General features: G+C 49.5%; 59 protein-coding genes, 2 pseudogenes and 1 riboswitch (2 of these 62 only partly in view). Of the genes and pseudogenes, 48 read left to right on the top strand and 13 right to left on the bottom strand.

From position 1 onward, the window contains the following. From Q0757_RS03670 to Q0757_RS03685, 4 genes are all read left to right on the top strand, one after another. Positions 1-729: the 3' portion of a glycosyltransferase family 2 protein gene (locus Q0757_RS03670; protein WP_298784863.1), read on the top strand. Its footprint begins 207 nt before the window's first position; 729 of the gene's 936 nt are visible here — the last part of the coding sequence; its start codon lies beyond the left edge, outside the window; it ends in the stop codon at positions 727-729. Beyond that, positions 726-1,100 carry a GtrA family protein gene (locus Q0757_RS03675; protein ID WP_298784865.1) on the top strand — a complete coding sequence of 125 codons (375 nt, stop codon included), beginning with the start codon at positions 726-728 and terminating at the stop codon, positions 1,098-1,100. The genes Q0757_RS03670 and Q0757_RS03675 overlap by 4 nt, the downstream gene beginning before the upstream one ends. Positions 1,101-1,115: 15 nt before the next feature. Beyond that, complete coding sequence (locus Q0757_RS03680) at positions 1,116-3,710, top strand: YfhO family protein (protein WP_298784867.1); 2,595 nt, start codon at positions 1,116-1,118, stop codon at positions 3,708-3,710. Between the two features lie 96 nt (positions 3,711-3,806). Further along, positions 3,807-4,562 carry a hypothetical protein gene (locus Q0757_RS03685; protein WP_298784869.1) on the top strand — a complete coding sequence of 252 codons (756 nt, stop codon included), beginning with the start codon at positions 3,807-3,809 and terminating at the stop codon, positions 4,560-4,562. 55 nt (positions 4,563-4,617) lie between these two features. Here Q0757_RS03685 and Q0757_RS03690 read toward each other — a convergent pair whose 3' ends face one another. Beyond that, the gene (locus Q0757_RS03690; protein ID WP_298784871.1) at positions 4,618-4,908 is read right to left on the bottom strand and encodes a hypothetical protein; all 291 of its coding nucleotides are present in this window, start codon (positions 4,906-4,908) and stop codon (positions 4,618-4,620) included. A 172-nt stretch (positions 4,909-5,080) separates the two neighbouring features. Between Q0757_RS03690 and Q0757_RS03695 the strand changes: the two genes are divergently transcribed. Beyond that, entirely contained in the window at positions 5,081-5,767 is a 687-nt protein-coding gene (locus tag Q0757_RS03695; RefSeq protein ID WP_298784873.1) for a YqjF family protein, read from the top strand. A 47-nt stretch (positions 5,768-5,814) separates the two neighbouring features. Here Q0757_RS03695 and Q0757_RS03700 read toward each other — a convergent pair whose 3' ends face one another. Together Q0757_RS03700 and Q0757_RS03705 are read right to left on the bottom strand one after the other, a co-directional pair. Beyond that, the gene (locus Q0757_RS03700) at positions 5,815-6,555 is read right to left on the bottom strand and encodes an SDR family oxidoreductase (RefSeq protein WP_022793291.1); all 741 of its coding nucleotides are present in this window, start codon (positions 6,553-6,555) and stop codon (positions 5,815-5,817) included. A 239-nt stretch (positions 6,556-6,794) separates the two neighbouring features. Continuing rightward, positions 6,795-7,178: a hypothetical protein gene (locus tag Q0757_RS03705; protein ID WP_298784876.1), complete on the bottom strand. Its 384-nt coding sequence runs from the start codon at positions 7,176-7,178 to the stop codon at positions 6,795-6,797. Between the two features lie 115 nt (positions 7,179-7,293). Here Q0757_RS03705 and Q0757_RS03710 point away from each other — a divergent pair, with 115 nt between their 5' ends. Together Q0757_RS03710 and Q0757_RS03715 are read left to right on the top strand one after the other, a co-directional pair. Further along, on the top strand, positions 7,294-7,623 hold the full coding sequence (locus tag Q0757_RS03710; protein ID WP_298784878.1) for a tRNA-binding protein: 330 nt from the start codon (positions 7,294-7,296) through the stop codon (positions 7,621-7,623). A 12-nt stretch (positions 7,624-7,635) separates the two neighbouring features. Further along, the gene (locus Q0757_RS03715; RefSeq protein ID WP_298784879.1) at positions 7,636-8,490 is read left to right on the top strand and encodes an NmrA family NAD(P)-binding protein; all 855 of its coding nucleotides are present in this window, start codon (positions 7,636-7,638) and stop codon (positions 8,488-8,490) included. Positions 8,491-8,529: 39 nt separating this feature from the next. Here Q0757_RS03715 and Q0757_RS03720 read toward each other — a convergent pair whose 3' ends face one another. Continuing rightward, complete coding sequence (locus Q0757_RS03720; RefSeq protein ID WP_298784881.1) at positions 8,530-9,339, bottom strand: alpha/beta fold hydrolase; 810 nt, start codon at positions 9,337-9,339, stop codon at positions 8,530-8,532. Positions 9,340-9,532: 193 nt separating this feature from the next. Here Q0757_RS03720 and Q0757_RS03725 point away from each other — a divergent pair, with 193 nt between their 5' ends. From Q0757_RS03725 to Q0757_RS03745, 5 genes are all read left to right on the top strand, one after another. After that, entirely contained in the window at positions 9,533-10,273 is a 741-nt protein-coding gene (locus Q0757_RS03725; RefSeq protein ID WP_298784883.1) for an alpha/beta hydrolase, read from the top strand. Between the two features lie 40 nt (positions 10,274-10,313). Continuing rightward, the gene (locus tag Q0757_RS03730; protein WP_298784885.1) at positions 10,314-10,523 is read left to right on the top strand and encodes a hypothetical protein; all 210 of its coding nucleotides are present in this window, start codon (positions 10,314-10,316) and stop codon (positions 10,521-10,523) included. A gap of 70 nt (positions 10,524-10,593) precedes the next feature. Next, a complete protein-coding gene (locus Q0757_RS03735; protein WP_298784887.1) occupies positions 10,594-10,914 on the top strand; it encodes a YrhK family protein in 321 nt (106 codons plus the stop codon). Between the two features lie 36 nt (positions 10,915-10,950). Then, positions 10,951-12,966, top strand: coding sequence for a penicillin-binding transpeptidase domain-containing protein (locus Q0757_RS03740; RefSeq protein ID WP_298784888.1), 2,016 nt, complete (start codon positions 10,951-10,953; stop codon positions 12,964-12,966). 121 nt (positions 12,967-13,087) lie between these two features. Continuing rightward, positions 13,088-13,696, top strand: coding sequence for a VanZ family protein (locus Q0757_RS03745; protein ID WP_298784891.1), 609 nt, complete (start codon positions 13,088-13,090; stop codon positions 13,694-13,696). Positions 13,697-13,744: 48 nt separating this feature from the next. Here Q0757_RS03745 and Q0757_RS03750 read toward each other — a convergent pair whose 3' ends face one another. Then, on the bottom strand, positions 13,745-14,107 hold the full coding sequence (locus tag Q0757_RS03750; protein ID WP_298784893.1) for a hypothetical protein: 363 nt from the start codon (positions 14,105-14,107) through the stop codon (positions 13,745-13,747). Between the two features lie 23 nt (positions 14,108-14,130). Continuing rightward, positions 14,131-14,412 (bottom strand): hypothetical protein, encoded by a 282-nt coding sequence (locus tag Q0757_RS03755; protein WP_298784895.1) that lies wholly within the window; start codon positions 14,410-14,412, stop codon positions 14,131-14,133. 80 nt (positions 14,413-14,492) lie between these two features. Then, positions 14,493-14,557: riboswitch (Fluoride riboswitch) on the top strand. Positions 14,558-14,608: 51 nt separating this feature from the next. Here Q0757_RS03755 and crcB point away from each other — a divergent pair. Together crcB and Q0757_RS03765 are read left to right on the top strand one after the other, a co-directional pair. Beyond that, positions 14,609-14,983 carry a fluoride efflux transporter CrcB gene (crcB, locus tag Q0757_RS03760; protein ID WP_298784897.1) on the top strand — a complete coding sequence of 125 codons (375 nt, stop codon included), beginning with the start codon at positions 14,609-14,611 and terminating at the stop codon, positions 14,981-14,983. Next, the gene (locus Q0757_RS03765) at positions 14,983-15,333 is read left to right on the top strand and encodes a CrcB family protein (protein ID WP_298784899.1); all 351 of its coding nucleotides are present in this window, start codon (positions 14,983-14,985) and stop codon (positions 15,331-15,333) included. Before crcB ends, Q0757_RS03765 begins: the two co-directional genes overlap by 1 nt. 38 nt (positions 15,334-15,371) lie before the next feature. Here Q0757_RS03765 and Q0757_RS03770 read toward each other — a convergent pair whose 3' ends face one another. Further along, positions 15,372-16,559 carry an MFS transporter gene (locus tag Q0757_RS03770; RefSeq protein WP_298784901.1) on the bottom strand — a complete coding sequence of 396 codons (1,188 nt, stop codon included), beginning with the start codon at positions 16,557-16,559 and terminating at the stop codon, positions 15,372-15,374. Positions 16,560-16,814: 255 nt separating this feature from the next. Between Q0757_RS03770 and Q0757_RS03775 the strand changes: the two genes are divergently transcribed. The 18 genes from Q0757_RS03775 to Q0757_RS03860 all read left to right on the top strand — a co-directional run bounded on the left by Q0757_RS03775 (position 16,815) and on the right by Q0757_RS03860 (position 36,629). Further along, complete coding sequence (locus Q0757_RS03775) at positions 16,815-17,711, top strand: ABC transporter ATP-binding protein (protein ID WP_298784904.1); 897 nt, start codon at positions 16,815-16,817, stop codon at positions 17,709-17,711. Continuing rightward, entirely contained in the window at positions 17,704-18,930 is a 1,227-nt protein-coding gene (locus tag Q0757_RS03780) for an ABC transporter permease (protein ID WP_298784906.1), read from the top strand. Before Q0757_RS03775 ends, Q0757_RS03780 begins: the two co-directional genes overlap by 8 nt. 60 nt (positions 18,931-18,990) lie before the next feature. Beyond that, entirely contained in the window at positions 18,991-19,365 is a 375-nt protein-coding gene (locus tag Q0757_RS03785; protein WP_298784908.1) for a PH domain-containing protein, read from the top strand. A 131-nt stretch (positions 19,366-19,496) separates the two neighbouring features. Further along, positions 19,497-20,318, top strand: coding sequence for an AraC family transcriptional regulator (locus Q0757_RS03790; RefSeq protein ID WP_298784910.1), 822 nt, complete (start codon positions 19,497-19,499; stop codon positions 20,316-20,318). Positions 20,319-20,427: 109 nt separating this feature from the next. Next, on the top strand, positions 20,428-21,579 hold the full coding sequence (locus Q0757_RS03795) for a Gfo/Idh/MocA family protein (RefSeq protein WP_298784912.1): 1,152 nt from the start codon (positions 20,428-20,430) through the stop codon (positions 21,577-21,579). A gap of 13 nt (positions 21,580-21,592) precedes the next feature. Next, complete coding sequence (locus Q0757_RS03800) at positions 21,593-22,777, top strand: dihydrodipicolinate synthase family protein (protein ID WP_298784914.1); 1,185 nt, start codon at positions 21,593-21,595, stop codon at positions 22,775-22,777. Further along, complete coding sequence (locus Q0757_RS03805; protein WP_298784916.1) at positions 22,777-23,595, top strand: sugar phosphate isomerase/epimerase; 819 nt, start codon at positions 22,777-22,779, stop codon at positions 23,593-23,595. Before Q0757_RS03800 ends, Q0757_RS03805 begins: the two co-directional genes overlap by 1 nt. A gap of 71 nt (positions 23,596-23,666) precedes the next feature. Continuing rightward, on the top strand, positions 23,667-24,746 hold the full coding sequence (locus tag Q0757_RS03810; protein WP_298784918.1) for a Gfo/Idh/MocA family protein: 1,080 nt from the start codon (positions 23,667-23,669) through the stop codon (positions 24,744-24,746). A 16-nt stretch (positions 24,747-24,762) separates the two neighbouring features. After that, positions 24,763-25,953 (top strand): Gfo/Idh/MocA family protein, encoded by a 1,191-nt coding sequence (locus Q0757_RS03815; protein WP_298784921.1) that lies wholly within the window; start codon positions 24,763-24,765, stop codon positions 25,951-25,953. Positions 25,954-25,981: 28 nt separating this feature from the next. Further along, positions 25,982-27,013: an aldose epimerase family protein gene (locus Q0757_RS03820; RefSeq protein ID WP_298784923.1), complete on the top strand. Its 1,032-nt coding sequence runs from the start codon at positions 25,982-25,984 to the stop codon at positions 27,011-27,013. A gap of 177 nt (positions 27,014-27,190) precedes the next feature. Further along, entirely contained in the window at positions 27,191-28,231 is a 1,041-nt protein-coding gene (locus Q0757_RS03825; RefSeq protein ID WP_298784925.1) for a TRAP transporter substrate-binding protein, read from the top strand. Between the two features lie 24 nt (positions 28,232-28,255). After that, a complete protein-coding gene (locus Q0757_RS03830) occupies positions 28,256-28,762 on the top strand; it encodes a TRAP transporter small permease (protein WP_298784927.1) in 507 nt (168 codons plus the stop codon). After that, on the top strand, positions 28,753-30,060 hold the full coding sequence (locus Q0757_RS03835) for a TRAP transporter large permease (protein ID WP_298784929.1): 1,308 nt from the start codon (positions 28,753-28,755) through the stop codon (positions 30,058-30,060). The genes Q0757_RS03830 and Q0757_RS03835 overlap by 10 nt, the downstream gene beginning before the upstream one ends. Positions 30,061-30,246: 186 nt before the next feature. Further along, positions 30,247-32,334, top strand: a complete 2,088-nt coding sequence (locus Q0757_RS03840; protein WP_298784931.1) for a bifunctional aldolase/short-chain dehydrogenase — start codon at positions 30,247-30,249, stop codon at positions 32,332-32,334. A gap of 120 nt (positions 32,335-32,454) precedes the next feature. Then, positions 32,455-33,675: an L-rhamnose isomerase gene (gene rhaI, locus Q0757_RS03845; protein ID WP_298784933.1), complete on the top strand. Its 1,221-nt coding sequence runs from the start codon at positions 32,455-32,457 to the stop codon at positions 33,673-33,675. Next, positions 33,672-35,162, top strand: coding sequence for a rhamnulokinase family protein (locus tag Q0757_RS03850; protein WP_298784935.1), 1,491 nt, complete (start codon positions 33,672-33,674; stop codon positions 35,160-35,162). The genes rhaI and Q0757_RS03850 overlap by 4 nt, the downstream gene beginning before the upstream one ends. 99 nt (positions 35,163-35,261) lie before the next feature. Then, complete coding sequence (locus Q0757_RS03855) at positions 35,262-36,011, top strand: sugar phosphate isomerase/epimerase (RefSeq protein WP_298784937.1); 750 nt, start codon at positions 35,262-35,264, stop codon at positions 36,009-36,011. A gap of 45 nt (positions 36,012-36,056) precedes the next feature. After that, positions 36,057-36,629, top strand: coding sequence for a thioredoxin family protein (locus tag Q0757_RS03860; protein ID WP_298784939.1), 573 nt, complete (start codon positions 36,057-36,059; stop codon positions 36,627-36,629). Between the two features lie 28 nt (positions 36,630-36,657). Here the strand turns inward: Q0757_RS03860 and Q0757_RS03865 are convergent, their stop codons facing one another. After that, on the bottom strand, positions 36,658-37,119 hold the full coding sequence (locus Q0757_RS03865; protein ID WP_298784941.1) for an OsmC family protein: 462 nt from the start codon (positions 37,117-37,119) through the stop codon (positions 36,658-36,660). A 140-nt stretch (positions 37,120-37,259) separates the two neighbouring features. Between Q0757_RS03865 and Q0757_RS03870 the strand changes: the two genes are divergently transcribed. The 9 genes from Q0757_RS03870 (at position 37,260) to Q0757_RS03910 (ending at position 45,455) form a co-directional block, all read left to right on the top strand. Next, positions 37,260-38,033 (top strand): NAD(P)-dependent oxidoreductase, encoded by a 774-nt coding sequence (locus Q0757_RS03870; RefSeq protein WP_298784943.1) that lies wholly within the window; start codon positions 37,260-37,262, stop codon positions 38,031-38,033. Between the two features lie 5 nt (positions 38,034-38,038). Continuing rightward, positions 38,039-38,554, top strand: coding sequence for a GNAT family N-acetyltransferase (locus Q0757_RS03875; RefSeq protein WP_298785382.1), 516 nt, complete (start codon positions 38,039-38,041; stop codon positions 38,552-38,554). A gap of 96 nt (positions 38,555-38,650) precedes the next feature. Then, on the top strand, positions 38,651-39,874 hold the full coding sequence (locus tag Q0757_RS03880; protein ID WP_298784945.1) for a dicarboxylate/amino acid:cation symporter: 1,224 nt from the start codon (positions 38,651-38,653) through the stop codon (positions 39,872-39,874). Between the two features lie 55 nt (positions 39,875-39,929). Next, the gene (locus tag Q0757_RS03885) at positions 39,930-41,021 is read left to right on the top strand and encodes an NAD(P)-dependent alcohol dehydrogenase (RefSeq protein ID WP_298784947.1); all 1,092 of its coding nucleotides are present in this window, start codon (positions 39,930-39,932) and stop codon (positions 41,019-41,021) included. A gap of 59 nt (positions 41,022-41,080) precedes the next feature. Next, positions 41,081-41,605 carry a 5' nucleotidase, NT5C type gene (locus Q0757_RS03890; RefSeq protein WP_298784949.1) on the top strand — a complete coding sequence of 175 codons (525 nt, stop codon included), beginning with the start codon at positions 41,081-41,083 and terminating at the stop codon, positions 41,603-41,605. Positions 41,606-41,730: 125 nt separating this feature from the next. Then, complete coding sequence (locus Q0757_RS03895; RefSeq protein WP_298784951.1) at positions 41,731-42,963, top strand: MFS transporter; 1,233 nt, start codon at positions 41,731-41,733, stop codon at positions 42,961-42,963. Between the two features lie 111 nt (positions 42,964-43,074). Further along, a complete protein-coding gene (locus Q0757_RS03900) occupies positions 43,075-43,719 on the top strand; it encodes a DUF4396 domain-containing protein (protein WP_298784953.1) in 645 nt (214 codons plus the stop codon). A 122-nt stretch (positions 43,720-43,841) separates the two neighbouring features. Beyond that, on the top strand, positions 43,842-44,762 hold the full coding sequence (locus Q0757_RS03905) for a DMT family transporter (RefSeq protein ID WP_298784954.1): 921 nt from the start codon (positions 43,842-43,844) through the stop codon (positions 44,760-44,762). Positions 44,763-44,798: 36 nt separating this feature from the next. After that, positions 44,799-45,455: an MOSC domain-containing protein gene (locus Q0757_RS03910; protein WP_298784956.1), complete on the top strand. Its 657-nt coding sequence runs from the start codon at positions 44,799-44,801 to the stop codon at positions 45,453-45,455. 17 nt (positions 45,456-45,472) lie between these two features. Here the strand turns inward: Q0757_RS03910 and fdhD are convergent, their stop codons facing one another. From fdhD to Q0757_RS03925, 3 genes are all read right to left on the bottom strand, one after another. Beyond that, positions 45,473-46,285, bottom strand: coding sequence for a formate dehydrogenase accessory sulfurtransferase FdhD (fdhD, locus tag Q0757_RS03915; RefSeq protein ID WP_298784958.1), 813 nt, complete (start codon positions 46,283-46,285; stop codon positions 45,473-45,475). A 147-nt stretch (positions 46,286-46,432) separates the two neighbouring features. Beyond that, positions 46,433-47,872: a sodium:alanine symporter family protein gene (locus Q0757_RS03920; RefSeq protein ID WP_298784960.1), complete on the bottom strand. Its 1,440-nt coding sequence runs from the start codon at positions 47,870-47,872 to the stop codon at positions 46,433-46,435. A 112-nt stretch (positions 47,873-47,984) separates the two neighbouring features. Beyond that, complete coding sequence (locus tag Q0757_RS03925) at positions 47,985-48,494, bottom strand: sigma factor-like helix-turn-helix DNA-binding protein (RefSeq protein WP_298784962.1); 510 nt, start codon at positions 48,492-48,494, stop codon at positions 47,985-47,987. A gap of 156 nt (positions 48,495-48,650) precedes the next feature. Between Q0757_RS03925 and Q0757_RS03930 the strand changes: the two genes are divergently transcribed. Both Q0757_RS03930 and Q0757_RS03935 read left to right on the top strand, forming a co-directional pair. After that, positions 48,651-49,769, top strand: coding sequence for a glycerol dehydrogenase (locus tag Q0757_RS03930; protein WP_298784964.1), 1,119 nt, complete (start codon positions 48,651-48,653; stop codon positions 49,767-49,769). A gap of 175 nt (positions 49,770-49,944) precedes the next feature. After that, positions 49,945-50,544 carry a short chain dehydrogenase gene (locus Q0757_RS03935; protein WP_298784966.1) on the top strand — a complete coding sequence of 200 codons (600 nt, stop codon included), beginning with the start codon at positions 49,945-49,947 and terminating at the stop codon, positions 50,542-50,544. A gap of 46 nt (positions 50,545-50,590) precedes the next feature. Here the strand turns inward: Q0757_RS03935 and Q0757_RS03940 are convergent, their stop codons facing one another. Next, positions 50,591-51,226, bottom strand: coding sequence for a uracil-DNA glycosylase (locus Q0757_RS03940; RefSeq protein WP_298784968.1), 636 nt, complete (start codon positions 51,224-51,226; stop codon positions 50,591-50,593). Between the two features lie 93 nt (positions 51,227-51,319). Here Q0757_RS03940 and Q0757_RS03945 point away from each other — a divergent pair, with 93 nt between their 5' ends. From Q0757_RS03945 to Q0757_RS03965, 5 genes and pseudogenes are all read left to right on the top strand, one after another. Next, on the top strand, positions 51,320-52,468 hold the full coding sequence (locus Q0757_RS03945) for a M14 family metallopeptidase (protein ID WP_298784970.1): 1,149 nt from the start codon (positions 51,320-51,322) through the stop codon (positions 52,466-52,468). A gap of 108 nt (positions 52,469-52,576) precedes the next feature. Next, entirely contained in the window at positions 52,577-53,227 is a 651-nt protein-coding gene (locus tag Q0757_RS03950) for a LytTR family DNA-binding domain-containing protein (RefSeq protein ID WP_298784972.1), read from the top strand. 110 nt (positions 53,228-53,337) lie between these two features. Continuing rightward, a complete protein-coding gene (locus tag Q0757_RS03955; protein ID WP_298784974.1) occupies positions 53,338-54,855 on the top strand; it encodes a succinate CoA transferase in 1,518 nt (505 codons plus the stop codon). Positions 54,856-54,906: 51 nt separating this feature from the next. Continuing rightward, positions 54,907-54,999: pseudogene (locus tag Q0757_RS03960) on the top strand (beta-glucosidase); the annotation flags it as partial. Positions 55,000-55,145: 146 nt separating this feature from the next. Further along, positions 55,146-56,259, top strand: a pseudogene (locus tag Q0757_RS03965) (pyridoxal-phosphate dependent enzyme). 37 nt (positions 56,260-56,296) lie between these two features. On the opposite strand, the gene Q0757_RS03970 reads toward Q0757_RS03965, so the two are convergent. Next, on the bottom strand, positions 56,297-56,413 hold the 3' portion of the coding sequence (locus tag Q0757_RS03970) for a hypothetical protein (protein ID WP_298784975.1). 159 nt of this gene lie beyond the right edge of the window; 117 of the gene's 276 nt are visible here — the last part of the coding sequence; the start codon falls outside the window, past its right edge; it ends in the stop codon at positions 56,297-56,299.

The raw sequence follows: 56,413 nt of genomic DNA on the forward strand, positions 1-56,413 counted from the left end.
AACTTTGGAAAAGAAGCAGCGTTAATTGCCGGGCTGCATCACGCGGATGGGGATGCGGTAGTAATCATTGACGCTGACCTGCAGCATCCGTCCGAGGTAATTTTAGAACTGATTGAAGGCTACGAAGAAGGCTATGATCAGGTAATCGCAAAACGGAACCGGGAAGGAGATTCAAAATTCCGTTCCGGCATGGCTACAATGTATTATAAATTTATTAACAGAATGGTGGATGTGAAGCTTGAAGACGGTGTCGGTGATTTCCGTCTGTTAAGCCGCCGGGCGCTGGACGCTCTGCTGTCCCTGAGTGAAGCCAATCGTTTTTCGAAGGGGCTTTTTTCATGGATCGGCTTTCCAGCCAAAACAGTTTATTATGAAAATGTCCAGCGCCAGGAAGGCGAAACCAAATGGTCGTTTTCAAGCCTCCTGAATTACGGCGTGGACGGCATGATTTCCTTTAATAACCGTCCGCTGCGCCTCTGTTTGTATACCGGGCTGATCGTGATGCTGCTTGCACTGGTTTATATCGGTATCACGTTTGTCCAGATTGTGCGGATGGGAATTGAAGTGCCGGGTTATTTTACGACAATTTCCGCTATACTGTTTTTAGGGGGCGTGCAGCTGTTAAGTCTTGGCGTGCTCGGGGAGTATATCGGACGCATTTACTACGAAACGAAAAGACGCCCGCATTATTTAGTGCAGGAATCTAATACGAAAAGGCGAGATGCATGAAACAGTTGGATAATGAGTTTACCAGATTTGTTTTAGTGGGCGGTATGAATACATTAAACTACTACGCCGCCTACTTACTGCTTCACGTGGTGCTTTCGGTGCCATATATGATCGCCCATATTACCGGGTTTTTTATCAGCTTTGTCATTTCTTTCTTTTTAAATACATACTTTACTTACAAGGTCCGGCCGACATGGAAAAAGTTTTTTCAGTTTCCGCTGACCCAGGTAGTAAACGTAGGGGCTTCATCCGTTTTTGCTTATATATTCGTGGAATGGCTGAGTATTAACAGTACTATCGCGCCGCTCGGAGCGGTGATTTTTACTATACCGGTCACGTTCATTGTCACAGGGAAAATACTAAAAAGATAGCGTGGGGAGAGAATGTTGAAACACAAGCATATATGGGGGATTGCAGCAGCAGTCATTCTGACAGTCATCGCAGCGCACGCATTTTTCTTATATCAATGGACCAATGATACGTATATGGCCGGTCCTAATGACGGGTTGAATCAGATGGGGCCGTTTAAGCAGCTGCTGTATGATCATTACACGAGCGGTGAATTTTTTTATTCCTTTCAGCTTGGGCTTGGCGGCAGTATGTTTACCCAGCTCGGGTACTATTATTCGACGAACCTGTTCTTTTATTTCCAGATAGCAGCAGTGTATACGCTGGAGCTTTTGGGGCTGATCCGTGAGCCGGACGCAGCTTTTTGGACCGAGGCCGTCATTTTTATCAGCATGGTCCGGATGACACTCGTTTCCTTTTTAACGTACGCCTGCTTCCGCTATATGAAGCTAAGCCGCGTGCCTGCCCTGACAGGGGCCCTGTTGTACGCCACATGTGTAATGTATTTCCGCCACGCGGCGTTTTGGGAGTTTTTTGCGGATGCCTTCATTTGGCTCCCGCTGCTCGTATACGGGGTGGAAAAAATAATTCGGGAGAAAAAACCGCTGCTGTTTATTTTTGCACTCGCAGCAACCGTCTTTTCGAATTTCTACTTTTCCTATATCGTGCTTATTTTTATCGGTATTTATATTTTAGCCAGGTGGCTGATCCGTCTTGGGCCTGGAGAAACAAAGATTGGAAAGCAGATACTTTATTTCGGGGGCAGCTCTCTGCTCGGATTCGGCATCGGAATGACCGGCTTTTTCGCCGGCGTGTACGGGTACTTTAACAATTACCGGCCGGATTTTGAACAGGAGATCGTATTGTTTGATAACACAAGCAACATTCTGCTCGACAGCCGTTTTCTTATTGTGCCGACTATCTTTTTAGTGTTTGCAGCCTGGAAACAGCTGTATAAGGATCCACGCTTTGTGCTGTTTACCATCCTAGCGCTGTTATTTATCGTATTTCATTACAGTCCACTGATGGGAAGCGTGTTTAACGGCTTATCCGCGCCGCGGAACCGGTTCGAGTATATCGCTGCGTTTTTACTTGCTGGCGCAGTGGCAGCAGGCGTCCAGCATATCCGGAAGCTCGACTGGCGGGAGCTGGTGCCTTCGCTTATTTTTGCGACAGGCATGTACGTTCTGTTTTATCTATGGGATGACGATTTTTCCATCGACCACTGGAGCGGGTGGCTGACACCCGGAATGATCATCATTTCGCTCGCGGCATTTATTGTGACAACCCTTACGGACGTGCGCGGCAAAAGGATCATCACTGCCGTTTTTGCCATTATGACGAGCGTGGTGGTCGCCAATCAGTACCAGTATGAAAAGCTGTTTGAACGTGGGAGTATGAACGAAACGACGCAGGAATTTCTCATGAGCGAGGATTACATGGATGCAGATCAGATCGAACTGCTTGATGAAGCTGCGCAGGAGGATCCCGACGCGCTGTCCCGCACTACTTGGATCAAAGACCCTCAGCGTACAAATACGCCGCTGTATTTGGATTTTTACGGGGCAGGGGCATACTCAAGTATTTTGAATGAAGAACTGCTCATGTTTTATTACAATGACCTTCAGATCGATCTCGGACGAGAAAGTATCAGCCGGTATTCCGATTTCGGGCGAAGGGCAAATATATACAGCCTGCTGCGCGGGGAATACGCCATGTTTGAAAAAGACGGGGATGAAAGCGTGCCGTACGGGTTTACTCCATTTGTTGAAAATGATGATTATATTATTTATCAGAATGAAAATGTACTTCCATTTGTACGGACGACGGATCAGGTATATGCCTATGAAGATGCAAAAGAAGCGGCACCGCTTGCGAAGGAGCATGCTATGCTAAACGGCGTGATTCTCGAGAACCCGGACGCAGCGGCCGACTTCCCCCAGGAAGAGTCGGTTATCACCCGTGAAAATGTCGAGGCGGTAAATGGCACTTACGAGAATGAAATGCTTACGGTTACCGGGGAAGAGGGCGGACTTAATATTATAGTGCCGGAGAATGAAGACGTGGAGGAGTATTACGTGGACTTCCTCCTCCGCCAGGAGCCCGGCGTTGGCTTTTTCCGGATGAATGTCAATGAATTTGAGACTTCCCGTAAGGCGAGAGATTCGCTGTACCGTACCGATGAAAATGATTTAACGATCCGCGTGGAGAATCCGGAGGACAACGTGATAGAAATACGGATGCCTGAAGGAGAATATCACCTTGAAGACCTGGCCGTATACGGAGAAACGTATGAACAATTAAATGAAGCCAGTGCGCAGGCAGAGGATATCACCCGGAAAGTAGAAGTGGATGGCAATGAGGTTGATGCGGTTATTGAAAACGACGCTGGAGATACGTACGCTGTAATGCCCATTCCATATGAAAAAGGGTGGAGAGCTAAGGTGAACGGTGAACGTGTACCAGTCGAAAAAGCAAATGGGGCGTTTACCGCTGTGCCGCTTGAGGAAGGGGAAAACAATCTTTCTCTTACGTACTATCCTCCGTACTTCTGGTGGATGACTGCAGTGTCGGTTGTTTCTTTGATATTGGCAGTATTATGGGGAGTGAAAAGAAGAAGAAAACAATACTGAAGTAAAGCCTGTTCCGCCTGGCGGGACGGGCTTTTTTATGTGTATTGACAGTGAATACAGGTTGGTGGAAAAATAAGGATGTGAAAAGGAGGGCTTATGTCTTTATCCAAACAAGCTGAAGAGTATTTTCGGGAGGTCGGGGATTATCTTTATTTATACGGAAGAAAAACGGAGGACATAGAACTTTCCATTCAGCCGGACAAAGAAGCGGTCGAGGTGCAGGAAGAAGCTGGAGGTTCCATGTATGAAATAGTGCCGAAGGAACCGAGAGTCTACAGTCAGGCAATTAAAAAGCAGGTATCTCCTTCCACAGGCGAACATATATCATTTTTAATACTGGTTGCATGGATTCTTTTTTCAGCTTTATGGTCGTGGGATCTGCTGCGGGGCATGACAGTTTTTTCTATCTGGTATTTTGGTATTTTAGGCCCGGGGGCCTTAATAATCAGTTTTTTAATGATTTACGGCAGGTCCATTCAGGCATTTCATTCAAAACGGATGAAACAGGTCTTAAATTATCTTCCTCAGGCGGCAATGCTTGTACTGGTTATTCCCGTGCGTGACCTTATAACAAACGTACCTGAGGGTGGTGTAGTTCTTCCAGCAGCATTTAAATGGTGGTTCGTGCCAGCTGCAATCATGGCTACTGCCCTGGCGGTCCGGATTCTCCAGAAGAGCTTTCTGCCAGTGTACGCCGTAATTGTGGCCTCACTGATTGTGGTATGGCTCGTGATCTCTGCGGTAGATCTTTTGCCATTTCCTTATAATCTAATTACCTATATTGTACTTGTCGGAGCTGCATTTGCTTATGGTATCATTATGAGTTTAAAGCCGGAGCGTGAGAAAAGTTAGTTTCACGCATATTTCCCGGGAAATAAAAAAAGGCCGTCCGCGCGGCCTTTTTTTATTATGAAAATTCTACCGCCGGCCCGGTTAAAATGCCGCTGAACAAGTTGATCAACAGAAGCACCGTTAAAATAAAAAAGATAAGAAAGCTTATCCGGCTCTGGGCTTTAAAATGAGCCGCCAGGCCAACGCCCCACAGAGCGGTAATAACAAGGCCAGCGTATACGTATAACGAAATGCCTCCGCCTACCACAATGGCAGTAACAATTAGAAGAATGTCGGTAGTGATGACGAGTAACAGAGAGATGGCTAAAAGCATGCTGCTGAACATTTTCATTCTGGCGTCTTCCATATATATGAGCTCCTTTGCGAAGAATAAACTTCCTTCAATGTATCACAAACCCTATTGGAGAGGAAAATAAGAAGCAGGAAAAAAATAGTATAGCTGAAGCCATTTAAGTTTAAAGCAGCGGCAAACCGTAGTATATTGGGTAAAATAAAACGAAAAGGAAGAAGGAGCACAGATGAAAGAGCCGCAGCTGATACGTATGAAATGGAGAGACGCATTATTTGCACATTGGGAAAAAAATCCCGTCGAAGTGGCCCGCAGCCTGCCGGATCATATGGATGTAGATACGTTTCAGGGAAAAGCGTATGTAGGCGTGGTTTCATTTTCGATGCATGATATCCGTCCTTTTTTTCTCCCGGGAGGGACAGGGCTGAACTTCCCGGAACTAAATCTGCGCACGTATGTACGTGTGGACGGGGTGCCGGGCATTTACTTTTATAATTTGGATGCTTCTTCTCCGCTTGGCGTCTGGATCGCGCGACGGAATTTTTCTATTCCGTATTACCAGGCACGCTTTTCGATCCGCCGTCATCAAAGCTGGACGTACTGGAATCACCACCGGAGATCCGGGAACGTACGCTTTCGCGCAAAATACCGGGCGACTGGAGAACAGCTGCCGGCTGCTGCCGGCTCGCTCGAGAACTGGCTTGCTGAAAGATACCGTTTTTATACAGCGAAAGACGGACAGATTTGGTACGGGGACGTCGTACACGAGCCGTGGGAGCTGTACCGCGGTGAGTATAAAGAGGAAGAAAACGGGCTCCTCACAGCCGGCGGATTCAGGCAGTCAGACGGCCGTCCCGATCATGTTATGGTCAGCCCCGGCGTGAGTGTGGGTGCTGCGAGACTGCGAAAAAAATAAGCCTCTGCTGCCGAATACGGAGCAGAGGCTTAAATACGTTCATGATTTTATGGCTGGTCCACCGGACGAACAACAATTTCATTGACGTCCACGTGAGCCGGCTGAGTAAGTGCATAGTATACTGCTTCTGCAATATCTTCTGAATTCAGCTGCTGCACGTTCAGTACCGAATCGAACTGTTCCATTACTTCTTTATCCGTAATGGTTTCAGTAAGCTCTGTATTAACCACTCCTGGAGAGATGGCAGTCGTACGGATGTTAGTCTGGGCTACTTCCTGTTCTAAGCCCATCATAATTGCCTTCACGGCAAACTTCGTACCACTGTATACGGAGCTGCCAGGGAAGATTTGGTGGGCAGCCACAGAGGATGTGGAAATAATATGGCCGTCGTTGTTTTCAATCATGTGTGGAAGGATGGCGTTAATGCCGTAAAGAACACCTTTGATGTTTACATCGACCATCTGGTCCCACTCATCGACCTTCTGGTTTTTCAATAAAGACAGCGGCATTAAGCCGGCGTTGTTAAAGAGGCCGTATACTTTGCCGAAGTGATTTACTGCTTCGCGTCCGAGTTCTTCCATCTGTTCACGGGAAGTAACGTCGGTTTCCTTGACGATGATTTCACCAGGCTGATCGGAAAGCTCTTCTTTAATTTCGTTCAGGCGCTCGAGGCGGCGGGCAGCAAGTGCTACATTGGCGCCGTTTTCGACGAGTTTTTTAGCAGTTGCTCTACCGATGCCGCTGCTTGCTCCTGTAATAATAAATGTTTTACCTTGAAGTTCTGTCATGACGTGTATCGCTCCTTTTTCTTATAAGCTATTTCTGCCATAACGTTAGTTACTTTAAAATGATAAGTGGCATCGGAATATATGATACCCGCTGTGAGCTGATTCAATCATCCAATTTTTTCTAATGAGAAAAAATAAAATAAAAGGCGTATGTGACGGGGTCTTCAGAGGATCTGTGAGGCAAATTTTTTTGTTTTTCTGTTTGAAGGCTAAAAAACTCCCGGCTCTTCGCCGGAAGCTCAAGACTTCACATGTGGGGGTCTTTTCTTTGGAGTGAAAATAATTTGTACCAAAAGACAGAGGGAAGCGGCCATGATGACCCCTATTTCTATGTAATACCAAAACAGTTCACCACTGTTCAGCTGAAACATAGTGACTACACCGATCATCAGCAGGCCGATGCCGACACGGTTCATCCATCTCCAGCGCACAGCAAAAGCGGCAAACCATTGAATGAATGGAAGGTTAAATACAAGCCAAAGGACAACCGATGCCCCAATGCCAATCAGCCAGTACCCCTGCCCGATAAACAACTCAGCAGAAAAACGGGCAATGCTGATAATAGGTATATTCATGGCGGCACCTAAAATAATTCCGAGCAAAAATGTTAGAAAACGCCGCACGTCGATTCACCTCGAATGAGTTTCCCGGCCGAAAATATGCCAGGATATTACAAATAATATAACCGCTTATGATACGATGATACATAATCAAAGTGAAGAAAGGAAGGGTATTTCGATGGCTTCTATTGAAAATTTTCATGACCTGGATATCAGAGTAGGAAGGATTGTACAAATAAAAGAATTTCCAGAAGCGAAAAAGCCGGCGTATAAGGCGTGGGTCGACTTTGGAGAAGGGGTGGGAGTAAAGCAGTCCAGTGCTCAAATTACAGATCTATATGAAATAAATGAACTCGAAGGGAAAACAGTGATTGGTATTGTGAATCTTCCACCAATGAAAATTGCTTCATTTACTTCAGAATGCTTAATTTTGGGCGTCTATACGGATGAAGGCGTAACTCTTCTGCAAACAGACCATGAAACGAAGATCGGGGAAAAAATCGGCTGAGAGGGTGAAGATATGAAGTATGTTATTACGGGAGCCACAGGTCATCTCGGGGAAAAAGTAACGGAAGAGCTGCTTGAACTTGTCCCAAAGGAACAGGTGGTCCTGGGCGTGCGCGATCCTGAAAAAGCAGCGGTGTTCAGAGAGCAGAACGTGAGCACGGCAAAAATGGATTATTATTCGTTTGATGAGCAGGTGAGCACCTTTCAGGGAGCAGACGTTGTGCTTTACATCCCGAGCATTACGCATCCGTCCGAACAGCGGATCAAAGAATTTCAGACTTCTGTCGAAGCAGCGGAGCAGGCTGGAGTAAAGCAGTTTATGTTTATCGGATTCACGGCGGACCATTGGAACAATCCCTTTCATATGAGTCCGTTTTTCGGCTATGCAGTGCGTCGTATTGCGATGAGCCCGATGGCTGGAACCATTATCCGCAACGGAGTGTATGCGGATCCGCTGATTTCTTATACGGAGGAGCTGGTCCGCACCAAAAGGCTGCCTTATCCGGCAGGGAGAGGGGCTATTTCCTTTATTTCGAGAAGAGATCTGGCCAAGGCAATAGCTGCCGCAGCCGCAGCGCCCGAAAGACACGGGGGTGTTTACACGCTGACCGGGATACAGGCGTATACGATGGATGAATTGTGTGAACTGCTTTCCAACATTACGGGAGAACGCATTCGTTATGAACCAATGGGGGTGCAGGAATTTGCCCGCACATACGATGACGGATCCGGCTTTGGCAGCGTGAATGCTTCGCTTTATGAAGCGGCCTCCATGGGGCTGATGGGAGAGGTTACTTCGGACGTGGAGCGACTTACCGGAAAGCCGCCGGAAATGCTGCGGTCATACCTCGAGCGGCATTTATTATAGAAAAAGGACACGCAGGCAGCGTGTCCTTTGATCGTTATGCTACTCTTTTAGAAAGCGGAGAAGCTCCTGATTGAACTTTTCTTTTTCATCGACAAATAGTCCGTGACCGCTGTTTTCGAAAGGAACGACCTTCAGGTCATTGATTCCCTTTTGAAGCTCTCCGGAAAATTCAAACGGGCAGATCTGGTCGTTTTTCCCGTGAAAGCTTTCGGCCGGAACTGTGATAGAGGAAAGGTCTTCAAAGGAATCTTCATCCCGCAATGCTTCTGCTGAATGGATTGTTGAATAGCTTCCGGCTTCCATGCCAAGACCATGGAACCATGTCTTAAATACATCAGAAATGTTTTCGCTGCCAAAGAACATGCCGCCGAAGTCTTCAAGCATTTTCGGACGGTCAGTGTTCAGGTTATCGATAATGCCGTCGACGTCTTTTTTCTCCATGCCGTACGGGAAGTTTTCGCGCTGCGTGAAGCTTGGAGCCGCCGGCGCGAGCAGAAGTAATTTAGAAACTCCCTGCTGTTTATGGCGGGCCATGTAACGAAGAGCAATCGGGCCTCCCATGGAAAAGCCGGCGAGCACGAAATTCTCCAGTTCCATGGCATCAACGACTCCTTTAACGTCGTCTGCCATTTGATTGTAATCATATCCGCTCCATGGCTTGTCGGACTGTCCGTAGCCGCGGAGGTCGATGCCGATAAACCGGTATCCGTGCTTTGGCAGCTCATTGATCTGATATTCGTACATTTTGTGATTAACCGGCCAGCCGTGGATAAAAACGACCGGCTGCCCTTCACCGATATCCTCAACATAGATATGCACATCTTCTTCTACAGCGACATAATGTCCCATTTAAGCAAATCCTCCTTCACTGGTAAAAAGATAATAATCAAGATAACTTAAAATACCCTTGTTTCCCGTGTGATAAACTTTGGGCGCTTCATTTGACAATGATAATCTTTTTCAATTAATCTGTTGCTAATAAGACAAAAGATGCTAATAAAGAAGAACTAATTGGAGGATTGGCTCAAAAAGGGGGCAGGTCATGAGAGGAACAGTCATTTACCATCAGATTATGGACCGCGATGTATATGTATACCTGCCTCCGGATTACAGCCGGAACAAACAGAAGCGTTATCCTGTTATTTATGTCCAGGACGGGGCCTATTTATTCCGGGATTCGGGCAGTGTGTGGGAAGCGCTGATGGAATCCGGATATATGCAGCCGGTAGTAATGGTCGGGGTGGAGCCGAAAAGCCGTATTCATGAGTATACGCCGTGGCCGGCAAAAGCGCTTTCTTTGCACCTTCCGGATTTCAAGGGGCTGGGTACAGAGTACGCATACATCCTGACTAACGGGATACGCCCGTATATTAACGAAAAATACCGGGTAAAAACAGAAGCTGCCCATACCGGGGTGATTGGTGCTTCACTTGGAGGACTTGTTTCAATTTATATTGCCGATTTGTATCCTCACGTATTTCATAAGATTGGACTGCTCTCTGCTTCTTTGTGGTATGAAGGGATGGGAGCTTTTATTAATGAGAGACTCTCTCTCACCCTGCGCCACTACGTATATCTGTATGTGGGGGAATGGGAAGGGAGCGGGCAGCCCCTCATTGAGCCCTACATGGTGCCGAGAACGCAGATGATGTATGCACTGCTCCGAAAGCAGCTTGAAAACCAGGTGGCGCTCCATATAAAACCGAAAGCGATGCACGAAAGAAAGTATTTTATTTCCCAGTTTCCTGCAGCCTGCACATGGTTGTTTCCGCCTATGCATTAGCGGTATAGTAAGAGAAACGGCACATGTGGAGGAGCTGGAAATGGAAGCAGAGTTTTTCTTTCGATCCATACTTATGCCGGCGGTTGTTATTTTCTGTCTGATCTTTTACTTGACGCTTTTCTGGGTGTATCGAAGAGGAAGGCTCAGCCGGAGTAAAAATAAAAACGCCCGGCAGGCAAAAATTATTCGGAACGGGTTTGTGCTGACAGGCTTTCTTGCTTTTATATGGTTTCTTTCGTTCTATATTTAATCACCTGCGCTGCTGCGGGTGATTTTTATGTTATGTCAGCAGACAAAATGAAGCAAAGGGGAGAAAAACATTGGGAAAAAATATTGATCTCGTATTTGGCGGCTACGAACTGCGTATCACAAAAGTATATCAACTGATTTACCATATCAATGACCTGATGCTTGCTCTTGTTTTTTTAGTTGGGAGCTTTTTATTTTTCTCAGAGACGACCACCTTTTACGGTACCTGGCTGTTTGTGCTCGGAAGCCTGCAGATGTTTATCCGTCCGGTAATAGCTTTGGCTCACCAGGTCCATGTGAACAAAGTAAGAAAACAGAGAAAAGAGTATGCCGGGCAGCAGGGCACGCGGGCTGTCCGTGTCCGGAAAGGGAGCCGGACCTATAAGCTATAGCCAGAGAGGGCGTCTGGAACTGACTTATGTTAAAATATGGCTGTAGAAATGGAGAACGGAGGGGAAAACATGAAAAAAACGGCTGCAGCTGCGGGCGCCATAATGCTCATTGGAGGGCTGAGTGCCTGCAGTAACCGCGAGAGTGCGGAAGACAAAATGCAGGGATTTACGGACGCATGGAACAATCAAAATTTCGAAGAAATGTACGGGTATTTAAGCTCAAATGCGCGCGAACAGATCAATAAGGAAACGTTTATTAACCGGCATGAAACGATTTATGAGGATACAAATGCTGAAGAACTGAATATTCAAACCGGTGAGACCGACCAGGAAGCTGAAGGAGAAGAAACAGCGCTTCCTTTCTCTGTGAGCATGACAACGAGCGCGGGGGATGTTTCCTTTGAGCAGGAAGCCTCCTGGGTACTTGAAGAGACAGAAGACGGGGAGGAGTGGCAGCTGGACTGGTCGCCTTCGTACATATTTGAAGAATTGGGATGGGAAGAGACGGTAAATGTCGAACGGACGGAGCCGGTACGCGGGGAAATTCTGGCGGAAGGCGGTGATCCGCTTGCGACAAACGTGGAAACGACCAGAGTCAGTCTGGTGCCCGGCAGCATGGGGGAAGAGCAGGATGAGACAATTTCCGCGCTCGCAGACGAACTGGATATGTCAGAAGAAGATATTACCGGAGCACTCGATCAGGACTGGGTGACAGATGAAAGCGCGGTTCCGGTGAAGACGCTCTCTCCTGACAATCAGGAAGCAGCATCAGACGTGGAGGATCTGCCTGGAGTGCAGCTTTCTGACGTTGGAAGCCAGCGGTATTATCCGGAACAGGAAGCCGCAGCTCATTTAACAGGATACATCGGAAGCATTTCCGGAGAAGAGCTTGAAGAACGGGGCGGAACGTATACACAGTCATCCCAAATCGGCAAAGCCGGACTTGAATACGTTTATGAAGAGCGCCTTCGAGGGGAGCCCGGTATGCTTATCTCTACTTCGGAAGACGATGTGATCGCAGAGGAAGAAACGGTCGCCGGAGAGGACGTGCAGACGACCATCGATACCTCCCTGCAGGAGCGTGCTTATGAGCAGATAGAGGAGGATGTAGGAGCCACAGTAGCGCTGGATCCCCGGAACGGCGATACGCGGGCGCTGGTCAGCGCCCCTTCCTACAACCCGAACAACTATATTTACGGCTGGCCGGAGGACGAATTGGAGGAGTTTAATGAAAGCGAAAATCGTCCGCGTGCTGCTAAATTTAACAGCACCTATGCGCCAGGTTCAACAGTGAAGCCTATCACTGCTTCGGTCGGGCTGAGCAACGAAGCGATTACACCGGATGAGGAAATGACGATCGAAGGCCTTGAGTGGCAGCCGGACAGCTCCTGGGGCGGTTATTCGGTGACCCGGGTGGATGATGAATTAAGTGAGGTTAATCTGCGCGAGGCGTTGATCACGTCCGATAACATTTATTTTGCCCGCACAGCGCTTAATACCGGAGCAGAAGATTTCACTGCCGGTCTGGAAGGCTTCGGCTTTAATCAGGAAATTCCGTATGATTTTCCAATAGGAGAGTCGACGATTGCTTCTGAGGGTCTTGATTCTGAAGTGCTGCTTGCTGATACCGGCTATGGCCAGGGACAGATGCAGATGTCTCCAGTTCATCTGGCTTCAGCTTTTACGGCCTTCGTAAATGAGGGAGATATGCTGGCTCCGCAGCTTCTCGCTTCTTCTGACCGAAAAGTGTGGGAGGAAAACGTGGTGCCTGAAAGCGGCATTTCGACGATTCAGGAGGGCCTTGAAGGAGTCGTAGAGGATGACCGCGGCTCTGCCTATGAGCCTGTGAATGAAAGCATTTCAGTTTCAGGCAAGACCGGCACGGCGGAACTGAAGCAGGCCGGAGAAGAAGAGGGGACGGAAAACGGCTGGTTTGTGGCGTATGATAATGAAGAAGAAGATTTATTGATTGCGTCGATGATCAAGAACGTCGAAGACCGGGGCGGAAGCAGCTACGTAGTGGAGCAGACCAAGCCATTGTTTGAAGAATAACCCTTTCACTGAATTGTCATTGAGGTACAAAGAAAAAATTTAGTTGTTTTCTCATACATCAGACGAATTACGGGTATGGGGAGAAAAGGAATCTTTGTATGTCAGACGAGGGGGTGAAAGAATGACAGGACTGTTTATTGATCCGTTTTTATGGATCACCATTGGCTTGATTTTGATTGTAATAACGTTTTTGTTTTTCTGGTTCCGGCGCAGCTATGACCCAATAGGGCGAAAAATTCTGGCTGCAGTATTTATGATCTACCTGGCGACAATCGTACGCTTTACGCTGATCCCGGCACCGTATGAAGGGTCGCTCGGGCCAGGCCTTCAGCTGGGGGAATATTATCAGTTTCTACCGTTCTATACGATTGTAGAGTCGTTTCAGGAAGGTACATGGCTAGGTGTAATAGGAGGGCAGATTTTACTGTACCTGCTGCTGCCGATATTTTTTGGCATACTGATCAGTGATGACATTCACTTCATCTGGGCCTTTGCCATTGGTACACTTTTATCCTTCTCCATACAGCTGATGGAGTTTGGCATTAACTTAATTATTGGCTATCCGACGAGAGTGGCCGACATTGATTCAATTATTTTGAATACGCTCGGCGCGATGATCGGCTATGCGATCTTTAAGTATTACCGGCGGTCACGGCGCAAGCAGAATAAACCGGTACTGCCGGATGCTATTGCTCCGCGGGACCGTTCAGCAACGGCAGCAAAATTGTAAATGAAAAGCCGCCATCTTCTTGTGGGAGACGGCGGCTTCTTCTGTATGTCAGCGTTTATCTCTGCTGCATTCAAGCGCCCATTGGATGAGCGGCAGCTGCAAAGGGAGGCGCAACCAGTATAAAAGCGGGTAGGACCTGCCGTTTGGACGTAAAGGAATCCTTTTAACAGCCATATATACGTTGGCCGGGAAAATAAGTATAAAAAAGACGGCAGCCGGCTTGCCGGCGTATTTACTCCATTTCGGCATCGTAAAAGCAGTGCCTAAAACCAGCTCTGCTGCTCCGGATACGTATACCGCAGCTCTTCTCCCAGGGATCTTTGGCGGCAGAATACGCTCGAATTTTTCAGGTGAAGTGAAATGCAGAATGCCGGCAGGAAAAAGGATTGCCGCGAGAAGCCATCGTTTCATGATAAGTGACTGTCCTTTCTGTATTAAAATAAAATAAGATATATACACGCCGCACAAAGAATAGCGAGTAGAAGAAAAACGAGGCGGCGAAGGATATTCTGCCATAGAGGAGACAGAGTGCCTGTCCACTGGTGCACCTGTTTTTCAAGCTTGTGAAAGACAAACATGATGCCGGAGGTGTCTTCTGCTGCCTGTTGCCTGGTAAAGGTTAGCGTATGAACGTCTTCCTTCAGACCGATCATTAATGCTACAAACAAAAGCAGCAGAAAAGGAAAAACTAAAATGAGCTGAAAAACAATAAACATAGCCACCACGCTCCTCGTTCCTGTTTTCCCTGTTCATAAAAAAATCAATCCTGAGTGTGAGATTATGGTATACTGGGCAAAGAATAGCTGGCGATGGAGTTCGCCGGAACCGCTCTAAAATAGAGCTGATGACTCCTGTCTGTTCACGGGATACGTGTGCAGACAGGATTTTTGCGTTTAATAAGGAGGAAACGAAATGAGACTGTATGTATGGATGGCTGCAGGCGGAGCTCTTGGCAGTCTGCTGCGTTATCTTGTAGACCGGTTGTTTGCCTCGGCTCCCGGCGTATTTCCATGGGGAACAATGGCGGCAAACATTGCCGGATGTTTTTTACTTGGATGGTTTACCTCGAGGATTATACAGCGAAAAGCGTGGCCGTCTATGTGGGAGGCTGTAGTAGGCACGGGAGTTATTGGGGCGTTCACGACCTTTTCGACATTCAGTGTGGAAACAATTCAATTAATTGAAAACGGGGCTCTGTTTGCCGCCGGGGTATACGTTTTAGTCAGTGCTGCCGGAGGGCTTATAACTGCGGGTATTGGTTACCGTGCAGGAAGGAGGAAAAGCTGATGACATGGCTGCTTGTCGCTCTTGGAGGAGCTGTTGGGGCTGCTGCCCGCGCAGCATTGGTATCATGGTCCAAAGAAAACGGATGGCACCGGGTGCTTCCGTTTGGCACGATGTTTGTAAATGTATCGGGATCGTTTTTTCTCGGACTGGTCGTGGCGCGGGAAGCCGGTATTACAGAAACAGCGGGCATTGGCATCGGTTTTTTAGGTGCGTTCACGACCTTTTCGACCTTTAATATGGAGATCATTCAAAAAATTGAAGCTGGTGAAGGGAGAAGTGCTTTGCTGTACGGAGTCGCAAGCTATGCCCTGGGGCTTTTGGCGGCGGCAGCCGGATATTTCTTTGGATGACAAAAGCCGTTTCCCGGGCCCGGGAAACGGCTTTTCATTCATTCCGGAGAATTCTCCCCGGCTGTCTGAACTTGAAAACGGATCAGCCAGGTGATTAAAAGCCCGGCTAGTGCAAGCAGTGCGCCGAAATAAAAGACACTGGAAAGGGAAAGCTGTTCGGCGACAGTTCCGGCGACGACCGGGCCAAGCAGAATCCCTGCAGCGTAAAACGACTGATAAAATCCCATTGCGCTCGCCTTCAGCGGCCCGGGACTTACCTGGACAACCATTCCTAGAAGCAGCGGCAGCACAATTCCCAGGGCGAGTCCGAGTAACGCCTGGTTCAGGCTCAGCTCCCATAAAGAAGCAGTTAACGGCATCCACGCAAGCGCTGCCGCCCCGGTAAGAAAGGACCCGTAAAGGAGTGGTTTGTGCAGCCGGAGCGGTACGGCATAAAAGGATAAAAACAAAGAAGCCAAAAGGTGCGGAATAAAAAAGGCAATGAAAATAACGACTAATGTCCGCTCCGTAGCCCCTATCGAAGACGCGTACAGCGGGGTGAAGCCGAAAATCGTCATGAAAATAATAGAATGACCGATAAAACTCGCGCACGTAAGCCAGCGCAGGTCATGCAGCCGGAGAGTCCGGCTGATTAAAGAACGAATTTTCAACGGCTCTGTCCTGGTCTGAACCGGTATTTCTTTTGTGAAAAGCGTAAATCCAATTCCGATCAATGAAAAGGCCGCAGCAATCCAGAACAGCGCTGTAAACCCGAACAGATCAGCCAGATAGCCGCTGAACATCATGCTGATAAACTGGGTGAAAACTGTTAATAGCTGCAGAATGCCCATCGCTCTTGAGGACTGATCGGCAGAAAAGTACCGGGAGTACATAATCGTCGCCATCACCCACATGGAGGCGGTCACCCCGGCAAGCAGCCGGGCGGTAAAAACTGCCGCAAAGGAATCAGATAAGACGAGCAGCACGCCGCTGATGAATCCACTGACAAATCCGACAATCAGCAGCTTTTTCAACAGGCCCTTCAAAGCGTCGGAAAGAATGCCGAGCGGATAGCGCAAAAGCACCTGCGTAGCCCCGTAAGCACCGAGAATAACGCCGATGGCGGTGTAGGTGAAGCTGCTGTTTTCCAAATACAAACTAAATACCGGTACGTACACATAGGTCGCGAACCAGAAGCAAAAAACAGCGGTTAAAAACAGGGCGTGATCACGTTTTGTAATAGTCATGGCTATCATCCTTATGTAAAAAATCAATCATTTGCGTAAAATGCAGCTGCTCCCATCATAAACCAATTAAGTCTGAAAGATAAGCGCTTACCTTTAATTTCAATAAATAAGGAGAAAGGGAACAAGCTATTGCTTGTCGAACATTTCAAGGCCCGGGTCTGTTTTCGAAAGAATTACTTTGTAATTTATGGTATAAAATGGATGCTATATTGTTTATTATAGAAGAGAAGTTTTCATCCCTGGAGGAGGCCGTATATGCTTGAAGTAAGTCGTTTATCAAAGAGTTTTCTGGAAAAGCAGGCTGTCGATGAGCTTTCTTTTTCAATTCAGCCGGGAGAAAGTCTTGGTTTGATCGGTCAGAACGGAGCTGGGAAAACAACCACCTTCCGCATGCTGCTCGGTTTGATGGAGCGTACAGACGGAACGATAGAATGGCAGGGCAAAAAAGCCCATCATCTGCCGCTTGAGCAGGTCGGCTATCTGCCGGAAGAGAGAGGGCTGTTTGCCGAAGAACAGGTGGAGCAGCAGCTGCTGTTTCTGGCTGGCCTGAAAAACATGAACAAGAAAGAAGCAAAAACTTCAATGGCCTACTGGCTCGAAGTGTTCGAGCTTGAGAAGGAAAAGAAGCAGAAATTAAACACGCTCTCCAAGGGCAATCAGCAAAAAATTCAATTGATCGCTGCCCTTGTCCACCGCCCTGATTTTCTTATTCTTGATGAACCGTTCAGCGGACTTGATCCAGTGAACACGGATATTTTGAAGGAAGCCATTCAAAACCTGCGCCGGGATGGCGTGACTATCATTTTTTCAAGCCACCGCATGGAGCACGTGGAAGAAATCTGTGACAAGCTCGTTATGCTTAAAAGCGGAAGGGATATTTTGAGCGGGCGCCTCGGGGAGATCAAGGAGCGCATGGATCGCAACCGGATTGTCGCTGAAGCTCCCTGCCCGCTGGAAGATGTAAGGACGTGGGAAGGGGTGCAGGAGGTGCGTGGATCCGGAGAAAAAATGCACATCTATACAGATACAAAATCAAGATCCCAGGACATTCTGCAGCAGCTTTTTACATATGGAGACGTCCGTGTCTTCCGGATGGAGCCCCCGTCGCTGGAGGAGATTTTTAAAGAGAAAATAGGTGAAAGCGATGCGTAATATGTGGAGAATTTTTGCTCATACATTCCGGGTGCGGGCAGGTGCAAAATCATTTATTGTGTCGACGGCGGTTATGCTTGTGGTCGTGCTTATCGCTCTTAGCCTGCCCAGAATTATCGACTTTTTCGGGGACGGGGAAGCAGAAATCAGCAGCCTGGCTGTGGTCAATGAAAGTGACTCTCTTCAGCTTCCCGGAGAAGCTGCCGGTATAGAGCTTGTGCCGTACGGGCAGGAAGCACAGGCAGAAAACGCCTGGGAGAACGGAGAAACAGACGGCTACCTGCTCTTTGAAAGCAGCGAAAACGGATATGATGGAAATTTATATACCGATGAAGATACGGGGGACGCGGCTCGCGCCCTTTCCGCCGGCATCCAGCAGGCACATGTCTCGCAATACGCACAAGAGCTCGGTATTACGGGCGAAGAGGTTCAGAATATTACCTCACCTGTGCAGATTGCAGAAAGTACAAAGGGCAGTGGAGGAAGCGGAGACTCCTCCTCCGAAGAAGGGTTCAATCTTCTTTCCTACGCGGTTGTCTTTATAATTTACATTTATTCACTGATGTGCGGAATCATGATTGCCATGCAGATTGCCAAGGATAAAGAGCAGCGCGTGATGGAAATTCTTATTTCAAGCGCCTCCCCTGTTCAGCACTTGTTCGGGCGGGCATTCGGAGTGTCGGCCATCTGGCTTTTCCAAATGGCCCTGGTGGCAATAACGGCAGTGATATACGTAAACGCCGCCGGTCTCGATGACATCACCTCGCTTATCAGCTCGGCAGGAGGAGCCGCGGTTTCCACCTGGATATATGCCGTCGTGTTCCTGCTTCTTGGAATTGTTCTTTATGGAACGCTGTACGCCATGGTCGGATCGATGGCAGCCAAAACGGAAGAGGTCCAGAACTTCAGCCAGCCGCTGACGTTCCTGCTCGTAGGGGCATTTGTCCTGTCGAACTTCGGGCTCGCGGCTCCGGGGAATATTTTCGTGACTGCAAGCTCCTTCATTCCTTTTTTCACTCCGTTTACAATGTTTGTAAGAACGAACGCATTAGACGTTCCGTGGTGGCAGATGGGTCTTAGCATCGGACTCAGCCTTGCTCTGGTGGCAGCGGCAGCCTGGTTCAGTGTCCGTCTGTACCGGGGCAGCGTTCTCGTTTACAGCGGTGATTCATTTAGCAGAAGGGTCAGGCAGGCACGGGAACTTGCCCGCAAAAAATGATACACTAAAGCTGTACCATCTATTCATCTTATGCTCACAGGAAAAAGGAGATGATCGTATATGGGATTGTTTGATGCACTGATGGGAAACGCCTCTGAAGCGGATTCGACAAAGGTGGAGGAAGAGCTGCGGGAGTGGTTAACGACAGGCGAGCAGGTCGAAAGTGCTTTTAAACTGTACCGGGATTTAATGGTATTTACAAACAAGCGCCTGATTATGATCGACAAGCAGGGAGTCACCGGGAAAAAGGTGGAATACCACACTGTTCCGTACCGGAGCATTACCCACTACAGTGTAGAAACCGCCGGCACATTTGATTTGGACAGCGAATTAAAAATATGGGTCAGCAGCACGGCAGAGCCCGTATCCAAGACCTTCCGAAACGATGACAATATTTTTGATGTTCAGCGTGCACTGAGTAAGTACGTGCTGTAATAGAAATTTCCGGGTGCCCCTCAGGCATCCGGATTCTTTTTAAAGCAGGAAAATACATATGGTATGATTAACAAAAGTAAATCCACATGAATCAAAAAATATCAAAATTTTCACAAAGATGGAGGGCCATCATGCAGAATAAGGAACAGTCGGCAGTTATTTCGTTGTATGAAAGCAAGCATAAAGAAAAAGATACAGTAGCTACACATACGCATGACACCCATCAGCTGCTGTATGTTCTTGATGGGGACGGAGCCTGTGAACTGGATGAGCACGTGTATGATATTATGGCAGATTCTTTCCTTATTGTGCCTCCGAAAACAAGACATTCAATCCGTGCGGATTCGCATATGACAGTGCTGGTGCTTGAATTGGACGCCGGGAAGCTTAGCCGGGATGTGCGTACACAGCTGATTCCAAACGTTTTTGGCACGGCCCGTGTACAGTCCTTCAGCGCTATTGACAGCAGTGAGCTCCGGCAGATTATGCGGAAAATGCTTTATGAGCAGTCCCACGGCGACCAGCTCTGGCAGATGGCGCTTAAAATTCATATTGCTGAGCTCCTTTGCACACTTGCCCGCTCCAATCAGGACGCAGGGCCGGGAGATACGAATAAACTGCGGGTGGAACGCCTACGGCAGTACATTGATACGCGTTATTATGATATTGAAAGCGCAGAGGATATCGCCGGCCGGATGGGGATGAGTAAGCGGTATATGCAGACTATTTTTAAAGAATACTACGAACGGACGCCGATGCAGTATCTGACTGAGGTCCGTCTCGGACTCGTCAAGCAGCTGCTTTTGGAAAGCGATAAAGATATTGTATCCATATGCTTTGAGGTAGGGTTCGAATCGTTATCCACGTTCTATCGTTTATTTAAAAAACAAGTCGGGGTTCCACCGAACATGTACCGGACGACCCAGAGAAGCAGGGAAGGAACGCAGGACTGAGCTCTAAATCATTTCCGAATCTGAGAATAAACGTCTGCAACTAATAAGACAGCGCATACATTTCTCTCTAGACTGAAAAGTAATCAGTTTAGAGAGGAGCAGGATTAAAATGGCCGAACATACTATTGGCATTATTATGAACGGAGTAACAGGGAGAATGGGGACGAGACAGCACCTGATCCGCTCGATTGCAGCTATCCGCGAGCAGGGAGGCGTCGAGATTGATAAGGGTGAATACATCATGCCGGATCCTGTTTTAGTAGGCAGAAACGAAGAAAAATTGAAAGCGCTTGCCAAGGAGCATGATATTGCACGCTGGACGACCAGCCTGGACGAAGCCCTCGCAGATGAACATAATGTGGTTTATTTTGATTCCCAGACGACATCAAGACGTGCTGAAGGCATTAAACGGGCAATTGAAGCCGGTAAACACATTTACTGTGAAAAGCCGACAGCCACTTCGATGGAAGGAGCGCTTGAATTAGCCCGTCTGGCTAAAGAGGCTGGAGTTAAAAACGGGGTTGTGCAGGATAAGCTGTTTCTGCCTGGTGTGTTGAAGCTGAAAAGGCTGATCGATTCGGGATTTTTCGGGGAAATACTGTCGGTCCGCATGGAGTTCGGCTACTGGGTATTTGAAGGCGGGTGGCAGGAGTCCCAGCGCCCGTCCTGGAACTACAAAAAAGAAGAAGACGGCGGTATCGTGGTGGACATGTTCCCGCACTGGCGCTATGTGCTTGATGAATTATTCGGCTCGGTCCAATCAGTGTCTGCTTCGGTGAAAACGCATATTCCCGAGCGCGTGGACGAGGCGGGAAATACGTATAAAGCAACGGCGGATGACGCCGCGTACGCCACGATGGAGCTTGCAGGGGGTATCACGGCGCAGATTAACTCCTCCTGGGCGGTACGGGTGGACCGCGATGACCTGCTGACGATCCAGGTGGACGGAACCGAAGGCAGTGCTGTAGCCGGACTTAGAAACTGCAAGACCCAGCACCGGGTGAATACGCCAAAGCCTGTGTGGAACCCGGACCTCGAAAACACAATTGACTTTCAGAACCAGTGGGAGGAAGTGCCGGACAATCAGCTGTTTGAAAATGCATTCAAAATCCAGTGGGAAATGTTTTTAAAGCACGTGCATCAGGATGAAGCTTTTCCGTGGGATCTGCTCGAAGGGGCAAAAGGCATGCAGCTGGCTGATCTTGGGCTGCAGTCATCTAAAGAACGCCGCTGGCTCGACGTGCCGGAACTGAATATATAAGGAGGGGCAGCTGATGGCAAACTATATTTATTTACCGAAGGCAGACGGAAGCACGTATCGGTATGAATTGACGCAGACAGAATCTCTGCCGGCTCCTTCGAAAAGCGAGTTCACCTCGAGGACAGCGTATTCTGCCGTTCATGTGACAGCAGACCCATTTGGCAGCAGTGATCCGGTCCGCCGCCCGGCTATTGACTGGGACAAAACGATGGAGTACCGCCATTACCTGTGGTCTCTCGGCCTGTCGGTGGCAGAGGCGATGGACACCGCCCAGAGAGGCATGGGGTTGGTCTGGGAGGATGCGAAGGAGCTGATCACCCGCTCAGTGCGGGAAGCAAAGAGCGTGGGCGGCAATATTGCCAGCGGCGCCGGGACGGATCATCTGGTGCCCGGGCCGGACGTGACCATTGATGACGTGGTGCAGGCGTACGAAGAGCAAAGCTCCTTCGTGGAGCAGGCCGGAAGTAAAATCATTATGATGGCAAGCCGGGCTCTTGCCAAAGCGGCCTCATCTGCGGAGGATTACGAATACGTATACGGTAAAATTCTAAACCAGGTGAAGGAGCCGGTCATTCTGCACTGGCTTGGAGATATGTTTGATCCGAACCTTGCCGGCTACTGGGGCTCAGACGACGTAGATGAGGCGATGGAGGTTTGTCTGCGCGTGCTTCATACGCATGCAGATAAAATTGAAGGCATCAAAATTTCGCTTCTGGATGATCAGAAAGAAATTGAGATGCGGCGGAGATTGCCGGAAAGCGTTCGAATGTATACCGGTGATGACTTTAATTATCCGAGTCTGATTGAAGGAGACGAGCAGGGATACAGCCACGCGCTGCTTGGCATTTTTGATGCGATCGCCCCGGCAGCTGCCGCTGGCTTAAAAGAACTGGATGCGGGCAATATGCAGAAATACCATGAGATTATGGATCCGACAGTTCCACTTGCCCGTCATATTTTTCAGCAGCCGACGTTTGCGTATAAAACCGGTGTGGTGTTTTTAGCTTATTTGAACGGCCATCAGCCGCATTTCCGTATGATTGCCGGGGCAGAGAGCGCCCGGTCCGTGCTGCATTTCAGCGAATTATTCCGGCTGGCCGACGAAGCCAGAGTGTTCCGGGATCCGGAGCTTGCCGCAGCACGCATGAAGCCGATGCTTGAGCTTGCCGGCCTGCAGGCAAAGGAGGTTTATAAATAATGGGTTCTCCTGATATGAATCGTCTGAGCCTGAATCAGATCACTACGGAAAACTGGTCTCTGAAGGAGGCTGCCGAAGGGTGCGCGGAACAGCAGATCCCCTGGATATCTGTATGGCGGCACAAAATAGAGGAAATCGGCTTAAAGGAAAGTAAAAAAATCATCGACGCCAACGGGCTGAAGGTCTCAAGCGTGTGCCGGGGCGGGATGTTTCCGGCCGCCGATAAAGAAGAACGCCTCCGGCGCATCGATGACAATAAACGAGCGGTGGAAGAGGCTGCAGAGCTGGGCACGGATGTGTTGGTGCTCGTATGCGGCCCGTCGCCTGATAAGGATCTTATCCGGAGCAGGGAATGGGTGCGCGAAGGCATTGAAGCAGTACTCCCCTTTGCGGAGCAGTACGGGGTAAAGCTTGGTATTGAACCGCTCCATCCCATGTATGCGGCAGACCGTTCGGTGATCACCACCCTTGGAGAAGCTAATCAGCTGCAGCAGCAGGTGGGAAGCAGCCATCTTGGCGTCGTCGTGGATGTGTTCCACGTCTGGTGGGATCCATTTTTGTACAGGGAAATTGAACACGCCGGAGACACCATTCTGGGCTTTCACGTATCGGACTGGAGTGTGCCGCTGCCGGACATATTTAAAGGCCGCAGCATGATGGGAGAAGGCGTGATTGATATCCCGCGTATCCGCGGTGCGGTCGAGAAGCAGGGCTACAATGGCCCGATTGAGGTGGAGATTATCAATCAGGCCATCTGGGACCAGCCTGGAGAGCAGACCTTAAAGCAGATGAAAGACGCTTATCATATACACGTTTGAACAGATAATAGCGGGGCCGGAAGGCTTGCCGCTATTGTCGTATGTTATAAAACAAAAGGAGAGATGTTTTAATGCCGAAGCCATCCGGGCATACAAATTTTGAACCGGTGCACCACGAAGAGTCTGCCGTAGAAGAAGGGACACTCATAATGGCAGCCGCCGGCCTTGAGCATGGCCATATTTACGGCATGTGCCACGGAATGAAAAACGCGGGAGCGACAGTCAAATGGGTATGGGACAGCGATCCGGAGAAGGTGCGCATATTTCAGCAGAGCTTTCCGGAAGCCAAAGAGGCAGAAACACTTTCACAGGTTCTGCAGGACAAAGGGGTGCAGCTGGTGGCGAGCGCTGCCATTCCGGCAGAAAGAGGCCCGCTTGGCCTCAAAGTGATGGACCACGGCAAGCACTACTTTTCCGCTAAGGCCCCGTTTACCACTCTCGAACAGCTGCAGCAGGCGGAGGAGAAAACAAAAGCCACCGGGCTGAACTGGGCCGTTTTTTACAGTGAACGACTGCAGGTGGAATGCGCAGGCTTTGCCGAGCAGCTGATCAACGAGGGCGCGATTGGAGAAGTCATTCAGGTGCTTGGTACCGGACCGCACCGGTTGAATATAGCGTCGCGTCCGGAATGGTTTTTCCAAAAAGAGCCCACCGGGGGTATTGTATGCGACATCGGAAGCCACCAGATTGAACAGTTCCTCTGGTTCAGCGGCGCCCGGGATGCCGAGGTGCTAAGCAGTACAGCAGCGAATATGGCGCACCCGGAGCATCCCGAATTTGAGGATTACGGTGACGCCCATCTCCGGGGAGATAACGGAGCGGTACACTATTTTCGCGTGGACTGGTTTACGCCGGACGGCCTGAGCAATTGGGGGGACGGCCGGACAATAATTCTAGGCACAGAAGGGTATATAGAACTCAGAAAATATGTGGATCTTACAGACAGTGCACGTGGCGAGCGGCTGTATCTGGTTAACCAGGGCGGCGAAAGAAAATATGATGTAGAAGGGAAAGTAGGATTCCCTTATTTTTTCCGGCTGGCAAAGGACGTGGTGCACGGCACAGTGACAGCCATGCCGCAGGAGCATGCGTTTAAAGCGGCAGAGCTCAGCCTGAAGGCACAAAAGCAGGCAATAAAGATTAAACGGTAGCAGGAGGTTAAAAGAAATGGAACAGTCATGCCGGATCGTCCTGGCGGGCGCAGCAGGATACGGAGAATTATATTTGCAGACATTAATAGAACAAAACCGTCTTTCCTGGGTGGTGGGCGTGGTCGACATTTTTCCGGAAAACAGCTCTTTTTACCAGGATATTCAGGCGGCAGGCATTCCGGTATACGAATCACTGGAGGCTTTTTACGCCGAAAAGGAAGCGGAATTGGCAGTGATTGCGACACCTATTCATCTTCATGCCGCTCAGGCAGTTACAGCGATGAGGGCGGGGAGCCACGTACTCTGCGAAAAACCGGCGTCGGCTTCGTGGGAGGAAGCAGAAGAAATGCGCCGGGTGCGCGATGAAACCGGAAAATTTTTAGCGGTCGGCTTTAACTGGTCGTTTAGTAATGCCATACTCGAGTTCAAGGAAGACATTCAGGCAGGTAAATTTGGAAGGCCGCTTCACGGCAGTGCCCTGGTGCTCTGGCCGCGCAATGAAGCGTATTACGGGCGCTCCAGCTGGGCAGGCAAAAAGCTTGGCGCAGGCGGTGCCCCGATTTTTGACAGTGTGGCAAATAACGCGACAGCCCACTTTATGCATAATTTATTTTATGTGCTCGGGAATACGAAAAACGAAAGCGCAAAAATAAATACTCTGGAGATGGAAGTGTACCGTGCCAACCCGATTGAGACATTTGATACATGTGCACTCCGGGCGGTAACTGATAAAGATGTGGATCTGACATTTTTTGCTTCACATGCGGTTGAAAAAGAAGTGAATCCTTCCTTTTATATGGAGTTTGAAGATGCGGTAGTTTCCTACGAATGGGGGAGCCCGGTGAAAGCGTTGTGGCACAGCGGGGCAGAAAAAAGCTATAATGATCCTGAGAGTGAACATATGCATAAACTAGATGTATGTATCGATGCGGTGCTCGGGGATTCCCAGGATATCCGCTGCGGCCTGGAGGCGTCTTACTCTCATCTGCTGACCATTGAAAGCGTGCATCAGGCATTTCCCGAAAGCTATGCCTTTGCGGAGGAGGTGAAACAGGTGGACGCCTCCCCCGGTTTGACGTATATTCCGGGACTCGCGGAAGTGCTTGAAGCCTGTTACAAAGAGCGAAAGCTTCCGGCGGAAACTACAGCAGCCTGGGCACGGGAAAAGAAAATGCTAAGCATTAACGGCGCCCGCTATCCGTATTGAATATGCATTATCTAAGGGGGACAAAAGCATGCTTCAGGAAGAAGAATTAAAGCACCAGACAATGCGAAAATGGATAATCCAAAAAGGAAAAAGCCCCCGGGTGGAACTGTTAAACCTTGGGGCAAGAGTCCAGCGGATATGGGCGAAGGACCGAAATGGAGTTGAAGAAAATATTCTGCTCAGCTACGCAGGGCCGGAGCAGTACGAGCGGGACAACATCTTTCTCGGCGCAGTCGTCGGCCCGGTGGCTGGTCGTATTCCCGAGGGACGGATGACAGCAGCCGACGTAGAGCATCCCTTAACTACAAATGAAGGCAGGCATCATTTGCATGGAGGAGACGGCGGCTTTGGCAATGTCTACTGGGAAGCCGACGCCGGTGAAGATGACCAGCAGGCATGGGTACGTTTTTCGATTCACAGAACGGACGGCACTGACGGCTATCCTGGGAATGTGAAGGCATCTGTTACTTACATTGTGGAGGCCGGCGGCGATTTTACCGTCGAATATGATGGAGAGTCAGATACTGATACCTGGTTCAGCCCGACCCAGCATATGTACATAAACCTGAGCGGAAATAACAAGCGCCCGGTCACAGAACAGCATGCTGAGATTCACGCCTCGGAGGTCCTGGAGCTTGATAGAGAGCTGATTCCTACAGGAAAGCTTTTTTCAACAGCAGGAACGCCCTTTGAATTAAACGGAGACAAACCGCTAGGCGAACATATTAACAGCTTTCATGAGCAGGTGCGTGACGTAGCTGGCGGCATCGACCATTTCTTTATCCTCGAAGAAGGGAAAGAACCACAGGCAAGTGTATGGGATGAGTCTTCAGGACGGCAGCTTGATATTATCACAAGCGCTCCGGGGGCTGTGGTGTATACATCAAACAATGGGCCTGAACAGGATTTTGAAGCGGGTCCTAAAGAAAAGCACCGTGGTATCTGCATCGAAACCCAGCAGCTGCCGGTGGATTTTGCTCATTTAGGAAAGCCGACTGCATATCTGAGTGCAAAAAACCATTTCCAGAGTTCTACGACCCTTCGAATGAACACAAGATAACCAAGAAAAAACAACTCTTCCGGAGTTGTTTTTTTATAGAATTCTTCTGTTTTCTTCTGAAATTGAGAGTGAAATTCTTAATTTAATAAGACGTAGTTTTTGAAAGCGCTTAAAATAATAACAAAGCAGTAGAGAACAGATATTTCCTTGCTGAAAAAATAGAAAGGGGTTTCTTATATGAAAAAGTGGAAATGGGCGCGGGCCGGAACAATAGCATTAACTTCTTCGGCACTGCTGACACTGGCCGGCTGTGGAGGGAGCGGAAGTGCTTCATCAGAATCAGCAGAGGCGAATGCAGAAGAAACACAGACGTTAACACTTGCACATATTCACAACGATGCAAGTCCTGTGTATCAAAGTCTTGAAGACTTTGCTGATAAAGTGGAAGAAAAAACTGATGGAAGCGTACAGGTGGATATTTACGCAGAGGGGGTACTCGGTGGAGAAACGAAGGTAATGGAGCTGGTGCAGAACGGGGTGATTGATTTTGCCAAGGTAAATGGCGGAGTCGTGGAAAGCTTCGATGAGCAGTTCTCTGTCTTCAGTCTGCCGTATATATTTTCGAGTAACGAACAATTCCGCTCATTTATGGAAACGGATACAATTGATGAAATGTACAACGATTTATCAGAGGCCCAGCTTCGCGGCATTACTTATTACGATGCAGGGGCCCGGAGTTTCTATACACAGGATACAAAAATAGAAAGCCCGGAGGATCTCCAGGGGCTTAAAATTCGGACAATGACCAATGTCACTTCAATCGAAACGATGGAAATGCTCGGTGCTTCGCCAACGCCGCTTTCAGCAACCGAAGTTTATACATCGTTGCAGCAGGGGGTCATTGACGGAGCGGAGAGCAGCCCAATTGCCTTGACGGATGCCAACCACGGTGAAGTGGCAAAGCAGTTTTCCTTTGACGAGCATACGCGCATACCGGATTTTCTTATTATGAGTGATGAGACGTGGCAGGATTTAAGTGAAAAAGAGCAGGCTGCGGTTCAGGAGGCCGGAGAGGAAACAACAGAAACGCACAACGAACGCTGGGACGAGATGATTGAAGAAAGCATGCAGCAGGCAGAAGAGGAAATGGGTGTTGAATTCTCTTATCCTGATCAGGAACCATTCCGGAAAAAGGTGGAGCCTCTCATTGAAGAACGGCGGGCGGAAAATCCGGATGTTGATAACGTAATCAGCGAGATTGAAGCAATGGAAGAATAAGTGGACAGGTAAGGGGTGAGGAACATGCAGGCAGTAAAAAAGAGTATTGACCTGGTGCTTTTAGTTATTACGAGTGCTCTGGTTATATTCCTGACAGTAGCAGCAATATGGCAGGTATTTACGAGATTTGTGCTTGGAGATCCGAGTATTATTACAGAAGAAGTACTTCGTTTTTCATTAATCTGGATTGCTTTTTTAGGCGGCGCGTACGCGTTTGGCCAGGACGAGCATTTAGCCATTTCCTTTTTAAGGGACAAGATTACCGGAAAAGCCCATCTGGGGCTCCGCTGGCTGATTGACCTGATTGTCATTGGTTTTGCACTGTTTGTTCTGGTGATTGGCGGCTATACGATTGCAAGTGCAACGATGGCAGAGCTTTCACCTATTTTAAGAATTCCAATGGGATGGATTTACGGCATTCTTCCGGTCAGTGGGGTCATCGTTATTTTCTATCAGGTTTACAACATGATGAACCGGCAGGAAGTGGAAGCGCCCCGTCCTGAAGAAAAGGGGGATCATGAATGGATGTAGCTGTTTGGACCGGCATTATACTATTTGGATTGTTTTTCCTATTCTTATTTATTGGTGTGCCAATCGCGGTAAGCATTGCAGCAGCAACATTTGCCGCTGCGCTGCTGATTTTATCCGTGGATGCATCGCTTCTTGCGGTGTCCCAGCAGCTAATTACCGGGGTGGACAGCACCGTGCTTCTCGCTCTTGTATTCTTTATGCTTGCGGGAAGCATTATGAACAACGGTGGGATTGCTCTTCGGCTGATTAACCTGGCAAAGCTGATGGGCGGGCGGATGGCCGGGTCGCTTGCTCATACAAACATTATCGGTAACACCCTGTTTGGCGCCATTTCCGGATCGGCGATTGCCGCTGCGGCTTCAATGGGAAGAATCATGCATCCCCAGCAGGAAAAAGAAGGCTACTCTTCTTCCTATTCTGCGGCTGTTAATATTGCTTCAGCACCGACCGGGCTGATCATCCCGCCAAGCGGTATGCCTATTATCTATTCACTGTTAACTGGCGGAACTTCGATTGGCGCTTTGTTTATAGCCGGGTATCTGCCAGGACTTCTAATGGTCGGACTTTTAATAATCGTTGCCTATATTCTTGCCAAGCGGGCGAAGTATCCTGTGGCTGATAAGACAGGAGGCGGGGAAGCGGTAAAAATTATCTGGCAGGCCGTACCAAGCTTATTTTTGATTGTAATTGTCATCGGCGGTATAGCCGGCGGAATATTTACAGCAACCGAAGGGGCTGCAGTGGCAGTATTTTATGCACTTCTGCTTTGCTTAATTTACCGCAGTCTTTCACTTTCTGATTTCCCAAAGATTTTGAAGGAGACTGTTTCTTATTCGGGCATTATCCTGCTTTTAATCGGTGCATCGACAGCGATGAGCTGGGTGCTTGCGTATGCGGAAATCCCGCAGTCAATTACTAATGCGATGCTCTCAGCTACCGATAATACTATAATTTTATTACTTATAATGCTTTTGATTTTGTTAGTCGTCGGCACGTTTATGGACGTAGCACCGGCCCTGCTGATTTTCACACCAATTATGTTCCCGGTGGCCACAGAGATGGGCCTGCATCCGGTACACTTTGGAATGATCATGGCAATGGCACTTGCAATCGGGGTTACGACGCCTCCAATCGGAACTGTGCTGTTTATCGGCAGCAGTGTCAGTAAAGTGCCAATCGAAAAAATTATACCAAAGCTGATGATGTTTTATGTGCCGCTTGTCGCAGCGCTTGTCTTAGTGGCATTCATTCCAGAAATCAGCTTGTTCCTGCCAAGGCTGTTCGGCCTGGTGGAATAACAGCGTGCAAAGCAGTTCTGCGTAAAGCAGGGCTGCTTTGGTAATAAAATAAGCATTAAAAATGATAACAACAAAAATGTATAGTTAATTTTATTTGTTTTATTTGGTTTTATGTTTGTTTTTGATGTGGTTTATGATAGGATAAACATATGAAAACGCTTAAAGAAGATTGATGGAGGGTGAAGAATGATTACAAACGTTAAAAGGGTAAAAAACCTCTGGAATGAGAACGAAGCATCCAGATTTAAGACCGGCGTAGAGCAGCTTCGCTATCGTTCCAACCTGCTGGGGCAGGACCGTTCGGTATGCAACTGGGGCGGCGGGAACACGTCGCTAAAAACAACGGAAAAAGATTTCCGCGGACGTGATATTGAAGTGATGTGGGTGAAGGGGAGTGGCTCGGACCTTGCGACCATGGAAGAAAAACACTTTACTGCTTTGAGCATGGAGGATATCCGTCCGTTGATGGAGCGCGAAGAAATGCCGGACGAGGAAATGGTAGCGTACCTGCGTCACTGCATGATCGACCCGGGTCATCCTCGTTCATCCATCGAAACGCTTCTCCACGCTTTTCTGCCTTTTAAACACGTGGATCATACGCACCCGGATGCCATTATTAGTATTTGCTGCGCAGACAACGGCAAGGATATTGCCCGGGAAATATTCGGGGACCGTTTTGTCTGGGTGCCATACGTACGTCCGGGATTCACGCTGTCCAAAATGATCGCCGAAGGCGTGCAGAACAATCCGAATGCAGAAATGGTGCTGATGGAAAAGCACGGCCTGGTGACATGGGGAGAAACCTCGAAGAAAAGCTATGACCAGACGATCGAAGTCATTCAGGAAGCAGAAGACTACATTGTAAAAACGCAGGAAAGTCAACAGACTGTGTTTGGAGGCGAACATACGAAGGCGCTGCCGGAGGAAGAACGAAAAGAACTGCTTGCCGGAGTCATGCCGGTTATTCGAGGAGCAGTAAGTGACCATAAAAAAATGATACTTTCGTACTCGGATGACGAAGCGGTGCTTGAATTTGTGAACAGTAAAGATGCACCTAAGCTTTCTCAGGTGGGGGCAGCCTGCCCGGACCACCTTGTGCACACGAAACGAACACCCCTGTTTGTTGACTGGAAGCCATCAGAGGGCCAGGACGCTCTGGCTGAAAAAGTAAAAGCAGGAATCGAGACATACAAGCAGGAATACACCAAGTACTTTGAAAGAAATAAAAATGAAGGCGACACAATGTTTGATCCGGCACCGCGCGTCATTTTAATTCCAGGCGTGGGCATGGTCAATACCGGCAAGGACAAACGGATGGCCAACGTTAGCGGAGCACTCTATCACCGGGCGATTGCTGTCATGAAAGGAAGCACGGCTCTCGGATCGTTCGTTTCCCTGTCGGAAAATGAATCCTATAACGTCGAGTACTGGCCGCTCGAGCTGTATAAGCTTTCACTTGCTCCGCCGGAAGCAGAGTTCTCGAGACAGGTGGCATTTATTACTGGAGGAGCCGGGGGAATCGGATCGGCAGCCTGCCGGGAATTGCTTGGAGACGGTGCTCATGTGGTGATTGCCGACTTGAACGCTGACGGAGCTAAGGAAAAAGCCGACGAATATACGCGGGCCTACGGAGAAGAACGAGCATATGACGTGGCAATGGATGTCACCTCTGAAGAAGCTGTCGCGACTGCTTTCAAGGAAGCGGCTCTGCAGTACGGAGGAGTTGATATCATCGTCAACAATGCGGGCCTTGCTTCTTCCAGCCCGCTTGATGAAACAACGCTGAAGCAGTGGCAGCTGAATATGGACGTGCTCGGCACCGGCTACTTTTTGGTGGCCCGTGAAGCGTTCACTCAGATGAAGGCCCAGGGGACTGGAGGAAACATGGTATTTGTCGGATCTAAAAACTCAGTATACGCCGGGAAAAACGTGGCAGCCTACAGCTCGGCCAAAGCGCTCGAAGCCCATCTTGCCCGCTGCATCGCAGCCGAAGGCGGGGAGTACGGTATCCGTGTGAACTCTGTTCTGCCGGACGCCGTGCTGCAGGGATCGAAAATCTGGTCCTCTTCATGGAAGGAAGAACGGGCGGCGGCCTACGGTATTGACCCTGACGAGCTGGATGAGCATTACCGTAAACGCACAACACTTCTCGTTAATATTTATCCGGAGGATATTGCAGAAGCGATTGCTTTCTTTGCTTCAACGAAATCAGAAAAAACGACCGGGTGCATGCTGACCGTAGACGGCGGTGTGCCGGCGGCTTTTACACGCTAAACAAAGCAAGGAGCTGCCTGCCGGAGAACCCGGTGGGCCTGCCCCTTTTGAAAAAAGAAGAGAGACAGCGGAACGGCACTGGTGCGGTCCGCTTTTGAAATAGAGATAGGAGGATAACACATGAGTGATCGTCATTATACATTATTTGAAGAACAGCAGCAGGCAAGGGGCATTGACCTCGAAGCTGTGAAAAAGAAGCTGCAGAAGCTGCAGGTTGAAACCCCTTCCTGGGGCTTTGGAGATTCCGGGACCCGTTTTAAAGTATTCCAGCAGGAAGGCATACCCCGCGATCCTTTTGAAAAATTAGAGGACGCCGCCCAGGTGCACAAGCACACCGGTTCAAGCCCTTCAGTGGCGATTCATATTCCGTGGGATAAAGTAGATAATTACAAAGACTTGAAAACGCATGCAGAAAGTCTTGGTGTAAGTATTGGAGCAGTGAACCCAAACCTGTTTCAAGATGACGATTATAAATTCGGGAGCCTGACCAATACTGATCCGTCGATCCGCCGGAAGGCACTCGATCATCTGCTTGAATGCATTGACATCGCCCGGGAAGTAGACTCTAATGTGTTAAGCCTCTGGTTTGCCGACGGCACCAATTATCCGGGACAGGCGGACTTTCGAAAGCGGAAAAACTGGATGCTTGAAGGGCTGAAAAGCATGTATGAGGCGATGGATGATTCGATGCGCATGCTGATTGAATACAAGTTTTTCGAACCAGGATTTTATCATACTGATTTTGCAGATTGGGGTATGGCATTTAACGCAGCCAACAAGCTTGGCAGCAAAGCGGAAGTGCTGGTGGATACCGGACACCATCCGCAGGCGACTAACATTGAGCACATTGTGGCATACCTGCTCGATGAGCAGAAGCTGGGCGGTTTTCACTTTAACAGCCGCAAATATGCAGATGACGATCTTATTGTCGGTGCCCATGATCCGTATGAAGTATTCTTGATTCTTCAGCAGATTGTGCAGGCTGAGGAGGACCCGGATCCGGCGGTTCGTCAAAACGCCGAAAGCATCGCGTATATGCTTGACCAGTGCCACAACCTGGAGCCGAAAATTCCGGCCATGATCCGTTCAATTGAAAACGTTCAGACAATGTATGCCAAGGCGTGCCTGGTGAATTTAGAGGAGCTGAGAAACGCTCAGAAAAAACAGGACGTTCTCGGTGCCGAACGCGCGATCCGGTCTGCCTTTGAAGCCGACGTTACACCGCTGCTCGAAGCTTTTCGCGAAGAAGCAGGAGCTTCGGTGAAGCCGATGGACGCTTATCACGCCAGCGGCTATGGGGAAAAAATTCTCTCCCGCGGCAAAGGTGGTGCCAGCTGGTGAGTGTACTCGCGTTCGATTTAGGGGCAGGCAGCGGAAGAGCCGTGCTTGGCTGGATCGAAGCCGGGCGGCTTGAAACCATGGATGTGCACCGCTTTAAAAATGAACCGGTTCGGGTAAACGGTCGGTTTCACTGGGATATCTACCGCATTTTTCATGAATTAAAAGAAGGCATTCGTGCGGCTTACGAAGAGCGGCAGGACATTGAAAGCATCGCCATCGACAGTTGGGCGGTCGACTTCGGCTGTGTAGGGCAGGACGGAGAGCTTTTGCGTCATCCGTATCATTACCGCGACGCTCATACAGATGGAGTGATGGAGCAGGTAACGGAGCGTATCGGTAAAAAATTTATTTTTGAACGCACCGGCATTCAGTTTCTGCCGTTCAATACCATTTACCAGCTCGAAGCGATGATAAAGGCTGATTCCCCGGCTTTGAAGGAAACACGGACGCTCTTAATGATTCCTGATCTCCTGCGCTATTTTTTAACGGGAGAAATGAAAAGCGAATTTACTAATGCGACCACTACTCAGCTGTTTAACCCCCGGACGATGGACTGGGACGAAGATCTGTTAAAGGCCATCGGCGTGCCCAGGGAATGGATGGCTGAGGTGGTGATGCCGGGCACACGGGTGGGAGAGCTGCGTGAGGATCTGCAGCAGGAGCTGCAGGTACCGGCAATTCCTGTGTATACAAGTGCCGAACATGATACTGGAGCGGCAGTAGCCGGAGTGCCGGCGGCATCTTCTTCGTTTGCCTATTTGAGCTGCGGCACCTGGTCGCTGATGGGCACAGAGATTGAAGAACCAAATACAACTCCGGAAGCGTTTGAATGGAATTTCACGAACGAAGGCGGTGTGGAACGGACCTTTCGTCTGCTGAAAAATATTATGGGGCTGTGGATTTTTGAGGAGTGCCGCCGTGCCTGGCGCGGCGATGATGCTTCCCATGAAGCGCTGCTTGCACAGATGGAGGAAGCGCCGGCCTTTCAGTCTTATATTGATCCGGATGATCTTCAGTTTCTGCACCCGGCAGACATGCCCTTTCAAATTCAGGAGTACTGCCGGGAGAGCGGCCAAAAAGTACCTGAAACCAAAGGGGAAATCGTGCGGTGCATTATGGAGAGCCTGGCTATGAAATACCGGCACGTGCTCGAGCGCACGGAGCAGCTTTCCGGCCAGTCTTTTTCAGGACTGTACATGGTGGGTGGCGGCATTAAAAATACCTATCTATCCCAGTTTACGGCGAATGCACTAGGGCGTAACGTGTGGGCCGGGCCGAAGGAAGCAAGTGCCCTCGGTAATATTACGGTGCAGCTGACCGCTGCCGGGAAAATCAAAGACCGGCACGAAGCGCGCAGCTATATTCGCAAAGCAGTAGAAGTAAACGCCTTTTCCCCGAAAGAGCACACTGCGTGGAATACGGAATATGAGTCGTTCTGCGAAAGGACAGGGCTTGGAAATGGTTTGTCCAAAGCAAAAAGAGCGTAATGAGGAAGGTCTCCGGAGTTCTGGTCCGGGGGCTTTTTTGTGCAGAACAGGAAAACCGTATATACTATATGTAAACGATTACCAAAAGGAGATGAAGCTATGAATATTGCGCTGCAGCTTTACACGCTTCGAAATGAGCTTGAAGAGGATTTTATTGGCACGCTCCAGCAGGTGAGAACCATGGGATACAAAGCGGTGGAGCTGGCCGGCCAGAACGGCGGCTTTGGTACGGAAGAGCTTGCGGGGACGATGAAGAATATTGGCCTTCAGGTAGTCTCGAGCCATGTGCCGTTGGAGGAGCTTCAGGATGACCTGGACGGGGTGATAGAAAAGCATCTGGCGCTTGGATGCCGCCACATTGTCTGTCCCTACCTCGATGAAGAAAAACGTTCGAGTCTGAAGGCCTATAAGCAGACGGCGAAGGAACTAAACAGAATCGGAAAAGCGTGCCGGAAGGAAGGCATCACATTTTCGTATCATAACCATGATTTTGAACTGCTCCCGCTCGAAGGACAGCTTCCATTTGAAGTCATGCTTGAGGAAATGAAGCCGGAGCACGTGCAGGTGGAGCTTGATACATACTGGGTACAGAAGGCGGGGGCAGACCCTTTTGCCTGGATAGACCGGCTCAGGGACCGGCTTTCACTTGTGCATATTAAAGATATGACTGAAGACGGAGAGGAATTTTTTGCGGAGCTCGGCGAAGGGAAAATGGATATTGAGGCGATTATGAAAAAAGCAGAGGAGGCCGGGGCTTCCTGGCAGATCGTGGAGCAGGACGCCTCGCGGCGGAAGCCCCTGGAAAGCGTGCGTATAAGCATGGATTATATTCAGAAAACGTTTGTTTAAAGAAAAGGCAGCTGAGGAAGAGAACTATCAAGGAGGACGATAATTATGCCATCCGCTTTTGATATTTCAGATAAAACAGGCCAGGGTCTGGCCGTAGACGATTTTGTTGAACGCATGCGCCCAACGTACCGGGAAAAAATGGAGCCGTGGCAGGCCGCTTTCTCCTGGAATCATCACCCGGAGGACAAGCTGCTCGCCCTGCAGTCCAGGGATGATCTGCACTGCTCTATCCTTGCATCAGACTGGTGCGGGGACGTGCACCGGAACTTCCCGGTTATCGTGGAAGTAATGCGAAAAGCCGGTATCCCGGTGGAAGTGTTTATTCAGGAGGACCATCCGGATTTTATCGATCAATTCCGTACCCTTGGTGGCACCTCGGTGCCAAAAGTGATTGTTTCTGATGAACATGGAAAGGTTTATTTCAGCTGGGGGCCGAGACCCGCTTTTGTGCAGGAGCCAATGAAGTATTTTAAAAGCCTTGGGCTCACAGAAAATGATGAATCGTATGCAGATGAACGCTCGGCAGCATATGAAAGCATTTTTTCGAGATACGGAGACGATGCAGACTATCAACGGCTGGTTGTTTATGAACTGACCAACCTGCTGGAGCAGAGCTGACGACACTCATAAAAAAGCCCGTGCCTTTTCAGGTACGGGCTTTCTCTGTGCGGCGAAGTGTTGGTTCCAGCGTGAGCTCCACGTTTCCCTGGATGGCCCGGGAAATCATGCATGCCGTTTCCGCTTTTTCAATCAGCTTCTGTGCTTTTTCCATCTGCTTGTCGGAAGCTTCGGCATCAAGGGTGATCACTGGGCGGTGGATAATTTCTTTATACGTAAACACGCCGTTGGTGACATCCACGCGGCCTTCGCTCGTATGCGCCATGGAGGCAATCGGAAGCTCCGCGCGCTCAAGCATGGCACCGAGCGTGATGATATAGCATGTGGCTGCGGCGCCCAGGAGCATTTCATCAGGATTTGTGCCAATGCCCGGGCCGTCCATTTCTTCAGGAATGGAGATATCCGTTTTCAGCTGTCCGGCATCAATAGAGCCGACGGCGTTACGGCCGCCGGGCCAGTCCGCCGTTAAATGAAAGTGTTCGATTGCCATAACTTATCCCTTCTTTACATAAAGTCTTTCCTTGAGGATAAAAAATAAAAAAAGGAAAAGCAAAAAAAGTGCCTGCAACAGGTTTCAAATAACAGGAAAAGGTTTATGGAAGAGTATGCTGAAAAACGGGAGGCTTATACATGCAGAAGGTATTACTTACAGGAGCAGCAGGTACAATCGGTACCGTACTCAGGAGCTATCTATCGAAGCGTTTTGACCTATTACTGACAGATGCGAAAGCTCCGGAGGATTTAACAAGCGAAGAAACATTCATGGAGGCGGATATCACCGACAAATCGGAGGTCCGTGAGCTTATGCACGGGGTGGATGCAGTTATCCATCTGGGAGGTATCCCGGTTGAGGTGGACTTTGAATCAATTGAGCAGGTGAACATAAAAGGAACGTTTCACGTGATGGAGGCAGCAGCCGAGGCAGGCGTGGAACGATTGATTTTTGCCAGCAGTATCCATGCGGTTGGCTTTTATCCGGCGGACGAATGGGTGGACGAAGCCTCACCAGTGCGACCCGACACGCTGTATGGCGTCAGTAAGGCATACGGGGAGGCACTCGGACGTTATTTTCACGAGAAATTTGGGTTAAAGGGCATTGGGGTGCGTATCTGTAATTTTCAGGACCGGCCGGCATCCGGATACGATTTGGAAAACTGGTTTAGCCCCCGCGATGCAGAGCGCTTATTTGAAGCGGCACTCACATGCGCATTGCCGGAGTATCTGATTGTTTACGGCATTTCAAACAACACCCGGGCGAAATTTAAAAATACCCGGGCAAAAGAAATAGGCTACGAGCCACAGGAGAATGCCGAAGACTACGCCGGTGAAGTGGAGGCAGGGAGCCATCCGAAAAAGGGAGGAGACTTTACGGCGAAGGACTTCGGAAAAGAGAACGGACGGTGAGACGGATGCAGGAAGCAGAGCTGAAGATTTTAGGGGGCGAAGACGCTGAAGCCTACGCAGAGCTTAGGATGCAGGCCCTGGAGGAGAGTCCGGAGGCCTTTGCTTCCACCCTCGAGGAGGAAATACAGCATCCGGATCCGGTCCGGAAATATAAAGAAAGGCTAAAGGGAAGTCAGTCTTTTACATGGGGCATCAAAGCCGAAAACGAGCTTGCGGGTGTCATCACCCTGCTCCCGATGCAGATGAAGAAGCTTCAGCACAAAGCGACGATTCTGGCTATGTATGTAAAGCCTGCATTCAGGGGGTGCGGGTTTGGAGGCAGACTCGTAGAAGCTGCATTGAAGCGGGCAGGTAAAGACGGGGTCGAACAGGTGCAGTTAACCGTCGTGAGTGGAAATGAGCATGCGCTTCGCCTGTACGAAGCCTGCGGCTTCTCTGTTTTTTCGACAGAAAAAGAAGCGATGAAAACAGCAGACGGCTACGAGGATGAGCACTGGATGGTTCGTTTTTTAAAAAATTAAAAAATGTTTAAAGTTCCATAGTTTTCCACTTCAGCTTTCCGTATAATAAATAATATTATTTATTATCTTAAAGTTAAAAGGAAAGGAAGTGAAAGCATGGGCTCCTGGAAAGCATACCGGTTTCCGGTAATTATGCTTGTTGCTATTATCATTGGAAGTATAGCGGGTTTTATTTGGGGTGAAGACGCCATGGTGGTCCAGCCTCTCGGTGATTTGTTTTTAAATATGATGTTTACTATTGTAGTACCTTTGGTATTTTTCTCCATTGCTTCAGCTGTAGCGGTCATGGATTCGGTGAAGCGCCTTGGCCGTATTCTGGGTTCAATGATGATTGTTTTTATTGTAACCGGCATTATATCTTCCTGCCTTATGCTGGCGGCGGTGGTAGTTTTTCCTCCTGCAGAAAACGTAAGTGTGAGCGAAGAGCAGCCATCTCAGCAGGAGGAAGAGGGCTCGTTTGCTGATCAGCTTGTAGAAACATTCACAGTGTCTGATTTTATAGACATCTTTTCAACTGAAAATATGCTCGCTCTAATTGTTTTTGCTATGCTTGTTGGCGTAGCTACAGGTTTATCGGGGGAAGCTGGAAAGCCGTTTGCCCAGTTCTTACAGAGCGGATCAGAAGTATTCATGAAAATAGTGGCTCTGGTTCTTTATTACGCACCAATTGGGTTAGGGGCGTATTTTGCAGCTTTGGTAGGAGAGTATGGTCCGCAATTGATCGGGGAGTACGCTAAAGCAGTAGCAGTTTATTATCCTGTCGCTATTTTATATTTTATTGTTGGTTTTTCTTTTTACGCATGGGTGGCTGGAGGAAGGCAGGGCTTCAGGAGCTTTTGGAAAAATATCTTTGCCCCGGCGGTAACTTCACTTGGTACAGCCAGTAGCGTGGCATCCCTGCCGGTGAATTTAAATGCAGCCAGAAATGCCGGAGTGCCTAAAGATATAAGAGAAACAATACTTCCTATCGGAGCTACCATTCATATGGATGGTTCCTGCTTATCCGCCATATTAAAAATAGCTTTTGTATTCGGTGTTTTTCAAATGGAATTTACCGGCCTAAATACATATTTAACTGCTATCGGCATCGCTCTGCTAAGCGGAATGGTGATGAGTGGGGTTCCCGGCGGAGGGTTCATTGGAGAAATTATGATTGTTACGCTTTACGGCCTGCCTATTGAAGCGTTACCTATTATCACAGCCATCGGAATTGTTGTTGATCCTCCTGCAACAACTGTAAATGTTGCGGGCGATAATGTTTCAAGTATGCTTGTGGCAAGGTATCTGGAAGGTAGGAATTGGATGAATGTACACTTCTAGACTTCGGTTTCCCTCAGTATTTTATAGGGAAGAATGAAGCACAGGAGGGATTACAATGAAAGTTCAGGCAGCGGTAGTCAGTGAACAAGCTGGCGCCATTCAGCATAAAGAAGCAGAACTCGATGAACCGAAAACAGGAGAAGTGAGAGTGAAAATTGCTGCAGCCGGTATTTGTCATACCGATCTTGGCGTGCAGCAGCAGGAGATTCCGACACCGCTTCCGATTGCTTTAGGGCATGAAGGAGCGGGCGTGGTGGAAAAGGTCGGTGACGGAGTCCAGGACGTAGCACCCGGCGACCACGTGGTTATCACATTTTCACACTGCGGCACGTGCCGTAACTGCCGGGAAGGACATCCCGGGGCATGTGAAAATTTTAATGCCTTAAACTTCGGCGGCACCATGAACGATGGCACCCGCCGTCTTCACAGTGGAGACAGTGAAGTGTCTTCTTTGTTCGGGCAGGGATCGCTTGCCACCTACGCTGTGACACCCGTCAATAATGTGGTAAAAGTCAGCCGTGACGTAGATATCCGTCTGCTTGGACCCTTAGCCTGCGGTGTCCAGACTGGTGCAGGCACGGTGCTCAGCCGCCTGAACTTAGGCGTTGGCGATACGATAGTCGTTTTTGGCTGCGGAGGAGTCGGTATGAGTGCCGTTATGGCTGCACATCTCGCCGGTGCTCTGCAGGTCATCGCCGTAGACGTCAATGAAGAACGTCTGGAGACGGCGAAAGAGCTCGGAGCAACGCACACCATCAATGGGAAAAACGAAGACGTCGTTGAAAAAGTGAAGGAGTGGACCAATGGAGGAGCAGATTATGCGCTTGAATCCACCGGAGTGGCTGCCCTGGCAAAAAAGGCGATGGATGTGCTCCGCTATAAAGGGGAGTCGGCCGTCGTCGGAGCTGGCGCAGACACTGAATTTCATGTGCACCAGAACTTCATCGTGCCAAACGCCACCATGTCAGGTGTCGTAGAGGGAGATGTTGTGCCCAAGCTGTTCATTCCGATGCTTGTCGAATATTATAAACAGGGTAAATTTCCTTTCGATAAATTGGTCACCATGTACCCATTTGAAGAGCTCGAGCAGGCCCTTGAAGATATGAAAGCAGGTAAAACGATCAAGCCAGTAATCACATTTGAATAGCAGATGGAAGCTGCGCAGATATGCGCGGCTTCTTCTTAATGTAAAAAAGGAGGTTTCACATGGAACGGATAGCGATTGATATGGATGAAGTAACGGTAAATACGCTGCCAACGCTGCTACATAGGTTTAATAAGGATTACGGGCACAGTGTTACTGTTGAAGACCTCAAAGGCATGAAGCTTGAAGCTCTGCATCCGGAGCTTCATGATGAGATAAAAGCTTATTTCTACGAGCCGTCTTTTTTTCGTCATCTGCAGGTCATGGACGGGGCCCCGGACGTAATCGAACAGCTTGCCGGACAATATGAAGTGTTTATTACGACAGCAGCGATGGAATTTCCACCATCATTTGCGGCAAAATATGAGTGGCTGAAACATAATCTTTCTTTTTTGGGAGACATGAATTTTGTATTCTGCGGCGACAAAAGCATCATTCATGCAGATTATTTGATAGATGATAACGCCAGACACTTCGAGCGTTTTGCCGGCAAAGGGATTTTGTACACTGCTCCGCATAATGTTTATGACACGGCTTATACAAGAGTGGATCACTGGGAAGACATTCGGCGCTATTTTTTAACATAAAGGCCCATATGTTCCGAAATTGAGAATCCAGGCACTGGCAGGAAGAAAAGCAGAGAAAGGTTGTTGTACAATAAAAAAAGATGTAGAGTAAACCAGTATGAAAAGCGTTCGTAGGAGAGAGAAGCATGCAGAATAAACAGACAGGAGAAAGACTGCGGCAGCGGGGACAGCATCTATCAACAGCACAGCTTGCCCTGCTGTTTGCCGGAATCATTATGCTAGCGGTCAATCTCCGGCCGGCGTTAACAGGCGTCGGACCGTTAATCCCGTTAATCCGGGAGGATATTTCCCTGACAAGAGGAACAGCTGGTTTGATTACGACCCTGTCGCTGCTGACATTTGCGGCAGTCTCGCCGATGGCCCCAAAAATCGGATCAAAAATTGGGCACCAGCGAGCTTTGATGGTTGGTGTTCTCGTACTTATTGCGGGTATTGTCATGCGCTACGTGCCCGAAGCCGTTTTTTTATTTGCCGGGAGTCTGCTCGTAGGAGCGGGCATTGCAATGCTCAATGTGCTCCTTCCCGGTGTCATTAAGGAGTCATTTCCACATAATGTCGGTGTAATGACCAGTATTTATACGACTACGATGGTGTTAATGGCCGCCGTCGGATCAGGAGTGTCGGTGCCGCTTGCGTCCAGCGCCGGGCTGGGGTGGCAGTGGTCGCTTCTGTTCTGGGTCGTCCCTGCGGCAGCAGCGGTGCTATGCTGGGGAATGGTGCTGAAGAACAGGCAGCTTCAGATGCCGGGCCGCGTGAGAGTCGTGGAGCGAAGCAATTCTGAAGGATCAATTTGGAAGTCTCCGCTTGCCTGGCAGGTGACATTGTTTATGGGCCTGCAGTCCATCGGCTTTTATGTGACCATCACCTGGCTGCCGGATATTTTAAATAATCTTGGAAGCATGCCGCTTGCAGCTGCGGGCTGGCTTGTGGCCCTCATGCAGATCGCAAGTCTTCCGGCTACATTTTTAACGCCGATTCTTGCCGGAAGATTCCGTAATCAGCAGGGCATTATTGCCGTGATCGGTGTGATTGCGGTGCTCGGTCTGGTGCTGCTTATGACAAATACATCACCGTTCATGCTCACGATTGCGGTGCTGTTTATCGGGCTCGCGCAGGGCGGAAGCATCAGCCTGGCGCTTGCTTTGTTGAGCATCCGGGCTTCGACGCCGCAGCGGGCAGCAGATTTATCCGGAATGGCCCAGTCGGTAGGTTATTTTATGGCTGCGCTCGGGCCGATCCTCGTAGGAGCTTCCTTTGATGCGTGGGAAACCTGGATGCCCGCCCTGCTTATTTTAATGGTTGTTTCGGTTCTGCAGATAGGCGCCGGCATGGGCGCCGGCCGCAACAAAGAAGTATAAACAGCCAAGGCTTTCCGATGTGGAAAGTCTTTTTTTATGTATCACAGATGTGTAAAATATACGGTTATGGGGTATCGCAATCAATGGAATAAAAAGAAAGGGGGAAACACAATGGACACGATTTCCATTATTGCGGTCGTTTCACTGGCAGCTGCCTTCATTTCTACCGTGATTGTCATTGCAGATCTCCGGAAAAACCCGCAGCCGATGATGGTGATGAATATTGTCTGGCCGCTCACCGTCCTGTATTCCGGGCCGCTCGGCCTGTTCTTCTATTACTATATCGGCCGGAAGGGACACGGCAACAAGCCGATGTGGCAGTCCACGGTAGCCTCCACCAGCCACTGCGGTGCCGGTTGTGCACTCGGGGACATCGTCGGCATTCCGATTGTCGTCGCCCTGGGCTGGACGATTGCAGGCACCCGGCTGTTCGCCGACTATATCGTGGAATTTATCCTCGCCTATACGTTCGGGATTTTCTTTCAGCTGGCGTCCATCCTGCCAATGCATGACAACATGAGCAAAAGCCATGGCATCAAACAGGCCGCTAAGGCCGACACACTGTCGCTTGTCGCGTACCAGATCGGCATGTTTGGTTTTATGGCGCTCGTTCATTTTGTGTTCTTTGCCACCCCGCCGAGCCCGGCCGGCCCGACCTTCTGGTTTATGATGCAGATCGCGATGGTGATCGGATTTTTAACCAGCTATCCGGTGAACTGGTGGCTCGTCGACAAAGGCATCAAGCACGCGATGTAAACAAAGGCAGAAGGCCGCATGGTCTTCTGTTTTTTTATGCAGATTTTGTCAGCTGGGACGGGGGATATGATAAGCTTAGTTCATATAAATAATGCAGTGAAGCATATAAAGGAGAGAGGACCATGCCGGCACGGTTAGCTTATCTGCTCGTCCTGGCTGGGGCGGCATTGTGGGGAACAACGGGGCTGTTTGTGCAAAACCTGTATACATATGGATTCACGCCGTGGGAGGTCGTAGGCATCCGCCTGATTTTTTCAGCGGTTATTATTACCCTGTTTTTAAGTGTTGTGGAGAGAAGCCTGCTGCGCATCCGCTGGCAGGATCTGCCGCTGTTTGTCGGCACGGGGATTATCAGCATTGCTTTTTTTAACTTTTTCTTTTTCTCCGTGATGGAGGTGTCCGGCATCTCTCTTGCAGTGGTGATGCTGTACACGGGACCATTGTTCGTGGCCGTTATTGCCAAGTTCGTTTTTAAGGAAACGCTGACAGCCGGAAAAATAGCGGCACTTGTGATAATGATTACCGGGTGCATGTACGCCGTGGGGCTGATCCCACTTGGCTCGGACAGCATCGCCGCAGCTGCTGTTCTGTTCGGAATTGCTTCTGGCTTCTTTTACGCCCTTTACAGCATTTTTGGGAAATTTTTAAGCGCCCGGTATCATCCGCTTACAATCACGACCTATTCCATGATTCTTGGCGGCCTGTTTTTACTTCCTGCAAGCCGTTTGTGGGAAAAGGCGGAAGCTTTTATGGAGCCCGGGGTATGGTGGAACGGCATCGGGCTTGCGGTGGCGGCAACAACGGTCGCTTATGTAGCATACACAGCCGGTCTTACTCACGTGGAATCTTCACGGGCCTCCATTCTTTCCATTATTGAGCCGGTAGTAGCGATTATAATTGGCGTAGCTGTTTTTGGGGATTCCTTTACGCTCTGGCAGACCTTTGGCATTGTGCTCGTTTTTGTGGCGATTATTGCTACGGTTTATGGTGATACGCTGCTTGGAAAAATGCTGGGGAAAGCTTCTTTAAACCGGGAGTCTTAAATAAAAAATTTGCACTGCACGAGGAGGGGGCAGCATATGAACATACGCGTAATGGAATGGTTTACGGGAAAACCGGAGAACATCTCAGCCGAAGAAGAAAAGCCGGTATTCTCGGCTATTAATAAAATAAAGCGTTCCGAAGAGTCCCTGTATTTATCGGAGACTGGTCTGGAGGGAGACGAACAGGCAGATAAAAAGAGCCATGGAGGCCCGGAGAAAGCAGTTTGTGTATATCCATGGGAGCATTACGCCTACTGGAGCAGAACGCTCGAGGATGCACTGCCGCACGGGGGATTTGGGGAAAATATTACGGTACAGAACGGAGTAGAGGAGGATGTGATGATCGGCGATGTTTTCCGTTGGGGAGAAGCAGTCGTGGAAATCAGCCAGCCCCGGGAGCCCTGCTATAAAATTGCGAAACGCCACGGCATTAAAAAACTGCCCCTTTACCTTCGGGAAACAAGCTATTCAGGCTATTATCTGCGAGTGCGCCAGGCGGGCACCGTAGAAAAACATCAGCCGCTGCGTCTGGAAACGAGAACGACCTCGTTAACCGTCGCTGGCGTGAACCGGATCACCTATCATTCAGAAGATCCTGCAGAGGTTGAAGAAGCACTGGAATGTGCTTCTCTTTCAGAGGAATGGAAAAAATCCCTGCACAAAAAGCTGGATAAGCTAAAAAATAAGCACTGACCCATAAGGGCCGGTGCTTATTTTGTCGCAGAAGGGACGTCGGCGCTGATTCGTTCGGCATGCGCATAAACATTAAAGGTGGAGCCCCGGATAAACCCGACGGCTGTAATGTTCAAATCATCTGCAAGACGGATCGCAAGGTTTGTCGGGGCGGATTTGGATAAAATAATACCCATGCCCATTTTGGCCGCCTTTGTCAGCACCTCGGAGCTTAAACGCCCGCTGAAAACAAGTATCTTATCGCGTACCTGAATGCCGTTCATCAAGCAGTGCCCGTACAGCTTATCGAGGGCATTATGCCGGCCGATGTCGGAACGGTCGACAATGATCCCGTCTGTATCGCAGATGGCAGCGTTATGGACGCCGCCGGTATTTTTAAACACGACGCTGTTTTCCTGCATTTCCTTCATAAATCCGAGACACTGCTCCGGTGTCAGTGTACGTTTGGTCACAGCTGTTTTTGCGGTCTGGACATCGCTTTGAAAATAAAACTGGCGGCTTTTTCCGCAGCAGGAACCAATCACGCGCTTGGAGTAAAAGGAGGCTTCCTTAACCCGGTTGGAGTTGATGGAAACGTAGGCAAAGCCCAGGTCATCGTCGACAGAAATCGATTCAATCTCCCGGTAGAATAAGACGACTCCTTCGGATGCGAGAAATCCGACGACGAGCTCCTCCACGTGGGTGGGGGTGCATACAAGCGTTGCGAACTCTTCGTCATTTACGACAATTGTCATCGGCTTTTCCAGAGCGACCTGGTCTTCTGCTGCGTAAAGCCCCTCTTCCGGCGAATAGGAGACGATAGGCTGGATGGCGGTGGAGCGGTCTGGCATAGGCGTACTCCTTTCAAAACCCGTGCCCGGCACGGAGGATAATTGTGTGATTATATTTTCATCGTACCATGAGAGACAAATTATACAGAAAAAAATGCACAAAAAGCCTGCATCCTTTTGAAAGGAGGCAGGCTGAATGATGCAGAATTATCGTTTTTTGCCCCAGGCTTTTAAATTTTTCAGCCATGGGATGCTGTCATTGTAAAAGACCGGATCGATTCCCTGTTTGCGCTGGTCTGTGTAGTTTTTGAGTGCAGCAGCAACGATATGGCCGAGCAGTGCAATGGCTATAAGGTTAACGACTGCCATTAAGCCCATAAACAGATCTGCCATCGCCCATACAAGCTCGAGGCCGCTTGCTGCGCCTAAAAGAACGAACAGCAGGAAGCAGACACGGAAGATTTGAACGTATCTGCGTTTTGGAGAAATGAATTCCACGTTCACTTCCCCGTAGTAATAGTTCCCGAGCAGGGAGCTGAAGGCAAAGAAGAAAATCGCAAGAGAAACGAATGTCTGTGCCCAGCCTCCCAGGTGGAAGGCGAGTGCCTGCTGGGTCAGCTGAATGCCTTCAATATTTGCCCCGGCATCTGCGTACGTGCCGGAAAGCAGAATGATGAACGCTGTCGCGCTGCATATAATGAGCGTGTCCGTCAGAACACCAAGAGACTGAACGAGTCCCTGCTTGACCGGGTGACTGACATAGGCCGTGGCTGCTGCGTTCGGCGCACTACCCATACCGGCCTCATTGGAAAAGAGACCACGCTGGATGCCGAGCATAAGAGCGCCCCCGGCTGTCCCGCCGGCAACCTCGCGAATCCCGAAGGCCTGGCCGAAAATCAGACCGAATACCTGAGGCACATCGGCAATGTTAAGAATCATAATAATGATAGCTACAATAACGTAAAGCGAAGCGAAGATTGGAACAATAATTTCAGCTACTACAGCGATACGCCGGATACCGCCGTAAATAATGACGCCAATCAAAAGCATAATAGCAAGCCCAACGTAAACTGGTGGGATGTTATAAGCCCCGTTGAACGCCTGGGCGATCGTGTTGGTCTGCACGCCGTTGAAAATAAAGCCGAAACAAAGCGTAATCAAGACAGCAAAGATAATTCCGAGCCAGCGGGCGTTCAGCGCCTGCTCCATGTAATAGGCTGGTCCCCCGCGGAAGCCGTCCTTATCCTTTACTTTATACATTTGTGCAAGGGTACTTTCCACAAACCCGGTAGCGGCACCGATAATAGCGATGACCCACATCCAGAAAATGGCGCCAGGTCCGCCGGCGCTGATGGCAAGGGCCACCCCGGCAAGGTTCCCGGTGCCGACACGGGCAGCGGTACTGATCGCAAATGCCTGGAAGGCGCTCGTGCCTTTTCTGTCTTTAAACCCGGAACGGTCGGTCCCTTCTTTGAATAACAGAACAAACATCTCTTTGATCATCCGGAACTGCACGAAGCCGGTACGGATGGTGAAATAAACGCCTAAGATAAGTAAAAGTGCGATTAACAAGTAGCTCCAGATCACGTTACTGAGAGATCCTACAAGGTTATAAAACCAAGTATCAGCTGTTAACCAATTTCCCATATGTATCCTCCTTCAATTAAGGTTGCACCTATTATACATTTTTCAAAGGCTCTCCGACACTGTTTTCAAGGAATTCCTGTAAATGATGACAGGAAAAAACTTAAATTACTTATCAATGACAGTTTTCCAGATGAGTTTTTAAGATGCGAAGGGATTTTTGCTTCATTTTAGATACGGCCTGCGGGGAAACGTTCATTGCCCGGGCTGTCTCCGTCATGGTCGATCCTTCAACAAACAGGGCGTACAGTACAGCTTGTTCCTTTTCCGGCTGCTGCTGAATAATACCGTAAAGCTCCGGGTTTTCAATATGTCCGGCGAGTTCGCGGGAAAAATTCCGGACCTGTTCTGTAAAAGCAGCGGCCGGAAGGAGCTTCTCAGACGTCTCCTCCTCAGTATCGACAGCAAGTGGAAAGCGGTCCCGGTGCTTTCTCTCCCGCTTATCATAGTGAACCGCTGCCCAGTAAATTGTCTTCTGCATGAACACCCGCTTTTTCACATCGAGGAAAAAGGCGCGGAAGGCCTCGTCGAGCTTATCTTTATATCCATGCTCCCAAAAGTATTGGTGGTCAACGGATTCAAAGAAATGCTGAATGAGCTTTTGCTGATGAAAGGTGGTGCTCAAGGTAGATTCCTCCTTTTTGGGTGGTATGTATAAAAGACATCTTCTGTAAAAAATGACAACCTTGATAGGAACATTTGTTCTTATATTTTGATGAATAAAAATTTAACAGAGGGGAATACTAATAGAGAGTAGAAAATTGAAGCTGGAGGAATGGAAATGGGAAACAAAGTATTTATCAGTCCGAGTAAATATGTTCAGGGTGTTGACGTGGTGGATGAAGTGGGTGCCTACGTCAAAGAAATGGGCAGTAAAGCGATTGTAATTGCAGACGAATTTGTATGGAATCTGGCCGGCAACAGAGTGGTCGACAGCCTCAAGCAGCAAAGCATCGACGCTGTAAACATCACTTTTAACGGGGAAGCCTCCACCGGTGAAATTAACCGGATTATCGAAGAAGCCAAATCGGCCGGGGCAGAAATGATTGTTGCTGTCGGCGGCGGCAAGACGCTTGATACAGCAAAAGGGGTCCGTGACCAGATCCCGGATGCCTACTGCGTCATTGTTCCGACAACGGCATCCACAGACGCCCCGACGAGCGCACTTTCCGTCATTTATTCAGATGAGGGTGTGTTCGAATCATATCGTTTTTATTCGAAAAATCCGGATTTAATCGTGATGGATTCCAAAATCATTGCAGGCGCTCCGCCTCGTTTTCTCGCCTCCGGCATTGCGGATGCGATGGCTACATGGGTGGAAGCCCGCATGGCTATTCAGGCGAACGCCAACGCCATGTCCGGCGGACTTTCCACGATAGCCGGCGCGGCAATTGCGGAAAAATGTGAAGAAACGCTGTTTCATTATGGCCTCCTCGCCTATGAATCCAACAAAAGACAGATTGTCACCCATGCTCTTGAGCAGATTGTCGAAGCCAATACGCTTCTGAGTGGCCTTGGGTTTGAAAGCGGCGGGCTTGCGCTTGCCCATGCGATTCACAACGGATTCACTGTTCTCGATGGGGATGTGCATCACATGACCCACGGGGAAAAAGTAGCCTTTGGCACCCTGAGCCAGCTGACGCTTGAGAACCGGTCGAAAGAAGAATTTGAAAAGTACGTGGATCTGTATTACCGCCTCGAGCTGCCAATTACGCTGGAGGATTTGCATCTTGGAGACGCCTCAGAAGAGGAATTGATGAAAGTGGCGGAAGCAGCCTTAACCGAAGGAGAAAGCAGCCACAATATGCCGTTTGCGCTGACGCCTTACGATGTGGTAAGCGCCATGCAGGCAGCCGATCAGTATTCCAAAGCGTATAAAAAAGAGCACGGCCTGAAATAAAATGTAACTGTACGTTCATGAAGCCGCTGGGTTATACGCCCGGCGGCTTTTTGTATAGTTGCGTGGGAGCTTCACCCTCTGCAATGGGCATGATGGAACGTGCTGGTGTTTGTAAGCCGGTAAAAAGTGGAACAATACAGCGTAGAGAATTTTGGAGACAGAAAGGAAGATTTTCATGCGCATATTGTTAGTTGGAGCTTCAGGCACGATCGGAAGCGCAGTATACGAACGATTAAGGGACGACCACGACATTCTTTGTGCCGGGCGGAACGGCCGGGACGTGCAGGTGGACATTACGGATGAAGACAGCATCCGCCAGATGTATGAATCTGTCGGCCGCGTGGATGCAGTTATTACAGCCTCCGGGAGTGCCGGCTTTGCTCCGCTCACCGAGCTGACTCCGGAAAAGAACCAGACGGCCATCAACAGTAAAATGAAGGGCCAGATCAACCTGGTGCTGCTCGGCATTCCATACGTAAATGACGGCGGCAGCTTCACACTTACATCCGGCGTCATGATGGATGATCCGATTCCTCAGGGAACGTCCGCTGCGATGGCAAACGGTGCCGTAAAAAGCTTCGTCACCTCTGCGGCTATCGAATTGCCGAGAGGGATCCGGATTAATAACATCAGTCCGAACCTGTTGGTTGAATCGGCAGAAAAGCTTGGCAGCTTTTTCCGCGGCTTTGCCCCTGTGCCAGGTGAGAAAGTTGCCCTCGCATACCAAAAAAGCGTCGAAGGCCAGCAGACCGGCCAGACGTATGAAGTCTACTAATACAAAGCTCCGGAACGCAGGTGAAAGTCTGTGTTCCGGAGTTTTTTTAGGTATGAAGCGCGTGAGTGGCTAGTGTATTCAGGTAGTCCTTCATTGTCTGTTCAAGGCTCCGGTTATATAGAATCGCAGCCGGGTGATAGATCGGAAAAATATTGTAATGTTCCTTCGTCCAGATGTACGAGTTGGCCTCTTCGTTCCACTGCTGCACTGGATGCGTTTGAATTCTGCCGGTCACATCACCGAGTCTGGGGCTTTTCCCGAGCAGCCGCTGATAGGCGATTTTTCCCATCGGCACAAGCCACTGCGGCTGCACCTGGGAAATTTCATAGTCCAGCACCGGGGCATGCGCCTGAATTTCCTTCTGATTCGGCGTACGGTTGTATTTCCGACGTACCCCGGCTCTCGTCTGTCCCCATTTGAACGGGCGGCTGCGCACGGCGCTTGTCACATAAATATCATCGCGCTTGATATTCAAGTCTTCGAGGTACGAGTCAAAAATGACTCCTGCCCTGCCGCTGAAGGGGATGCCGTTATGAATTTCAGTTTCGCCCGGAGCTTCCCCCACAAACATGATCGTGGCATCCGCAGGTCCGGCGCCCGGCAGAAACCCTTCACAGTCAAATGGTTCAATCCGTTCGTGGGCGAGTTGTACTAAAGAAGCAGGCAGCTGCATAGTTATCATCCTTTTTGTGGTTTCTTTGTCCCTAATAGGTTTGTACCCGAAATGGCGAGGAATAATGAGTATAAGACCAATTTTGAGCAGGGAGGCAGCAGCATGAAACCGTCCGATCAATATTTTTTCCCGACGTATGAAGAAGCAAGAAGAGCTTTCCGAAAGAGAAGCACCGACGTGGCGGCGGTCTGGCCGGAGACTTCGCTGACCCAGTATGCTGTTGGAAAGCCGGAAAATAATAACACGACCGATATTATTGCAGCGGACGCCAAATACCACTCAAGCACGATGATTGTAGTCACCACCGGTGTACACGGAATTGAAGGATATGCCGGGTCGGCGCTTCTGCAGCTGTTTATCGATGAGTATATAACGCAGCTGAATCCGAACACCACCGGGATACGCCTTGTGCATGCCGTCAATCCATGGGGGATGAAAAACCGGCGGCGGGTGAGTGAAAACAACGTGGACCTGAACCGTAACTTTATTAAAGACTGGAGCAGTGTGCCCGCTTCACTGAACGAGCGTTTCGAAAAAGAAAAGAAGCACTTTGTGCCGGAGGGGCCAGTGAAAAGCTGGAAAAAACAGCGCAGCGACCTGCTGGGCGCTCTCGGGGCAAAGGTGTTTAAGCGCGGTGTCTCCGGGCTGGAAAAAGCGGCAACGATGGGACAGTACCAGTATCCGACCGGTATTTTTTACGGCGGAGCAGCTTATGAAGAGCCGGTGGAAAAGCTGTTGTCACGCATGGATGAATGGGTAAAGGAGTATGAAACGGTCGTCCATATTGATATTCATACCGGGCTTGGGCCTGCTGAACAGCTGTGGCTGCAGGTGCCTTATTCAGATCCGCGTAAGGAAAAAGAGCTTCAAAAACAGTTCGCGCACACTGAGGTAAACGATGTGCAAAAAACGGACGTGCGGGAAATCAAAGGTGAGGATGCGGAATATGTGAAGGACGTCTACAGCCGGAGGTATCCGGATAAGTATGTCTTCTCCTGCCTGCTGGAGTTTGGCACGATCGGCAACCGGCTGCCTGACCAGATGAGAGCGCTCGATATTGTCGTGCATGAAAACCAGTACTACTGGTACGGGGCAAAAAAAGAAGCAGACGCCCGTGAACTGCAGAAGGAATTTCATCAGCTGTTCGACCCGCCGGAGGAAAGCTGGAGACAGGCCGTGCTGAAGAAGGGCAAAGCAGGCTTTGATCTCTTGCTTGAAAAAGAAGCTGGGATGCAGCTCGTTAAAAAATAGCCAATGGATAGAAGCGGGGCATGCAGCGTATTCGAAAACAGAATCTTTTGCGGCAGCAAACGATCGTATAATAGGGATAAGATCATTTTTCAAATAAGGAGGAAGAGCATGGACAGCTCATCCATTGCGCCGTTAATCGACAGCTTTAAGGAATTATTTCCAAGGGAGACCTCATTCGCAGCTGCGAGTACAGATGCGTTCATCTACTACAAGCCGAGCCGGTCGGTCGACCTGTCTATTACCCCAGGAGACAGAATAGTACAGGATACGGTCAGCTACCATTCCCTGGTCCGGGAAAAGAAAACTTCCCGTCATGTGAGCAGTCACGTATTCGGCGTCCCATACTACGGAACGTCGGTGCCAATTATTCAAAAAAATGAACTCGTCGGCTGTTTGACCGCAATTACCGTGCCCGGCGAAGCCCCGGAAGAGCTCAAAATATTGACGATGCAGCATGAAAATGGATGGAAGCCCATTCCCTACAGCGACGTTTCCTATATGGAGGCATATGAGCGGAAAACATGGCTGCAGACGAACGAGGGCAGGGGCACAAACAAATTTACGCTGCACCAGCTGGAATGGCTGCTGCCGGAGGATACGTTCATCCGCTGTCACCGTTCTTTCATCGTGAATATAAACAAAATCCGGGACATTCAGCCGGATTCACATTCCACCTTTACGCTCATTATGGATGAAGGGTCCCGCGTGCCGGTTGGCCAGACGTATGCAAGCAGCTTCCGGTGGCGGCTGCAGTTCTGATTCATTCGCATATATGCTGGTTTATTCATGAATAACGGTCGTTTGTGCATAATTGAAAGAATCTTATGACATATCCTGCTACGCTGTACAAAAAGAAATGAGGGTTTACCGTGAACAATAAACTCCAGCAGGTGCTCCGGCACAACGATCTGAAGGAACGTATTGTTGATAGTGAAACAGCAGCAGGGTGGATTAAGGATGGAATGACCGTGGGTCTGAGCGGGTTTACACGTGCAGGAGATGTAAAAGCTGTGCCCGGGGCTCTTGTGGAAAAAGCGAAGCATGAAGATTTCTGCCTTGACGTTTATACTGGCGCTTCGCTCGGTTCGGATACGGATCAGATCATGGCTGATGCCGGCATTGTTTGTAAGCGATTACCTTTCCAGGTGGAGCAGCGGATGCGCGAAGAGATCAACCAAGGTAATATTTCGTTTATTGACCAGCATCTGTCCCACACTGCAGAAGGCGTGCGCCATGGATCGCTGAACCGCATTGATGCTGCAATTATAGAAGCAGCAGCAATCACCGAAGAAGGATGGCTCGTGCCTTCCACTTCAGTAGGCAATTCGGCGGTTTTTGCAGAAGAGGCTGAGATGATTATTGTGGAATTGAATACAGCCCAGCCTGCCGAACTGGAAGGGATGCACGACATTTACCATATGGGCCGCCAGGGAGAAAGAGGTCCGATCCCACTAAGGGACGTAGAGGACCGGATTGGCACCACTGCCATACCTGTGGACCCGGAAAAAATCCAGGGAATCATCATCACGAATGAACTGGACTCGCCGTCCACCGTTACCAGCCCGGATGAAACGACAAAGACAATGGCCGGACACCTGATTGATTTCTTGAAAAATGAATACGGGCACGAAAATGCTGAAAAAGAGCTTCCTCCGCTGCAGTCCGGCATCGGCACAGTAGCAAACGCTGTGTTTCACGGGCTGCTGGATTCAGAATTTACGAATCTGGAGGTGTACTCCGAGGTGCTTCAGGACGCCGTGTTTGACCTGATGGACGCTGGCAAAGTCCGGTTTGCTTCCGGCTGTTCTATTACTCTTTCCGGGGAGAAGATGAACGAAGTGTTTCCGAAGCTTGCAGATTACCGGGATCAGCTGGTCCTGCGTCCGCAGGAATTGTCCAATCATCCGGAAATCATCCGTCGCCTCGGCCTGATTTCCATTAATACGGCCCTCGAAGCAGATATTTACGGCAATGTTAATTCGACTCATGTAAATGGTACGAATATGATGAACGGCATTGGCGGTTCCGGTGACTTCGCCCGCAACGCCCGCACAGCTATTTTCGTAACAAAATCAATTGCCAAAAACGGCGATATTTCCAGCATAGTGCCGTTTGCTTCCCATGTGGATCATACGGAGCACGACGTCGATATTCTCGTAACGGAGCAGGGCTTTGCTGACCTCCGGGGACTTGCCCCGCGGGAGAGGGCTGCAGAAGTTATTCAGCACTGCGCGCATCCGCTTTACCAGGAGCAGCTGTGGAGCTATTTTCAGCGTGCCTGCGAGGAAGCCGGCGGCCAGACGCCGCATCTGCTGGAAGAAGCCTTCTCCTGGCACGTGCAGATGCAGAAGGAAGGAACGATGCGGGAGGCTGCAACGAAAATCTAAAGTCAGGAAGCGAAGCCTAATAAGCATCCGCTTTGTATACGTGGGCCGGGAGACGATTACGGCCAGGGCTCCAACAAGCGCAGCAAAAAAGACAGCTTCTACTGGTACCAGAACGTGATTCAGACGAACGGGGAGGAGCTTTAAAAATAAGATATCATTCATTTGGCTAAAGCCGGGGCGGGCGCTCCGGCTTTAGTTTTTGCTGCTGGCATTGGCATTTTCGTTTAAGTGTGGGAAAGTAATGAAAAGTGGTTTGAAGCACCATTAAAACGTTCGGAAGGAGTGGAAAAGTGAAAACCCAATATATTTGCAGCGAGTGCGGAACGATTCACCCGATCACCCTGACTATCTGGAAATGTCCCTCATGTGGAGGCGTGCTGGATCTTTTAAAAGAAACGCCCTCCGTAAATCCCGGGGTGTGGAAGGGCTATCCGTTTTCCATCTGGCGGTATGCGGAATCGATGGCTTTTCCGGCGGAGACACGGCCATGGGAGGCCGTGTCCATGGGAGAAGGCCAGACTCCGTTGGTTCAGTTATTTCCGGGGAGTTCTGAGGTCTACGTTAAAGTGGATTACATGATGCCGACGTTATCGTTTAAAGACCGCGGCGCGGCGGCATTGATAACAAAAGCAAACGAGCTGGGCGCAGAAAAAGTAATCGCGGACAGCAGCGGCAACGCCGGCACCGCTATAGCCGCCTTTGCCGCCCGGGCAAATATCGAATGCGACGTATACGTCAGCGCGAAGACGTCACCGAAAAAGGTAGATCAAATTCAGGCCCACGGAGCCGGAATTCAAAAAATCCTTGGGACGCGGGAAGAGGTAGCTGCAGCCGCCCAGCGCGCAGTCGAACAGGAGCAGGTGTTTTATGCAAGTCATGTGTATAACCCGTATTTTTTTGAAGGCACCAAATCATATGCGTATGAAATATATGAACAAACAGCTCGGGCGTGCGCCTGAAACCGTGATTGTCCCAGTAGGAAACGGTACACTTCTGCTAGGAGTTTACTACGGTTTTCAGGAGCTGCTCGTTAATAATCTGATCAGCCATATGCCGAAAATCGTAGCAGTGCAGGCTGCCAACTGTGCCCCGCTCGCCCAGGCATATGAAATGGGAGCTGAAATAGCAGAAGCAGCGCCTGCGGAACCAACACTTGCAGAAGGAATCGCGATCGCCGCTCCGGCGCGCTCAGCCCAAATTCTAAAGGCTGTTCGTCAAACAAACGGCACGTTTATCCGGATTGCGGAAGAAGAAATATTGAGCGCGAGGGAGGCCCTGGCCGGCAGAGGATTTTATGTAGAAATTACTTCAGCAATTAACTACGCAGGCTGGTTGCAGTACCGAAGTGAAGAATACGAAACCGTGGTTATTCCTCTCTGCGGAGCAGGGATTAAATCTTCGTAGCAGGATTTATGCTGAATATTTCTGTAGACAGAAAGGTTCAGGCAAACCATGCCCAATAAGCGGCAAGCAGCAGGGGAATGGCGGTTACACAGGCAGCCATAATGATAAGGTGTTTAATTTTTAGAGCGATAGCTAAAAGAAGGGCAAACAGGCT

The organism is uncultured Marinococcus sp., assembly GCF_947493875.1.
GTDB lineage: Bacteria > Bacillota > Bacilli > Bacillales > Marinococcaceae > Marinococcus.

Excerpts from the sequence above, each read along its gene's own strand:
- Q0757_RS03675 (WP_298784865.1), top strand. The coding sequence starts at position 726 with ATGAAACAGTTGGATAATGAGTTTACCAGATTTGTTTTAGTGGGCGGT.
- Q0757_RS03685 (WP_298784869.1), top strand. The coding sequence starts at position 3,807 with ATGTCTTTATCCAAACAAGCTGAAGAGTATTTTCGGGAGGTCGGGGAT.
- Q0757_RS03690 (WP_298784871.1), bottom strand. The coding sequence starts at position 4,908 with ATGGAAGACGCCAGAATGAAAATGTTCAGCAGCATGCTTTTAGCCATC.
- Q0757_RS03695 (WP_298784873.1), top strand. The coding sequence starts at position 5,081 with ATGAAAGAGCCGCAGCTGATACGTATGAAATGGAGAGACGCATTATTT.
- Q0757_RS03700 (WP_022793291.1), bottom strand. The coding sequence starts at position 6,555 with ATGACAGAACTTCAAGGTAAAACATTTATTATTACAGGAGCAAGCAGC.
- Q0757_RS03710 (WP_298784878.1), top strand. The coding sequence starts at position 7,294 with ATGGCTTCTATTGAAAATTTTCATGACCTGGATATCAGAGTAGGAAGG.
- Q0757_RS03715 (WP_298784879.1), top strand. The coding sequence starts at position 7,636 with ATGAAGTATGTTATTACGGGAGCCACAGGTCATCTCGGGGAAAAAGTA.
- Q0757_RS03720 (WP_298784881.1), bottom strand. The coding sequence starts at position 9,339 with ATGGGACATTATGTCGCTGTAGAAGAAGATGTGCATATCTATGTTGAG.
- Q0757_RS03725 (WP_298784883.1), top strand. The coding sequence starts at position 9,533 with ATGAGAGGAACAGTCATTTACCATCAGATTATGGACCGCGATGTATAT.
- Q0757_RS03730 (WP_298784885.1), top strand. The coding sequence starts at position 10,314 with ATGGAAGCAGAGTTTTTCTTTCGATCCATACTTATGCCGGCGGTTGTT.
- Q0757_RS03740 (WP_298784888.1), top strand. The coding sequence starts at position 10,951 with ATGGCTGTAGAAATGGAGAACGGAGGGGAAAACATGAAAAAAACGGCT.
- Q0757_RS03745 (WP_298784891.1), top strand. The coding sequence starts at position 13,088 with ATGACAGGACTGTTTATTGATCCGTTTTTATGGATCACCATTGGCTTG.
- Q0757_RS03750 (WP_298784893.1), bottom strand. The coding sequence starts at position 14,107 with ATGAAACGATGGCTTCTCGCGGCAATCCTTTTTCCTGCCGGCATTCTG.
- Q0757_RS03755 (WP_298784895.1), bottom strand. The coding sequence starts at position 14,412 with ATGTTTATTGTTTTTCAGCTCATTTTAGTTTTTCCTTTTCTGCTGCTT.
- crcB (WP_298784897.1), top strand. The coding sequence starts at position 14,609 with ATGAGACTGTATGTATGGATGGCTGCAGGCGGAGCTCTTGGCAGTCTG.
- Q0757_RS03765 (WP_298784899.1), top strand. The coding sequence starts at position 14,983 with ATGACATGGCTGCTTGTCGCTCTTGGAGGAGCTGTTGGGGCTGCTGCC.
- Q0757_RS03770 (WP_298784901.1), bottom strand. The coding sequence starts at position 16,559 with ATGACTATTACAAAACGTGATCACGCCCTGTTTTTAACCGCTGTTTTT.
- Q0757_RS03775 (WP_298784904.1), top strand. The coding sequence starts at position 16,815 with ATGCTTGAAGTAAGTCGTTTATCAAAGAGTTTTCTGGAAAAGCAGGCT.
- Q0757_RS03780 (WP_298784906.1), top strand. The coding sequence starts at position 17,704 with ATGCGTAATATGTGGAGAATTTTTGCTCATACATTCCGGGTGCGGGCA.
- Q0757_RS03785 (WP_298784908.1), top strand. The coding sequence starts at position 18,991 with ATGGGATTGTTTGATGCACTGATGGGAAACGCCTCTGAAGCGGATTCG.
- Q0757_RS03790 (WP_298784910.1), top strand. The coding sequence starts at position 19,497 with ATGCAGAATAAGGAACAGTCGGCAGTTATTTCGTTGTATGAAAGCAAG.
- Q0757_RS03795 (WP_298784912.1), top strand. The coding sequence starts at position 20,428 with ATGGCCGAACATACTATTGGCATTATTATGAACGGAGTAACAGGGAGA.
- Q0757_RS03800 (WP_298784914.1), top strand. The coding sequence starts at position 21,593 with ATGGCAAACTATATTTATTTACCGAAGGCAGACGGAAGCACGTATCGG.
- Q0757_RS03805 (WP_298784916.1), top strand. The coding sequence starts at position 22,777 with ATGGGTTCTCCTGATATGAATCGTCTGAGCCTGAATCAGATCACTACG.
- Q0757_RS03810 (WP_298784918.1), top strand. The coding sequence starts at position 23,667 with ATGCCGAAGCCATCCGGGCATACAAATTTTGAACCGGTGCACCACGAA.
- Q0757_RS03815 (WP_298784921.1), top strand. The coding sequence starts at position 24,763 with ATGGAACAGTCATGCCGGATCGTCCTGGCGGGCGCAGCAGGATACGGA.
- Q0757_RS03820 (WP_298784923.1), top strand. The coding sequence starts at position 25,982 with ATGCTTCAGGAAGAAGAATTAAAGCACCAGACAATGCGAAAATGGATA.
- Q0757_RS03825 (WP_298784925.1), top strand. The coding sequence starts at position 27,191 with ATGAAAAAGTGGAAATGGGCGCGGGCCGGAACAATAGCATTAACTTCT.
- Q0757_RS03830 (WP_298784927.1), top strand. The coding sequence starts at position 28,256 with ATGCAGGCAGTAAAAAAGAGTATTGACCTGGTGCTTTTAGTTATTACG.
- Q0757_RS03835 (WP_298784929.1), top strand. The coding sequence starts at position 28,753 with ATGGATGTAGCTGTTTGGACCGGCATTATACTATTTGGATTGTTTTTC.
- Q0757_RS03840 (WP_298784931.1), top strand. The coding sequence starts at position 30,247 with ATGATTACAAACGTTAAAAGGGTAAAAAACCTCTGGAATGAGAACGAA.
- rhaI (WP_298784933.1), top strand. The coding sequence starts at position 32,455 with ATGAGTGATCGTCATTATACATTATTTGAAGAACAGCAGCAGGCAAGG.
- Q0757_RS03855 (WP_298784937.1), top strand. The coding sequence starts at position 35,262 with ATGAATATTGCGCTGCAGCTTTACACGCTTCGAAATGAGCTTGAAGAG.
- Q0757_RS03860 (WP_298784939.1), top strand. The coding sequence starts at position 36,057 with ATGCCATCCGCTTTTGATATTTCAGATAAAACAGGCCAGGGTCTGGCC.
- Q0757_RS03865 (WP_298784941.1), bottom strand. The coding sequence starts at position 37,119 with ATGGCAATCGAACACTTTCATTTAACGGCGGACTGGCCCGGCGGCCGT.
- Q0757_RS03870 (WP_298784943.1), top strand. The coding sequence starts at position 37,260 with ATGCAGAAGGTATTACTTACAGGAGCAGCAGGTACAATCGGTACCGTA.
- Q0757_RS03875 (WP_298785382.1), top strand. The coding sequence starts at position 38,039 with ATGCAGGAAGCAGAGCTGAAGATTTTAGGGGGCGAAGACGCTGAAGCC.
- Q0757_RS03880 (WP_298784945.1), top strand. The coding sequence starts at position 38,651 with ATGGGCTCCTGGAAAGCATACCGGTTTCCGGTAATTATGCTTGTTGCT.
- Q0757_RS03885 (WP_298784947.1), top strand. The coding sequence starts at position 39,930 with ATGAAAGTTCAGGCAGCGGTAGTCAGTGAACAAGCTGGCGCCATTCAG.
- Q0757_RS03890 (WP_298784949.1), top strand. The coding sequence starts at position 41,081 with ATGGAACGGATAGCGATTGATATGGATGAAGTAACGGTAAATACGCTG.
- Q0757_RS03895 (WP_298784951.1), top strand. The coding sequence starts at position 41,731 with ATGCAGAATAAACAGACAGGAGAAAGACTGCGGCAGCGGGGACAGCAT.
- Q0757_RS03900 (WP_298784953.1), top strand. The coding sequence starts at position 43,075 with ATGGACACGATTTCCATTATTGCGGTCGTTTCACTGGCAGCTGCCTTC.
- Q0757_RS03905 (WP_298784954.1), top strand. The coding sequence starts at position 43,842 with ATGCCGGCACGGTTAGCTTATCTGCTCGTCCTGGCTGGGGCGGCATTG.
- Q0757_RS03910 (WP_298784956.1), top strand. The coding sequence starts at position 44,799 with ATGAACATACGCGTAATGGAATGGTTTACGGGAAAACCGGAGAACATC.
- fdhD (WP_298784958.1), bottom strand. The coding sequence starts at position 46,285 with ATGCCAGACCGCTCCACCGCCATCCAGCCTATCGTCTCCTATTCGCCG.
- Q0757_RS03920 (WP_298784960.1), bottom strand. The coding sequence starts at position 47,872 with ATGGGAAATTGGTTAACAGCTGATACTTGGTTTTATAACCTTGTAGGA.
- Q0757_RS03930 (WP_298784964.1), top strand. The coding sequence starts at position 48,651 with ATGGGAAACAAAGTATTTATCAGTCCGAGTAAATATGTTCAGGGTGTT.
- Q0757_RS03935 (WP_298784966.1), top strand. The coding sequence starts at position 49,945 with ATGCGCATATTGTTAGTTGGAGCTTCAGGCACGATCGGAAGCGCAGTA.
- Q0757_RS03940 (WP_298784968.1), bottom strand. The coding sequence starts at position 51,226 with ATGATAACTATGCAGCTGCCTGCTTCTTTAGTACAACTCGCCCACGAA.
- Q0757_RS03945 (WP_298784970.1), top strand. The coding sequence starts at position 51,320 with ATGAAACCGTCCGATCAATATTTTTTCCCGACGTATGAAGAAGCAAGA.
- Q0757_RS03950 (WP_298784972.1), top strand. The coding sequence starts at position 52,577 with ATGGACAGCTCATCCATTGCGCCGTTAATCGACAGCTTTAAGGAATTA.